Raw genomic sequence first — 57,671 nt, forward strand, 5'->3', positions numbered from 1 at the left:
AGCCAAAGAGATCACAGCAAAAATAAAATCAGAGAAGTAGATAAAAGAAGGTTCGAGGGCTGAGATCCTAGGAACTAGCCCCTAGGAACTCGGTATTCGATGCTCAAGCTTAATGTCCCATTGATGCGCCTAAACACACATTAGCCAGTTGGGTGAAGTGGGTAAAGTTATCAAACTCACTCAAGGACAGTTTACGCTTAGAGCTGGCTCTATCCGCATAGAACATACCGATAACCTTAGTATCTATGATCAGAGGTGCGATCATAAAACCAGTAGCAGAAGTTTTACTTTTTAAATCAACATCCATATAAAGTCGCCATTTAGCTGAAGCAGGATCATCGACGAACATGGACTGTTTCAATTCGATACTGTCACAGAAAAGACATTGTGGCTGATCTAAAGTAATGATGAACTCGCTCTTCATCTTTTCAGCCCCTTCACCTAATGCAATGCGTGGTTGTAAGCGCTTGCGATTGGGGGACAATAACAAGACGCCACAACGATCGACGCCTACCCCATCCAATATTCCCTCAAGCGTAATGGTGATCACCTGATTGAAGTCAGCTTTACTTATGGCGCAATTAGTCAGTTCACGCAATTTCTTAAGTTGCTTGGTCATATCTGGCATTCTTACAACCGGAACATTTATTTCGGCTGTGAGATCGCGTTTTAAGTGCTGAGGATCGGGTAAATGGTCAACCAATACTTTAGCACCATAGGCTTCAGCAAGTTTCTTAGTGGCATTACTACAGCGCACCATTCGAGCTTTAAGCTCATCAACTTCGATACCTAGCATGTCTGCCGCTTGCTTTAGCCTATGCTGTAATTCATCTGGCGCAGGATTTTTCCTTGCCAAAATTTCACTGATCTCATTGGCTAAGTAGATACTGCGGATTTCAGGCGTGCGTTCGTTAGGATTACTGAGCGATTTGAGTAATACATCACCTAAGCCCCAGCTTCTTGCTATACCTAAAGAAAGCTTATTAAATGAGGTGCCTAGCATCTCACGTATAATTGCTTTCTCCTCTTTACTGTCGCCACATTGAGCCATTGAATCGTCCAGCGCCACAGCTTCATCACAACCAGTACTCCAAAAGGCACTCTCACCCAGATGATAAAGTAATGAAGCAATAAATACCTCTTCCTGCAACTCTTCATCGTGATCTCTGAGCATCATTTTAGCCAACATGGCAGCCTGAAAAGCTCTGGCCATCAATTTAATCAACCTTTGATAGACGGATTCAGACAAGCCTTCAGACTCAAGTAAGCTACTGAGTAACTTTGCGGTAATACAAATATTGCGAATGGTATCAAAACCTAACACTACAGTTGCTCGGCTGACCGTAGTGACTTGGCTATGACCTTTACTATAGGTTGCACTATTGGCCACTCTCAATATTCGAGAGGTCAGTGCATTGTCATGCATCACGCTTTTTCCCAACAAACCTAAGGAAGAAACATCGTCTTTAGCCAACTTCTCCAACGTTTTAACGGTAGAGCATAATGCTGGCATCTCTTGATCGCTGATGCGTTTAGTCCAGTAATCGACTCCCTTCGATTTAGCCTGAGATTGACTCTGAGATTGGGGATTCAAATTATTCTCTTCTTATGCATGCTTATAATTGATTGCGATAAACTTTCGCTTACTTCTAAAGTATAGGCTCAAAAAATTTATAACATAGTTAATACAAATAATATCAATAAACATAGCTTATCTAAAATAAAATGCTGAAACAGTTTGATTTACTTGCCATTACGTCTGTTTTTTGTACACCCAATGTAGAATAAATGGAATGGTAATACCATATTTACGAGAAAGGTGAATAGGTTTGCTATATATCAGATAAAAAAAATGCGGCTCAATTGAGCCGCAAACACAAGCAAACATTGTCGTAGCAATGCTTAAGCAAACAATAAAAACTGACTTTATGCCTCTAAATTAGCCATAAGGGCAAACAGGCACAATGCGGAAGGAAAAACCCATACAGCACGTAGGAATACCGTACGGGGACAACGGCTGCAAAGCAGCAAATCAAAAATAATGTATTAGGCAGTTAGTATTAAACCCGTTATCAATAACTCCTGTGCACGGATTGGTCCATCGACATCTCGAGTGATATGCAATTGATTTTTTTGACCCTCACCTAAAAACTGATTGAAGATAGCCATCGCCGTATCGGAAAAATCTGGATGATTAACCCAAGTGCCATCATGGCCGTTACGCGCCTCAATCTGCTTATTTCTGCTGATCTGTTCCAGCACATCTTCATTAATAATGTCATCTTTAACTGGTATCAATGCAGTTGTGCCCCCGATGGCAAGCGCACCACGCTTGTGGCACACCTTAACTAACAAACGTGAATAGGCGCTTAAAAATGTCTTATCCATAGTCACTGCTTTCCTCCTGGATAAGACAGCATCATCATTGCTCAATGTTTTGATACCGCTGAAGATAGAATCCCAGCGACCACAATTTAGCGCCACAATGTTTGATCTCAATTCAAACAGTATCTCTTCCATCTCAAACACAGCGGGCAGAGTCTCAATAAGACAAGTACATTTGATGGTGCCAGGCTGAAGGCAGAAGCGCTCTTCTACAAAGGTAAATACCTGAGCCCACCAACGTGCCTCAAAATGACTTTCGAGCTTTGGAATATAAAAATAGGGAGCACTGCCTTTGTTGAGTAGCTGTAGGTAGTTATTGTGAAAATACAAGGCAAAATCGAACAAAGCGGCAGGTATGCTAACGCCGTTGAACTCGACATTCTTCTCAAGCATATCTAAACCGCGTACTCCGCAGATCAACACTGCGGCATCATCATTTAATTGATATTGCTTGCCTGTCTGCTGATCTGTGTATTCAATATCACCACGTATGGCATCACTGAGATTAATCTGACCTTCAATCACCTTAGACCAACTTGGGGCTACAGAATTTTCAAAATCAGCTATATAGACTTTTGCATTGGCATTGAGTGCATTAATCACCATCTTACGCTCGACAGAAGCTACTACCTCCACCCGTCGATCAGTTAAATCATCGGGGATCCCGCGGATCTGCCAATTAGATTTTCTGATAGATGCAGTCTCTGAGAGAAAGTCGGGTAACTGGCCTGCACCTATCTTTGCTTTTTTAATCTCACGTTGCTCAAGCAACTCTGGTATTTCTGATGCAAAGTTATCACATAACACACTCAGTAGATTCAGAGCGCCCTTAGTAAAAACAGCATCTTGACCTTCGACTTCGGCGCCCAATATTTGCAGAGATTGCGTAGTAGAATTATCACCAATGTTAGTGGTAGCAGAAGCTAAGATTAACTCCTCGGAAAACGCCGATAACGCTTGCATAGGTTCACCTACATCCAGACTTCTGAATTGGGGCTCTTGGCGAGTGATATCCATTACATCTTGTGTCATTGCCGTTTCCTTTTGTTCAACGTTACGTATTTTGTACATCATTAATTTGCTTTTGAACAAAACCTACTAACAAAAAACAACTTTTGCAATAGCTATCCAGTACACTAGATAGCCATATAAAGATGAGAAGGGAGAGTTGAACACCACAAGGAAATATCGGGGATACCATGATAAGTAGTTGATATCAATCATATAATAAGATGGTTGTTTTTTATTTATTGAATAGGAACTCAAGTTGTTATAAATATTTACCATGAAACCTAAGATGTAACTGGTAACGTTATTTAATTACATGGAGGAATAAATTATATACGGATAGCCTTATCCATCGCATAATTCAAATATATCTTCTATGTTTACTGCACAGCTATTCAAAATAATGATTTAACAGTTTAAATCAATTGCTTACTACAAAATAAAAATAGACCATTTTAAAACAACCGTTTTAATCTTACGTTTACGTAAAGATCGGCTTTTGCGAATACATCGTTCACAAGAAGTTAACATAGACCAACTTATGTTAGTCGATCAACATGCAAAAAAATAACTGGTTTATTTAAAATAAATGAAAAAAAGGGGGATAAATTTTAAAAAGATAAGCCTTGAGGAGGTTTTGCCTAACGCACTTCCCTGTCTAATTCAAGGCTAAGCGGCTTTTCTGATAACCCGCACGGCACTTCTCTATCTCAGGGCTATAACGCGTAACTCGGTTGCGCCCATGCTCTTTCGAGTGATACATAGCGATGTCAGCCCTGTGCAACATGGGATCAAGGCTTAAGTCTCCTTCAGCGCTACAGGTCACCCCAAAGCTGGCCGATAACTTGAACGTATGGCCCGAATACTTAGTGTCTATCTGACTAATAACCGCCCGACACTGCTCCGCAAAATCGAGGGCGCTTGATTCACTCGTCCCCGGTAGAAACAGTGCAAACTCTTCACCACCAAATCGCGCAAAGATAGTACTGCTTGGACAAATTTTACTTATTTCATCGGACACCTTCTTGAGTACCCAGTCACCGGTACCATGGCCAAATTCATCATTGATGCGTTTGAACAAGTCGAGATCAAACATAACAATACTAAATGAAGTGCCTAGTGAGAAACTTTTGATATAACTCACTTCAGCGATATTTTGCGCTGTGCCACGATTTAAAATCCCCGTCAGCGCATCATTCTGAGCCAATTTCTTGTACTTTCGTCTTTGTAACGTCATCACCCCAGCAAAGATGCCTAATAGGACTAATCCCCCCACAATAAGCGTATTCATCATACGCTCGTTATTTCTCTGGGATTGAATCAAAGCGGCCTTTGCTGTGTACAGCTCGCGATCTTTATTGAGCAAGTTAATTTCACGATTTTTTTCACCATTCTCAAACTTAGCCATTTGGTAGGCGTTTGCCTTCGCCTTGGTATCATCGAGTAACGTTTTACTCAATGCTTGTTGAAGTGATAAGTAATCATAAGCTTGCTTAAAATCTTTCTCTTGGTATGACAGCTTAGACAGCACTTTGGACGCTATTTGCTTAAACTCTAAATTGCTTGGGTTATATGGCAGTTTCATTACTAACTCAGCATAGTGATAGGCTTGCTGATTATCATTTAGTCCAAAATAGGTTTCAGAAAGAAGTGCGTGGATACTATTAATTTCAATTTGAAAGTGAAACCTTTCATATTGATTTAATGCGGAAAGTAAGAATGTTTTTGCATCATCAAAAGAGTTCTTTTTTAGCTCTACATCACCTAACCCTTTAGTTGACATGGCTGCAATTAAAGGTATGTCATTTGTCTCACAAAAATCTAAACTGTTATTGAAGCTATTCTTTGCTTCATCTAAAGCCCCTAACTTCAAATCAGCGACCGCAACTAATAAAAGTGCATAGCAATAAGACTTAGCGTTAGAGTTATGGCTTAATTCAATCGATAGCTTAGCGTAATAATCCATTTCATCGTAAGCTTCTACTTCCAGATATAAGTTAGCTAATCTTTGATAAGTATCTGAAAGTATTTCTTTATCATCAATTCTTTCAATTCTTGCCAGATTTTTAGATATTTCTTGCAAGCCCAACTTATACTTTTTTGATGAAATATAAGACGTTGCCTTATATAAATAAATAGAGTTCATCAATGAATGTGATGGGTTACGGTTTTCAGCCTCACTTAAAAGATCAATTGATTTAGCATAATCTCCTTCAAAGATTAGCTTTATACTTCTTAAGGTCAAGAGTCTGGCAATTTGTTCTGAGGTCATATCAGCAGTTAACTGAACTAACTTGTTGATTTTAGCTTTAGAAAGTTCCGGCTTATTCAATAATGATTGTTCTAATTCATCAAGTTGAGAATTATAGTTATTCGCTGTCACACCGAATGATATAAAGGTGACAGCGATGACTAGAAGGAGAGAAAACTTGTTCACTACTTCTTATTATTATGCGAGTTAACAAGAATATATGATCTAGTTTGAGCTTGATCGCCTGACAAAGATTTTAGTTTGTTGGTATCACCTGACATCACCGTTGCTATCTCTTCATCGGTCAAACCATTCGCCTTCATCACACCTTCTGGATCTTTCTTATACGCATCCATCAAGTCTGAATCTGAACCTAGCTTTTCAAAAAACTCATTTAATTTAGACATTAACACTTTCCTTTTTGTTTTAGTGACTCTATTAATTTTCTCTATCGGCTTATCTATATACAGCTAGCATACGAGTAAAAAATTTATCCTAAATCTGCTTCGGTGATCCCTAGTTTTGCCAAAACCTCATGGTTGATCTCCAAAGACTCTGACGGAGGGATCATTAAAGTACTGATCCCCGTTAACCGCGCCGAAGGTAGCTCTTTTAACGCTAATTTATCAATTCTAGCTTGTTGAATGGGCAAGTTTGCTGCTTCATAAATAGTGATTTCATGTTCTAACGGATACCACTCGTTGAGTTGCTCGACTAATACTTGCAGACGGTCCGATGAAGTATGGAACTCGGTTAAGGTATGCTCACCAGCAATGCCAATCTGCCAAAGTAATAGATGCGTAGTAGGATCTGGCCTATGTTTATAGAACATAAATTGGCTGGCTTCGAAGCTTTGGTGGCCTGAATTACCGGGATCAATCCCCAAATCGGCCCAAAGACAAGCCTCGGCAGAAATACCTGGCTCCATTTTAGCGCTGTAACCCTCCTCCCTAGCTTGTTCGATAGCAAAGTGGGATACACAAGCGAAGACACCTGGGTGACCATATAAGGCGCAAACCACTTTTTTGCCCTTACGCACTTGCTCTAGAATGGCTTGCACCATTTCATCATAGGTATCACGACGACTCTTAACTTCATCATCCTGGGCATAGAAAGATTGCAGACTACGCACATCATCGTTGAGGGCTTCTAGCCAACGTTGGGCAAATCCGTCGGGAACAAGAGAAAACACCACGTCAGCATTTTCAATATAGCTTTTACTCAGCACACTGATCTGACCGGCAAGATTAAGTCCGGTCCCAACACAGACTAAACTGCCTTCATGAGAAACTTGCTGCGTCGATATCAAAGAACTACCCTATTCTAAAAATCTATACGAACCACATTCTCATAACTTTTGAGCTACTTTGCAAGAGCATATTACTAAGAACACAAACTTAAATAAATTAATATGTTGTAACTCAAAATGTCAGTCGAAAATTCTGTTCAAGCCGAAGATGTTAAACACATTTAGCGTGTTATACCTAGAACTTATCTCCTGTTAATCATGGATACCGACACAAGACGCTTTTTGAGTGTGGCTTGAGAAATGACAGTTTGCTGACTCTACGATAATTATCAGCAACAAGATTAACAGGAACCAATGACTCAATAGATGGTCGAATCCTCAGCTCGATGGTTTACCCTCATGCTGAACTGCGTACAGTCAATGTGTACAAGCAATCAGCTGAGCTGATTTAGAGAGCCCAATTGAGATATCACTCTGACTCCGACTATCTCCCACTAATAATGGGATTTATTTTTTCATCATCCCTCTGAGCAATAAGCCTTGTCAGAATGGGCTGCGCTTGGGTATGATGACCGACAGATTTTATGAAGTAGCGTATTCAATGACAATTAAAAAGAAAAGTCTCACCCTTTTGGGCGCAGCTGCGCTCTCGTTATCTATGACTGGATGTAGTGTCTTTGACTGGTTGATTTATAAACCTGATATCCCACAAGGTAACTACATGGAAACTCAACAAGTAGAAAAACTACGCGTTGAGATGACTAAAGAGCAGGTTGAATACATACTCGGTCGCCCTGTACTGCGTGACAGCTTTTCTGATGACACTTGGTACTATGTGTACCACTATAAAAGTGGCCGTGATGCCAGCATCATTCATAAAGAACTGATCATTCATTTTGACAATGATTTGTTAACTAAAGTTGTTGGGGATTACGATCTCGCTGAGGACTTTAGTACACCGCTCGATCAAAGCCGCCTGCCTGATGCCCCCTCTATAGAGGCCGAGCTAGAAACAGAAATAACGGCTGAAAATACTGAAGAGCCATTAATTCCTGAGCAGCGTCCAGAAGCTAAACCTTTAATTGAAGAAGATGATCCAGAATCTCAAGCACAGAAGAAATTTGAATAGATAGTCATCAAATTAACAAAAAGGCGCTCGATGTTGAACACATCGAGCGCCTTTTTGTTATTTGAATTGATTAAATGATTAAATCTTGCCACCAGTGATCTTATTAATCCGCCCTTCCTCTTTGGCTTTTTCAGCACGTTGTCGACGTACATCTTTAGGATCAGCAATCAGTGGACGATAAATTTCTACTCTCTGTCCTGGTACTAGTACTTCATGATGCTTAACTAAACGGCTGAATATCCCGAGCTTAACCGTGTCGAGATCGATATCTGGAAAATAAGATTTCATATCGCTCAATTCGACAGCTTGAATACAAGTGGTTCCAGGCTCGACGTTTATCTGAATACGTTTTTGCTGAGTCGGTAGAGCATAAATCACCTCAACCTCAAAATTTTCCTGCTCATTATTCATCAAGTTATCTCATTCAATATGGGTCTGGCACTTAGCCCGTAACTCGCAGCTCATCGTTCTATCTCGATACTCGCAACTCATCACCATGACTATCGATAGATGACTTTAGCTCTACCAGTGAATGCTGTAACCATTGACGACATCAACTCTTTAAAGACTTTGCCAAATGCTATTTCAACTAATGAACTCGAAAATTCAAAATTGAGTTCAAAATCTATTTTACAAGCATCTTCAGTCAACTCAGTAAAACGCCATTCACCGACTAAATGATTAAATGGGCCATTATCTAACACCAGTTGAATACTCTTGCCCGGAATAACCTGATTACGGGTAGTAAAGGTTTTACTGATCCCTGCTTTTGCAACATCTACCGAAGCAAGCATGGTTTCTCCATCAAACTCGAGTACCTTGCCGCCGACGCAGCCAGGGAGAAACTCTTTATAAGACTCAACATCATTGACGATTTCATACATCTGCATCGCGCTGAAGCGCACTAACACACTGCGGGTTATTTGGGGCATTCTACCTTTACCTGAAACTAAGCTGTTTAAACTGGTTTTGAACAAATGATTAAAATGGCCTCAACCATTATTGGCGCTAAGCCACAACACTTTTATTGCCCGCACCTAATCAAAAACGACGGTTCGCTTTCACTGGATTTTAACACGAACAGTGAAAAACGCATATTTCAAGCACCAAGAAACGCCCTAGCAGTTCAGAAAATCACTTAACAAGCTTTAAATCATCTAACTTAAAGCCTTAGTCCGATTAAAAAACGTTCAAACCCACTGTATTGGGTAGAAAAGTTTGAATATTTTGTTGGTAGCAATTCCAAAAAGTTTGTCCCTGCGTATAATAGCTAGCCTATGGCTAAGAAAAATGCAAAAAAATCAAAAAATTCCTCCGCATCGATTGCACGTAATAAACGCGCAACCTTCGACTATAAATTCGAAGAAAAGATGGAAGCAGGTCTATCTCTAATGGGATGGGAAGTTAAGTCTATTCGTATGGGCAAGGTTAACTTGTCTGAAAGCTATGTATTTATGAGAGAGGGTGAAGCCTTTCTCTTCGGTTGTACCATAGCGCCACTGAATACCGCATCAACCCATGTAGTGTGTGATCCTATGCGCTCACGTAAGCTTCTGCTCAAACGCAAAGAGCTAGATAAGTTACAAGGACTCGTCGATCGTAAAGGCTACTCTATTGTGCCTATCTCTATGTACTGGCAGAAAGGTGCTTGGGTTAAAATTGAGATCGGTCTGGGTAAAGGTAAAAAAGAGCACGATAAGCGTGACGATACTAAAGATCGTGAATGGCAGATAGAAAAAGCTCGAACCATGAAAAAAGCGGTTCAGCAGTAAAAGAAGTTTTAAGCTGTTAGCTTTAAGAGCAAATAGTAAGTAGCAAATAGAGAATAAAAAACCAATCATGGCTCATAAGCCTAATGTCAGCTCAAAGCTCACACAAAATGGTTGGATAACGAACAAACGGTATAGCGAGTTGCAAAACAGGCTTGGTTATCAAGTCGCAACGCGTTACACTTGTTTTGTACTTGGGGGCGATTCTGGATTCGACAAGATTCTCGAAACCCTGGGAGCATGCCGAGGGGAGGTTGGCCTCGTAAAAAGCCTCACTGTTATAGTTGCAAACGACTCTAACTACTCTCTAGCAGCTTAGGCTAGCTAGCCATCTTGCCGAAACTTCTCAAATGGGTTTGGTTTATAGATGGTCATCTCACATTTGATAGCGAGGGAACCACGTTCAGGGGTGAACCGCGAAACAGTACTGAACTCGCCAATTGCAATCCTGTCTTTCGGAGTGTACTTGGTTAATTAAAAGAGAGACTAAGCATGTAGCGCCTTGGATGTAGGCTTTTTGGACGCGGGTTCGAGCCCCGCCGCCTCCACCAATTACTAAAAAGGGCCATCAGAAATGATGGCCCTTTTTTACATCCAAAATTTGGTTAGTTACTTTTTATAGCTTATAAAAAAACATCTGCATTAGGCAGATGTTTTATAGTTTGAAGCAACTTGGTTTACTTAAACGTCGATTAGTTTTGCTTTCTTACAAACTTAGATTTAAGCATCATATAGCCGTGACCATCAACCTTACAATCAATGTCGTGGTCTGCATCAACAAAACGTTTGATAACCGCTTTGGTGCCAACTTTTAGCACTAGTGATGACCCTTTCACTTTAAGATCTTTGATTAGCGTCACTTTATCATCTTCTGCTAATAAATTACCTACAGCATCTTTTAAAATAATAGCGTCAGGATCAACAATAACTTCATTAGGGTTCCATTCATGAGCACATTCAGGGCAAACGAGCAGTGAAGCATCTTCATATACGTAAGCTGATTCACATTTGGGGCATGGTGGGATAGCGCTCATGGTATTTTCTCTTCAATAAATAATTTTTTGAATCATACTTAGTGGATCATTTCTAAAAATGATCACCAATACAATTCGCTTTTCAAAGATACATTATAATCAAAAATTCGATTAGCTTCTAGATTGATAATCTTGTCCTGTGAACAAGCCTAGATTGTTCACCAGATTTTATCATTTAAAACCAGCTGATATCACTTAACTTTGCCCATAGGCGTTGGCTTCTCTGACATTTTGCATAAGAAAAGTGTGTAATTTGTTACCACCAATATTGATCAAGTTTGGATAAAACCGTAAGATATATTTTATTCATCATTAGATAACAATCAAGTCAATCATGATAACGATTTGCTTATAGAATTATTCAGATGGATGAAGTTAGGATTTTAGAAGCACTGGGAAGTCAGTGCACGCTTTTTACTTGGCGGCGGTGTATAACGCATGCGAGTTATACACCATTATGCTGAATGGGTAGAGCCAGAAAAAATGTATAACAATGGGGGTGCCTCCCCCCATTGCAGGTTCTCCCCTTTTCAGTTTTAATTAACGTTAACCATCTTTTATAGAGCATTTATTTTTTACATCCACCAATCATTTTCTAGTCATCAGGCCACGTAATCAAGCAAAAAACCAGTAATCATGCGGGTTTCACTTTGAAATCGGCACATACAGCCGCCATACAAAATTAAAAATACTGAAATTAACTTCGAGCCCCAAGACATCCACCAAATACTAAGGAAGCCCCGATACGAAAGTATCGGGGCTTTTTTATTGATGATAGGTGTGGGCGAATCATTCTTAAAATCCTAGCACGCTAGGGTTTTAAGAATGAGTCTGGAACCAATTTTAACGTCGCTTGCAAAGGTCCTAGAGGAGGGGAAGAGACGAGCCTAGGGGTGACTAAGTGTATCAATAGTATCTTGGTGGCTAATTTGATTCAGAATAAATTCTTCAATCGCCATTACAAAACCCTTAGGGCAATCGCAGGAGTGGTCGCGTCGGGACAATAGCGAATAACTGGGTTTCGGTAAAATAGAATGTAATTGTTCATATTGCTGTGAACACATTTTCACGGCCTTGAGCCCATGAACTATCCCAACAAAGTCAGCGGCACAACGAGTGCCTAAGAATGAGATAGCATCACTGCTCCGTAGTTTAGTGATCAAGCCTGCTAAGCTATGGGTTTTATGAATCGTACCCAGTGGCAACTTATGTTGCTCGCAATATACCTCAAATGGGTCGAGTAGATCATTGAACCCCTCGATAGCTGTCACCATAAACGGGTAATTGGAAATATCGGCTAATGTCAGAGCACTGCACCACACAGGATGGTCTTCACGGGCAACAACATAGACAAACTGACCTAAACCAATTGGTGTGCTCATCAAAGCTGATTTATGACGCCTTAAAAACTCTTGAATACGTGGATCATTATCTTGCACCACAGCTAAGCACATGCCTCCTTGCAGCATATCCTCACAGGTTTGTGGCCTAACATGCTTAATATGAATCGAGATATTATGACTACAACTCCCTAGTTCTGTATCAACAAACTCAGGTAAACCAACAGATAAAGTTGGAGGAACTGCAATAACACATTCTTTTTTGGCTGTGATACTATTTTCATTGAAACTAATTTGTGTCAACAACTCTGTAATTTCACAAATCTTTGGATATATCGCTCTAGATCTAGCAGTAGGAATAAAGCCTTCTTTTTTTCTTATAAACAGTGAATCTTTATAGTAATCTCTTAAACTAGCCAGATAGCGACTTACTTTAGAGTTAGATATATCGTATAACCTCGAGGTTTCACTACAACACCCGGTTTCATATACCGATTTAAAAACAATCAACGCTTTAACGTCAACATCAATCATCATTGATTCCTAGCTTTATCAGCATATTTTAATTATTGAAATTTCATTTTTCATATAGTGAAAATATTGCATCACACTACAAACATTAAATCTAAAAAATACAATTCTAAAAACTCGATATACAATCATCGTCATAGAATCATTACTAATAAAGAACATTTTGACATTAGTTACTTTGTTAGATTTAAGGACGGTACTAAATGAACAAGCTTAAAATTCTACTACTGTTACTTGTCAGTTCCAGCACTGCAGCGATAGAAAGCTGCAACGAATGTCATGATGAAAAATGGCAACAAACACCAGCTCATGTTTGGATTGATACTGAACATCATCTTGATGCTGTTAGCTGTATGGATTGTCACCGTTGGAAAGAGGGAGATGACCTCCCTCCTGTACTTCCTAGCAAAAAAACTTTAGAGAAAGACTGTGGTCTTTGTCATCATACACCTGAAGATTTAGCAAATAAGATGAATATGCAGCAATACCAACAAGACTCTGACAAGTAACTTTATCTAACCTTTCCCTGCAAAGGTCCGCACTCTTCATCAGGTGTGGGCCTTTTTTATCTTTTACTGTTCTCCGCAATATTAGCCTCTATCCCATCACTTTCTACTGGGATGACCAAGCCAATTTATGATCAACAGATCCACCTAGACTGATCACCTACAAAATAAATCGGCCAGCTATTTAAATATAGTGAAATAATCAAGTTATGGGTCATGCGTCACACCATTTTGTATGCAATAGAATAACGATGATTTTAATCACACCAATAAAAAAGCCTGCTAAAAGCAGGCTTATTGGGGAAAGGTGAAAAGCGCGTCGAGGGCTAGCTCTTACATACGTATATATTTTTACACTCACACTTACTTTTACACTCGCACTTACTTTTACACTCACACTTACTTTTACACTCACACTTACTTTTACACTCGCACTTACTTTTACACTTACGCTTTTACTAACACACGTTGAAACATATATACGTTCTTACGATACACAGGGTTATGCTACATCCCCCGCTGACCGCGCTGTAAGCCCAGAAATTAACGCGGTTGCTACTCTTAGAGCCATGACATCCAAAAATATATACAAACCCAGTCACAACCTAAAATACGCTTTTCAATGATCAGTATAGTCAATATTTTCTCTGTTCATCTTTAAATAACCAAACGGTCTTAAGCAATTCTAGTCAGAACATTATCAGCACTCGTTACTTATACCATTCTGAATAAGTATTGTTAGCCGCTATAGCTGACTAGCATAACTAACAGCCAGTTATTATCACCTCATAAACTGGTGCAGCATCAGGGTCATCCTGATCACAACTATTGGGATTTACAGTGCCATAGGCTTGCTGATACATGAAATAACATTGACTGGCTTTTATGTCTTGCTGACCAAAACCGAAATAGATTTTATCAACGCCCTCAAATTCAAAACCTAAACTGTCATCGCTATAATCTAATCGTTTAGCGACATCGGTATTATCTAGATAGCCACACTTTAACCGTGTTTCAAAGATCCCATCGCCATCAACATCTACGTCAGTCAAATCTCCACGACCAGACACTGGTTGAGCCCGATAGCTGGAAAGTTGGGAGAGGATATACATCTGACTATTTGCCCCTTTCACTGAGGCACTGAACTGCTGTAATACGGCATCCTTGGCATCGACACTAAAGTTAATGAATTTACTCGATGCACTAACAGCTAATATGCCTAAAATAACAATAACGACAACAAGCTCTATTAAGGTGAACCCTTTAGAGTTGAAACGCTTTTTAGAATCCATGAATTAGGCCTATAAATCAAAAATATACGGGGCTAGATATTGCCATAACTTAGAGAGAGTACAAGCCCTTCCCGACCATAACCTTATAAAACACAACAATTGCATCAATTATTTACACTAGTGTTAATGTTCATCAGTGTACTGACTCACTTACCTTCACTCGGTGTCGATTAGTTTGAAATGAGCACTACCACTCGAACTCAATGGCCCTGGACCTTACAAGTCACTCTATATCTAGCATGCCTACATCTAGCAACACTACATCTAGCACCTAAATACACCTCAACCCACTACATCTTGTATCTAAATCTTATTTTAAAATGATTTCGTTTGATCTAAGTCAAATACCCACCATGCAAGATCACTATATATTGTGTCTTAGAATATAAATACATCTACATATGGATATGAGCATGGCATTTAACAGTTTACTCCCCTCGATTGTTTTTCAAGAGGTGCCTGGAGAGATCACCCTTTGCTTTAGCATTACCGGCTGCAGGGTTGGGTGCAAAGGATGTCATAGCACTGATCTTTGGAATGAAAAGCACGGTAGCCCTCTCACAAATTCAGGCTTTAGCAAGTGGATTGAAAGATACCAGGGACTGATCAGCTGCGTACTTTTTTTCGGTGGAGAGTGGCAAGCAGACGCGCTAATTGAAAAGCTGCAGATAGCCAAAGCATACGGACTAAAAACCTGCCTATACTCTGGCGAAAAATATGTCGATATTGCGATTACCGAGCAATTAGACTTTCTCAAGACAGGAAGATGGGTCGCCGAGCTTGGCGGCTTAGACAGCCCATCAAGCAATCAAGTATTTCGGGATCTGTGCACAGGCAAAACACTTAACCACCTATTTATTAACCCCTCAAATAATACCTCACTATCAGGAGCTGAAAATGTTGCGGCTTAATCAGGATCAGATCGATAATAAGAAGGATTTTATCAAGCTGTATTTTCAGACAGAAAATGCGGCTGACAGCTCAAAAATGGATGCCAATGCGAATGTGACTCATAAAAATATTGCCACATTAGAAGCAGAGTTACTCAAAGATTGCTTTGTGCAGATCAATCGCGGACTTGTACACGATAAGATCAGTGAAACCTTTGATGAAAGCCTAGCTAAAGAGTATCTAAGACAGATAGAGGACCATGAGATCTATGTACATGATGAAACCAGTTTAAAACCCTACTGCACCTCCATCAGCATGTATCCCTTTCTACTCGATGGGTTAACTAAACTTGGTGGTGAATCTAAAGCGCCTAAACACCTCGAGTCGTTCTGTGGTTCATTTGTTAATCTGATCTTTGCCGTGTCATCTCAATTTGCCGGCGCCGTGGCTACTGTGGAATTTCTCACCTACTTTGACTATTTTGCCCGCCTTGAGTATGGTGACGACTACCTAATGACCCATCCAAAAGCGGTCGAGAACCATCTGCAGCATGTGGTCTATGCCATCAATCAGCCAGCTGCTGCCCGAGGTTATCAGAGCGTATTTTGGAATATTTCGCTGTTTGATCAACACTACTTCTCCTCTATGTTTGGTGATTTTGTCTTCCCGGATTTCAGTAAACCACAATGGCAAAGCGTTGATAGCTTGCAGCAGTTCTTTCTGGGCTGGATCAATAAAGAGCGTGAATCATCAGTACTGACCTTTCCTGTTATCACGGCTGCGATGCTCACTGAAAATGGTCAATGTAAAGACCAAGCCTTTGCATTAAAATTGGCGCAACAAAAAGCCGAAGGAAACTCATTTTTTATCTACCTTTCTGATAGCGCAGATTCACTCGCCTCATGTTGCCGTCTACGCAATGAGATCACCGATAATACCTTTTCCTATTCACTCGGTGCAGGCGGTGTTGCGACTGGCTCTATCAATGTGATCACCTTGAATATGAATCGTCTAGTGCAAGATGGGCGCTGTCTGCAAACTGAGATAGAGAAGATACAGAAGTATCAGGTAGCCTACCGCAAGATGATGGAGGAGTACCTAAATCAAGGCGCACTCACTGTCTATGATGCTGGCTTTATCTCCCTTGATAAACAGTTTCTGACTATTGGTATTAATGGCATGGCTGAGGCGGCTGAGTTTTTAGGTATCGAGGTTGGCAATAATCTTGAGTACAAATCTTTTGTCAGCGAGCAGTTAAAGGTGATTTATGATGCCAACCAAGTGGCAAAGCAGCATTATGGCTATATGTTCAATACCGAATTTGTACCTGCTGAAAATCTTGGAGTAAAAAATGCGAAATGGGATAAGAAGGATGGTTATCAAGTTAACCGTGACTGTTACAACTCGTATTTCTATCTCGTAGAAGATGAGCAAACTAACCATCTGGATAAATTTATCCTCCACGGACAAGAGATCACCCAATATTTAGACGGTGGCTCGGCGCTGCATCTGAACTTAGATGAAGCGCTATCGGCCGAAGCCTACTTAAAACTGTTTAATGTCGCGGCCAGCACAGGTTGTAACTACTTCTGTGTCAACGTAAAAATTACCATCTGTAATGAATGTGAAGCGATAGATAAGCGTACACTGCAGCACTGTTCATCTTGTGGCAGCTTAAATATCGATCACGGCACACGGGTCATTGGTTATCTAAAACGTGTCACCGCCTTCAGTCAGGCAAGACAAGAAGAGCACAAGCTAAGACACTACCATCGAGAAACAGCGTAATACTATTGACCACTACCACCTAAGAACAAAGGTAACCTCATAGGCTCTCCAAAAATAGGAGAGCTTACTGACCACTATTTACACGCTTAATCCCCATTGTTCGAAGGTCTCAAGGCAGAGTTGCTCTCTAAAATCAGGGTGCGCGATATCTATCAGCGCCCTAGCCCGCTCTCGTAATGAGCGACCTCTTAAATTAGCAGCGCCGTACTCTGTCACGATATAGTGAACATGGGCTCGGGTCGTTACCACTCCAGCGCCCGGTGATAATACCGTTGAGATCCGCGATATCTTACCGCCCGCAGCAGTACTTGGTAGTGCAATCACTGAGCGCCCTCCCTCAGATAAACCTGCGCCACGAATAAAGTCCATCTGGCCTCCCACTCCCGAGTAGATTCTGGTGCCTAAAGAATCGGCGCAGATCTGGCCAGATATATCCACTTGAAGCGCGGAGTTTATCGCCATCACATTGGGGTTTTTACGGATTATGGCCGTATCGTTCACTAACTCAATATCCATAAAGATGACTGACGGGTTATCGTCAACATAGTCATAAAGACGCTGGCTGCCTAATGCAAAACCTGTGACGATTTTACCTGGGTTGAATCGCTTCTTGCTGTTATTTATCACCCCCAGTTCGATGAGATTTAACACCCCATCAGAAAATAACTCAGTATGGATCCCCAGATCTTTATGTTCGGTTAAGCAGCTCAGTACAGCATCGGGTATCGCACCTATTCCCATCTGCAGGCAGTCACCATCTCGAACAAGCTCGGCCACATTGTTACCAATAGCGAGACTCGTTGCATCACTTGCCGCTAAAGGGTGTTGTGGCAGCGAAGCACTGCACTCGTATACTGTGGCAAATTTTTCAAAATGAATAAAGCCATCTCCATGGGTGCGGGGCATCAGTGGATTGATATGGGCAATAATTTTCCCCGCAACTTGGCAAGCGGCTAAGGTCGCTTCAACTGAGATCCCCAGTGAGCAAATCCCATGTTTATCAGGGGGGGAAACTTGAATGATTGCCGTATCAATTTTTTGTTCGCCTGAACGAAATAACTTAGGCACTTCGGAGAGGAAAATGGGCACATAATCAGCGTCTCCCTGCTGTAATAAACTCCGTGTGGGCTGACCGCTAAAGAAACAGCGATGTCTTAAGTGGCCTTTCAACTTATCGCTGCTGAGCGCCTCCGCACACTCAGTATGTAACTGTAATAGAGTGAGATTATCTCTAGTCAATGCATGCTCAGCTAAAGCATTTAAGAGCAGCCTCGGGGTTGCTCCCATCGAGTGGGTCCAGAGAGTTTCACCACTTTCTATGATAGATACAGCTTCAAGGGCAGTTTTACAGACGATAGGCGCCATGATGTTTCCAATTTATGTCTATTTTTATGACATAAATAGTAGCAAAGGTGAATATGTCCAAATATGGACAAGATCATAAACTGTTACCTGATCCCATAAACAGTTTCTTACAGAGTGTTCACAAATATTTACGCTATTACACCAATCGATATAAAGGTGTTGTCTATCAGCGATAGAAATTGGCACTTCTATCGCCTCATTTCAAAGCTCGCTTCACGATTTCCAGCCACACTAATTAACAACTACATCAATTGTTTATACAAAAATTAATTGTCATTAATGCGATTGACCTACTTGCATTGCATGAACTAGCTTGGTAGGGGATGACTTCTACCGATAAGAGATCAATGGCCTTTCGCCTAACTACTGATTTTTCGACAATCGTTTTAGCCATGGTCTCAATGGCAGAAGTAAAGGTCACCCTACGGACCGACATCGATTCTAACCTAAGCCTTCGTAGTTTAAGGAATTATAACAAATGAGAAATTTAGAGCTATTCAGTACAGTATCGATAGATCACCTACTTTGGTCGTCAGATGAGGACACTGCCAAATTAAACTCACCAGCCCTATCAATTTTCACCGACTTTGATCATTCACAACCTATGGTCATTGACGCTTGCACTACTGCGGTTAACGCACTCGAGATCATGGAGAAAACTCATAGTTTTATGCGCTTAGTCGTCGATAAGTCTAACAATTTTTTAGGTGTACTCACTAAACATCAACTAAAGCATAGAAAAATACTCAAGAAGGCAAATAAATACAGCTCGGGTCTGGATGAACTTTTAGTCACAGATATGATGCTGACACGAGAGAAATTGATGGCACTGGATTATGAGCAGATCTCAACAGCAAATGTCAGTGATGTTGTTAGAGCCTTACAGGAAAATGGTCTACACCATATTTTAGTCATCGATCATCAACAACATCATATTAGAGGGTTAATTTCAGCGAACGATGTGGCACGTAAACTCAGAGTCCCAATTAATATAGAGCAGCCTCCTTCATTTATGCATATTTTCAAAGCAGCTATTTAGTCTGAGTGGCCTGATTTAAGTCCTAGTTAAAGCCCTGAACCACAATTCAACATACTGTAGTGAAAGTTAAGGCCAACATATAGGTGGCTTTAACTTTATCCCTTATTTAGCACTTACCTTAGCGTGACCCGCTAACACTAAAAGGCCTGCAAAGATCCCTAGATTCTTAACAAAGTTTTGCACCTCATGGGCTCCTTCAATGCCAGTATAATTCCAAAAATCATGCAGATTGAGATTAATAACCAGAACTAACACTGCGAGCAATAAAGACACAATGAAGGTGTAACGATTAAAAATAAGCGCAATCGCCGCCGAAATTTCAAATACTGCCGCCATAGCGAGCAATTGTGGGATCATCACCATATTATGGTTCGCCATTAAGGCTATATGCATATCCCAGCTAACAAACTTCATCACTCCAGGTAATAAGAAGTAAAGCGCTAACAAAACCCTTCCTGAAGTGATTAACACAGTATTCATTGACGACTTCCCCTCAAAAAATATTTTACCTAGTCCTGTTTCATCGAATATTAGATAACTTGTCCATTTACTGTTAGGGCAACATCTATGTTGTTTCGGGTTGCATTGGAATAAGGACAAACATGATGTGCCATTTTTACCAGTTCCACAGCCTGCTCTTGATCTAGGTCTAAAGTGACATCTAATGCTGCACTGAGTGCAAAGCCACCTTCTTCTCTTGCACCTATGCCTATCGTCGCTGTCACTGGAGCTTGTGATAACTTAAGTTTAGTCTCTCTGGCAACATGTAAAATAGCATTCGAGAAACAGGCACTGTAACCCGCGGCAAATAGCTGTTCAGGATTCGTCGCCTCACCGGTGCCACCCATCTCTTTTGGATAGCTGAGTAATAGGCTAAGTTTGCCATCTTCAGTTTCAACATTGCCGTTACGTCCAGCGCTTGCAGTTGCTTTAGTTTGATAAATGTTTTTCATCTTTTTTCTCGCTGTGTATTAGGTAGTAAACACGAAATTAAATTGCGCGCAATTGATTTAAGGCAATCCTAACACCAAGATGAGGATTGCGCAACTATATTGCGCGCAACCAATATTTGAAATAAGCTGACGAGTATGAACAAAAATGTTGGCTTGCCAATCTATCAAAACTGCACGATTACAAAGCGTCACATTTATTTTGTTGTTCTATATGACAGGCTTTGTTTATGCTGACTCTATCGCTGATTGACGTGTATATGGCTAACGAAAAGCGTAACTTGATGGGGGATCAACCTAAAACACGGCTTGAATGACTCATCAAACTCACATTTCACAAAACTAGGAGAATAAATTGTCTAAACATTTATTACGCTACAGCATGCTAACTTCTAGTTTAGTCCTCAGTATTCCTACAGCCTTTGCCGGCCAATGGCATCTTCAACTCGATAATGACATTATTTTCGGTGACGATGGTAACTACACGAATGCCATCATTCTAGGCTGGGAAAGCGAAACTCAATCTGATCTTACATTTGCTCCTAGTCCCGCTCAATGGTTGGGCATGCTTAACTTTTCACAAAGTGATGCTGAATATGCCTGGGGTTGGAAAATCAGCCAACAGATGTGGACTCCAGGTCTAATAGAGATTGAAGCCCCACAACCACAAGATAGACCCTATGCTGGATATTTAGCATTTGAAGGCCACACGGCGGCTTATTCTGCTACTTTGGCTCAAAAAAACTGGTTATCAATAGGCGTCGTTGGACCCGCATCGGGTAACGAGCAAGTTCAGTCCTTTGTGCATAAGATCACCGACTCCTCTGCACCTCAAGGCTGGCAATATCAGGTTAAAAACCAGGTGACACTACAAGCTGCCTATGAAGTTGATGCCCTTTTAAGCAGAGGCTCGGCATTTAATAGCCACTTAATCGGTGATACACAGTGGGATGTCAGTGGCTTTAGCCACACTCAGGCGGGTAATTTTAGGAGTGAAACTGCATTAGGGTTAACACTGCGCTGGGGAAATGAACTGGCAAACTCATTTGGCCGCTTGAGCCAACATACAGGTCAATATGGCAACCTTTCAGCCACAACTAAAAGCAGTAACTTTATGGTCTTTAGCCGCGCCTACGTCGGTTACCGGTTTAATGATCTGACGTTAGATGGCTCGCTTCCCTATGACTCTCTTGTCGAAATGGAGCATAAGCAAGCAGGCTTAAATACCGGGATCATTTGGTATCATCCTAGCTGGTCTGTGGCCTGGACTTTCAACACCTATACCAAAGAATATGTCAGCGACGCTGATAAATGGCACGGCTTTGGTTCATTGACCGTGAGCTGGCATCTATAATTTTCTCAGGATAATACCAATCGGTATAACCAATTGAGTACCACTGAATATTGACCTGACGAGTAAAATCCTGCTGTCCTTATGTTTAATATCAATATGGCGGTAATTCATTATTGATTTTTGTTGATGCTGGGCTCATTGAGCGTATTAAAAAAGTCATATAGGCTCTCAAGTATGGAGCCCAGTTCACCACTGACAGCCTTTGTTTGACCTTGAGTCTCCTGCAATTGTAAAGAGGTCTGATCGGCGAGTGCCATCAACTTCTTCTCTTGGTCTTCTTCTAAACCTAAACCAAACAACATCCCCTCTAACTCTGACACCATACCATGCATGATCCCCTGAGAATTTTGGTCATGTTCAAACAGCCGTGTGGTCGTTTTCTTAATCTGCTCTTCTGCCACCGAGATCACTTGAGTAAAAATCTCCTGACGCTGCTCTAACATCACATTACGAGCCTTAATATTTGCCAGCTGTGCATCGGCAATATCCATCAACACAGCGAGATGATCTCTAAAGCGACCACAACGTTTCTCATCATCGAGTGGCATATCTTTAATGAGTAGAACAATATGTGGGTCTCTTATGATGGTGCGGATACCAACACTCAATATCCGTTCATTGTGTTCGACGAATCTAGCTAAAACTTTTGCCTCCATACTCTCTTCACTGCAATCAACATATATGACTTTTCCTGCATCGACTCGCGCCACGGAGTTGATGCCGAAGCTAGAGATGATATTGATAATGGCTTTTCCGACCTCATCGGCATCTCTGATCGATTGAGCATCTTTTATGAATTGAACAACTTGTCCCAGCTCACTACTCACGGTCATCGCCTCCATGGCAATTCCCATAGCCTCAGATGCCGAATCTTTGGCTTGGTTGATGTTATTTTTTTGCGCTAAACAGTGTGATACTTTGGCGAATAAAATCTCTGGCTCTACCGGTTTAACAATATAATCATCTGCACCCGCCTCAAACCCAGCAAGACGTTCCTCATAAGAGTCCAACCCCGAGACGAATATGATCGGCAAGCTTTCTGATTGATACTCTTTTCTCAATTTAACGCAGACTTCATAACCAGAAAGTCCAGGCATCTCAACATCCAATAAGATAAGGTCTGGAATTGATTTTGCCACCTTGATTAAACACATATCACCTGAAGCCACCTCCTCGACATCATACTCACCTTCAAGCATGGCACTCAGCATCAAACGACTATCCGCAGTATCATCTACAATCAGAATATTGGCATTTTTACTCATGAGTTTTCCCTAAAAGTAATCAGACTATCTTCTTTTCTAATTCAAGCCCAATGACATCAACTTCTGCTGCAACGACTTGATTACGCCCTTGATCTTTTGCTTTATACACGGCAGCATCAGCTCGAGAAAGTAAATCAACGAATGTGAGCTCATGTTCCATTAGTTGAGCCACCCCAAAGCTGGCGGTAATGGTGATACCTGAGGGCTTAAGCGCTTCAATTTTTGCTCTTAATAATTCTGCTTTTTCCATCGCAAAATCAAGCGGACAATGTTCTAGCAAAATAACAAATTCTTCGCCACCAAACCGGGCAACGACATCCTCTTTTCGACTGTTCTGTTTAAATACTTCAGCGATGCCCTTAAGGACTTCATCACCCGCATGGTGACCATACTCATCATTAACATGCTTGAAGTAATCAATATCTATCATCATGACTGATAGCTCATTACCATGCCTTTCAACATGAGCCAGTTTGTTATTGGCAGACTCAATGAGAAAATGGCGATTATAAAGTTGGGTCAGTTGATCATGCAGCGCCATATTTCGCAGCTCATCGCTTTGATGCTTGAGCTGAATTTGTGTTGATACTCTGGCTGTGACTATCGCCGGACGGATAGGCTTTGTGATGTAATCTACAGCCCCTAGCTGTAAGCCAAACTCTTCATCTTCATCAGAATCTCTACCGGTAACAAAAATAATCGGAATGTGCTTTGTAATGGGATTAGCTTTCAACTGTCGGCATACTTGATAACCATCCATTTCAGGCATGATCACATCCAGTAAAATAAGATCGGGTAAAGGTGGGTTTTGTGCGAGTTCAATACAGCGTTGTCCACCCATAGCTATTTTCAGCCGATACTGACTCTTTAAACACCCAGCTAATAATTGAATGTTAGTGCGTGTATCATCAACCAATAAAATTGTAGCCTGATCAGCCATTGACAATCCCCTTTGCTTGAATCGAGTCTGTATCGACTAAGTAGATAGATAATTCGCTTATGCAGCTGACGGCCTCTTCATGCTCAAAGTCGGCTAAATGTTGTAACAAGCTGTCAAACCTTGCCTGTAATTCTGGCTCATCGGTCACTTTCTTCAAATGCACATATTCATCGACATCGATATAACTGCCTTCGCCAAGTTTTTCTGAAATATCAGCCAAACTTTTTGAAATTAATTGATCACTGGCACAATCAGCTGGCACCTCAGGTTCTAGCGGTACACTGTGAGATTTGACCACTTGAATCAACTCATCATAGCTATGCTGCAGTTGGAGAATTTCCTCTTCAATGGTATCGAAATCATTGTGCTTTGCCGCTTCTTCAATGGTTGCAGAGTTGGCTTGTAACCTGCCACCACCAAGGTTAGCAGCCACTCCCTTTATGGTGTGGGATATGTGCCGTATTTTGTCTATCTCTTTATTTTCAACAGCTTCTGATAAATCCTCGATACGCTTAGGCATATCTTGTAAAAACAGACTGATGATGGCATTAAATAATGAATCTTTTCCCATTGATCGTTTCAACAATGCGTCTTTATCCCACACAGACAGATCGACTTCATTGGGCTTGGTTTCTGCAATAGAAAGACACTCAGGTTCGGCTGTATTCACTGTAGATTCATTTTCAGGCAACGCCTCCAAAACCTCCTCACCAGTTTTTGTTTCAACAAGCTCTTCGACCTTTTCTTTAGGCAGCCATTTCATCAGCTTATCTCGCAATTTATCTGGATCTATCGGCTTAGGTAAATAATCATCCATACCCGCATCGATACACTTTTCTCTGTCTCCCATCATGGCATTCGCTGTCATGGCAATAATAGTGATCTCTTTATTGATATCGCCTCCATGACCAGCACGTATCTCGCGTGTCGCCTGATAACCATCCATTTCAGGCATTAAGCAATCCATTAACACCAGATCAAAGGGTGAACGTACTGCATTTTTTATTTTACTGAGGGCTTGTATGCCATTCTCAGCGACCACTACGTCTAAATTAAAGTCCTCTAAGATCCCCACTGCGACTAACTGATTGACGTAATTGTCCTCAACTAAAAGGATCCGCGCATTAAGACTCCAGTTAGGTTCACTGAGATTACGATCTAAATTTAAAGCCTCTAAATAATGGTGTGTCACTAACGGATTAGCATTACTCAGGGCTTCACCTCCCTCGGCAACAACATTAAGCGCATCAAAAAGGTCCGAGGTCGTCGTTGGCTTAGGAAAATATGCACTGAATCCTAGCTTTGCGAAGAAGCTGGCATCCCCCATTTGAGACATAGAGGTCATCATGACTAATTTTATCGCACCGGTTCTTGGATCAGATCTTAACTTCTGACCCAGCTCAGCCCCATCCATTTCGGCCATTTGCATATCTAAAAAAGCAACATCGAATGCAGGAGTTTCAGGCTCTAAATACCTTTGAGCACAGATATCTAATGCTTGCTGACCGCTACGCGCTTCAACAACTGTCGCTCCCCATAGCTCAAGCTGCTCTCTTATCACTTCCCGATTAGTCGCATTATCATCGACCACCAATAGATTCAATTCATGAATATCAACTTTAGGTACGACCAATGTTGAGCGCTCGCTCTTGCCAAGTATGACTTTGATTTCAAAACAGCTACCGACGCCCTCAACACTACTGACCGTGACATCACCTCCCATCAATTGAGAAACTCGTTTCACTATCGCAAGTCCTAAGCCTGTTCCTCCATATTTTCTGGTCGTCGATGCATCGACCTGGCTAAACGAATGAAACAGGCCGTCAATCTTACCGCTAGGAATACCGATCCCGGTGTCGGTGACAGAACAAGTAAACAGCCATTTACCTTGTTCAGCCGGCGTCAACTTAGCTCTTACAACCACCTCACCCTGCTTAGTAAATTTAATGGCATTACCGGTTAGATTAGTGAGCGCTTGGCGTAATCGGCCAGGATCACCTTTTACCATAGACTCTTCGACCCCTTTGAGATCTAAAATCAGTTCGAGTTTATTATTCTGTGCTTGATGGGCTATACCTTCTGCAAACTCTCCAAGCATTCCCCTAAGATTGAAATCAATCTCTTCAAGCTCCAACTTACCCGCATCGATTTTTGTGTAGTCCAAAATATCATTGATAAGAGATAATAAAGATTGCGCACTCGATTGAGCGATATTGACACGACGATTTTGGTATTCGGTTAGCTTAGAGTTAGATAACAGGCCCAACATGCCTATCACTCCATTCATCGGCGTACGGATCTCGTGGCTCATACTTGCTAAGAATTCGCTTTTCACCTTAGTGGCTAATTCAGCTTCCTCTTTGGCCCGTAATAGTGCACTTTGGGTTTCAGTTTGTTCGGTTACATCCCTGAAACTCCACACTCGGCCAAAATATTCGCCATCTATTTTCATTGGAGATGATGTACGTTCAAATACTCTACCATCGAGAAACTCTAATATATCAAATGCTTCTAGTGCCTGTTCCTTATACAGAACATTCACACGCTGAATAAAAGCAATCGGCTCTTTTAATTGCCTTTGCACTTGCTTGAGTATGACTCTGTCATTGACGCCTTTATTGAGTAATTCTTTTGTCACTCCCCAAAGATTAGAAAACTGGCTATTGGTTCTTAAGATCTCACCTTCACAACTGGTGACTAATATGCCGTTATCTGTTGACTCTAAGGTTGCATTCATCAGAGTGAGCGCCTCCTTAACCTCTAATTCCTGACGTTTTCTCTCTGTGATATCGGCTCTGATCGCAATATAACTTTTTGGCAGATTTCTCGCATCTTTAAGTGCAATAATCGTTGTATCGACCCAGTAGATACCGCCTTGTTTATTGCGATTACAGATCTCACCATGCCACACATTGCCTTTAGAAATAGATCGATACATCTGAGTAAAAAAATCACTGGAATGATAACCTGAGTTGAGAATTCTATGATTTTTCCCCATTAATTCTTTAATGCTATAACCACTAATTTCTGCGAATTTATCATTGGCATAAGTGATGGTTCCTTTAAGATCGGTTAATGCAACGATTGCATGTTGATCTAAGGCAAATTTTTGCTCTTCTAATGAGCCGAGCGCCTCCATCACTTGACTATTGGCTGCTCTTAATGCTTCTTCGTCACGTGCTTTTGCATCCAGCATCTGATTGAAGGCGTTGGCAAGCAGTCCAATCTCATTATCTTCTTTGACTTCGACTCGAGTCAGTTCCTCTCCTGCTGCAACCTTGCGACTTGCATCAGCAAGCTTGATCACTGGGCGGGTAATTTTTCTGGCGATAATGACTGAAGCAAACAGCACTCCAAGGACTGTGAGTAAAACAAGAATGAACATTACTTTTTTCAGCCATTCACTGGCCGACAAGGCCTCCTCGGTGTTTATTTCACTGATCAGTAACCACTCAACATTGGCAAGCTTAACCACATGATTTAAGCCAATAACCTCCTCATTAGCGGGGCCGATATACTCGTGTGCAATACTGTTTTCTGTCGTTTTTCCGACATTGAAGTTCTTTTCCTGCCAATCCACAAAAGCTTTCGTCTGTATTTGTCTTTTTAGTACCTCCTCCCAATTCTCTTTTATAGGGGCCCTAAGAAAGCCATCCTTGCCGATAATGTAATGAGTCAAAGAACTCGGTTCAGAGATTGTTGAATGCAACATGTTGAATATTTTTTCGAATCTTAACTCAATGACATAGGTTCCAATTGGGCTACCAAATTCATCTAACACCAATGCAGATATGAACCCAGTGATTTTACCTTGGCTCAAAGGGCTATGCTCCAGACCCGAAAAACGTGCAAGGCCTGTATCCATGGTGACTTTCAAGCTTTGTGAAAATTTAGAGTCTACCAATTCACTGGAGAACACATTTTTCCCCTTGGCATCAGAACTGATCACTGAATAAAGAATATCCCCCTCACTATCAATCAAGAAAATATCATTAATGTAATCATACTGTCGGCTCAACACGATAAGATCGTTTTGTAGTCCATCGACTCGTTTGGCCCAATCGTAGCTGCTGACATAATCCTGCAGCGTTTTTCTACTTTGCACTTTTCCTTTAGCCAGAGAGTCCAGCATCAACCTGGCATTGATAGACTCTGCTTTAACATTAAGATCCACCATTCGATAGTTAAACCAGTTTTCGATTGACTGGACACTCAGCAATGAAGATTGTGTCAGTTCCTCCTCTGCCGCATCCACAAGGCTTTGCTCAGCTTGCTGATAGCTAAACCATGCAACAATAATCAGGGGCAGCAAGGACAAGAGTAAAAACCATAGTGTGAGGTTAAAACTCAAGGATTTAAATTTGTTAGCTTCTTTTCTTGATCTTGACTTGAGTTCATCTTCCATTATGACTCTCGCTCTATCGATTCAATTGAACTGGGTTCACTACAGCTTCTGCTAAGCCATTACGACTAAAGCTCTCATCGGCAAAGTTATCAATATCGATGGCATTTTTGATAATCCCCCCCTCAACCGCGAGATCCATGATTAATTTCAACCCTGGTTTATCTACATTCAAATTTTGATAGTTAATCACTCGCAAGTCAGGATCTAAGCTGGCAATAATCGCTTCTCGCGTATGAGCCGGGATATGTTTACGAACCAGTTTCACTATCTCCTCCATAGCTTCTCCTCCCTGAGTACGAGCAAGCTCTATGTCTTCTCCAGCCTTATGGATATAATCCATCACTTCATGTACCGCTTTGCGTTTGTTTTTTATTGCTTCATCTGTCGCTAAGGCAATACATTCAACATGGCCATGCTCCCAGGGCATCACATCTTTGGAATACCAAGCCACATGCCCAAACCCGCCAGTTTCAACCACATCAGCCCAGGGTAGAGACTGTTCAAATGCGGCCGCTTGGGCACGACTGCTCTTACTCTTAATGAAACTGGGGGATTTTGGCGGAGCAACAGCAATTGCTTGCACATCGGCACCAGAATTAGGCATCAGGCTCATGGTAAGGCCATGCTCTTTTAGATAACGGTATAAAACCACGGTATGAGTCGCTAGCAGATGCGGCATACCGACCTCGGTAGCACGTCCCGTTAACTCAAACTCTTTCTTCAATGCGTTAGCGACTTTATCATCAGGTTTCCTTTCCTGTCTGACCAATGGCAGCTTAACTCGCTCATTCAGCAGATCATTTATCGCCAGTGCATTACCATCCCTATGCATCAAGCCTATCCACCGAAAAATAGGCTTCTCAGCAAACATATCCATGGCCAGAGGGCTCATAACATAGGCCATGTCGACTTCACCAGACAGATAATAAGCACGTAGAAGGTCCCAGTTTTTCATCTGCTCTATCTGGAAATCGGCATGCTTCATATCGTGTCGATATCGTTCATAGGCCACAATCGATGCATAGTGATCGGCGAGAGGAATATAGAGAGCTTTGATCAACTTTTTATCTTCAGCATGGGCACTTGCCGATACAGCGAGAACAAAAAACAGTGTGATTACAAAGGCTAAATAGGTAATTGGTCGATGTGACGAACGAACACGAGCAGACATGTGTCTCTCCCTGACCTGTAATGATGAGCAACTGAATAACAATATCTAATTGAGCTTAGTAGAGCATCAACAGCTTTTCACTAAGGAAAAGGAAAAAAACGAAATGATGACAGAAAGATAAGTACCTACATTAGGTAAGGTTATTGCCTCTTTGGCTACTGCTGCGTTGGCCATTGTGATAAGTCCGTTGTGGTCGAAACTATATGAAACAGGTTTTATTTGTCTTGATGGTCTCGACGGTAGAGGGCCCACTCCTCGATGACTTCACCGGAGGGAAGCGTGCAAATACCTTGTTGTCCATCGGGACCGGTGACAATCTCCAGCTTTCCATCCAATGCAAGGCAGTAGTCGGAAGCCGGGTTACTCATGTTTGCCATAACGACATCTTCATGAATAGAACATGCTGCAAGGGCTAAAAAAATAATAAGCAGACCGACACCGATAAAGACGCCGTTAATCAACTTCGCAAATGAGATATTGCTAAACAAACTAGGGTTCATATTTTTCATGAAATAACTCCAGAAAATCTTCGATATCAGGCCGATAAGTTCTCACTTATCGGCCTGTAAATATAACAAAGCGCCCGAGTGGACGCTTAGCGATAACGTTTATTATTTATCATTTAAGTAATGACTTAGAAACGGTAACCGACAGTAAACATCACAGTGCTGAAGTCTTTATCTTCGACAGAGTAAGATACGGCTCCAGCATCTAAACCACCGGTGTGAAGAACCGAGCCGGTTCCTTTCATATCACGACCGCCGCTGTGGAAAGTGTAATGCAGGTTGAAGTTCAGGCCATTATCCATGTAGTAACCGACACCTATCATAGGCTTAACCACAGTGTTGCTATCGGCGTTAAGGTTTAGCTCAGCTTGCTCGAAGCCTTCCTGACCTGGAGTGGCATTATTAAGTTCATATTGACCCACTGATTTTAGCTTTGAAAACTCGGCACCGGCCTTAACTGCCAGATGACCCGCTCCCATATCAAACTGGTAGCCAAGATATAGAGTGTGAGCCTTATAATCATTTCTTTCACTGCCACTGACTTGAATCATCTCGACATCAGGGGCACCAGGCATGACGTCTGTTTCAAAGCTGGTATTAATATTCTGACCTTTCTCGGCACCGCTGTAGGTATAACCAAAAACGAAGTCGCTATAACCCGCTTCCAAACCGATGGCAGCCTTGGTTCCCATGGCCTTACTGTTTGATGCACCAACCATAGGGTTGATGGTGAACTCACTGGCGTTAGCCGAAGCTGAAAGGACAAACATAGATGTTAAAGCGCACGCTATAACTAATTTTTTCATGATTAAATCTCTCTTATTTCTCTCTGACTGAGTTTTAGGTTGTTATAAACCAATACCGCTTCCATTCTATGGACCCACTCAGACGTAACCTCTGTTACACATTCAGTGAGTTAATCCGTATTGATTAAGATGCTGAAATAATATCGATAACCAGACGACCACACTTCACTAAGAGAATTAGTGAGCAATAGAAAAATCGATAAGCCAGTCGACACCTAGGGGACAAGAAGCGCAGTAAGGGGAGCTGGGCATATGATGGCTTAATAGGCGGGCGGCTTTAGCGGATAATAAAGTCTAAAAGATGAGCAATAACGTTAGCTGCTGGGGAGGAAGGTGAAAGAATATTAGTAAACACTGTAAGTGGTGATCCATAAGTGCTGTGGATACATCATAGTATTCGATGGTAAAAGCCTTCTGATATGGAGCCATCCTTGGCGTCAGAGAGTCCATAAACTTGCTTCTATATTCTGTACAGCTCAATAGCGGGTGCTATTAACTTCACCGAGTTAAAGTAGACACATCTCGATACTGCTGCATTCAATAACCCTAAGTCTGTACTGACCTTCATTACTAAGAAACTTAATAACAGCTAATGATGACTAGTAAACACATTTACAGGTAAGATGTAACCCATTAATACATATCAAGAGTTCACTATGACAACAGCACTTTCAGCAAAAGCTAAAGCAGAGTTAGGCAGCTTGATGGTTAACACGAGTGAATTAGTCGATCTCTTGTCCCTATTACCAAGAGAACATCTGAGCGACTACCCCCTGCTGCAAAAAGAGATATTCAGTAAGCACCCAAAAGTGAAGGGTTATAACAAGGCATTAAAGGACAAGCTATTTACCAAGGAAGAATTTCGAGATCGTATTTTTGCCAGGCTCGATATCTTCGCCTATGAGATGGCGGTATCGATGAATACTGATTACCTCATTGAGCGGGTAATGCTATTGGTCGGTTCTGAAATTAATAAGATTGATGAACTTGAGATAAACGAAATAGGCGCTGATGTTTTACAAAGAATATTGTTAGAGCTGAGTACTCAAGTTAGAAAACAAGTACAACCTAAAGCCGATCACCCTTTCTTAGCGGAGCGTGGCAGAATCGATCATAGCTTTTGGCGCCATGCCGACAAAGCGTACGATGCGTTTAAAGAGGGCTACACCACTCAAGCCGCGCTGGATGCCTGGTGTCAACTTAACCTACATACCCGCTGCCCTCAGAGTTTTATTCGTTGGTTGAAAACTCATGAAGACCCTAGAGAAATCAATGAATGGATTGATTATGTCTCTCAGGGCAATGACTGATTTTTAAAATAAACATACCTCCCAAGATGCTCTGTATTGCGCAGAGCTATTGCTTTATCCCACCAAAGTATTCTCTCCCGTTTTAACACTGTATTTGTCATGTATTTATCACGGTTTCGATTCTCCACATGACCTTGCAGTATGAGTCGCATAATGCACTTACTTATTAACCAAACTTCAATTAATAATTAAAAAACCATAAATAACAACATATTAAAACGTGGCACGTTTCATGCTCTACTTCATTCAGCGCTCATAAAAGGGAACTGCTATGAAACCACCATTACGTATACTGCTCGCTTGTACTGGCATTTTATCTTCATTCAATACTATTGCCGGCGAATTTGAATCTTGCCCAACTCAAGCATTTATCATTCAAACCCCCTCTTCTGTGCCTATCTCCTATGGCGTTGAATTAGCAACAGGGAGCTACGTCATACTGTCGAGTGATATGAATCGCATTAAAGCCTATAACGGTGTCGGATTTAGCTATCACGATAACTATATATATGGCTGGGACTATGAAGGCGGCACGTTAGGGAAAACCGGTGATGACTATGTGATAGTCCCTTTGACTGTGACGAAAGATGCCGATTCTATCGCTGCTGGCAACTTCTATGTTGGTGATGTAGCCATCAATGAAAATGCTTGGTACGGTTATAGAAAAAATAAAGGTCTGTTTAAAATTCCTCTCGATGATCCAGATAACTATTCAATGTCATTGGTGTCAGGAAGTACCAGTAATGCCACATATAAGATAACCGACTTTGCCTTCCACCCCAGTGATGGATACATCTATGCTGTGACTAATGGCGCTACAGGCAGCCTATTGCAGATAGATCCAGTAAATGGCGCGGCAATTAACCTTGGTGTCGTCGTGACATCATCGGGTTCAAATTTTACCTTCGGCGCGCAGTTTTTTGATCCTGATGGCATGCTTTATCTCAGTAATAATAGCGACGGAAAAATTTACCGTCTCAATGTCAATGATGCTAACCCCAGCGCAGATATATTTGCTTATGGACCCTCATCGACGAGTAATGATGGTGCACGGTGTGCCTTGGCCGAAGTTCCCGTTGGTGATAATGTCGATTTTGGCGACGCACCAGATACCTATGGTACCTATATGGCATCTAATGGCGCCAGACACTCCATCATAGATGACTTTTATTTGGGCTCAAGTGTCGATAACGAGGCCAATGGTTATCCGACCCCACTTTCAGACGATACCAGTGATGGTAATGATGATGAAGATGGTATTAGTCTTCCAACCGGCTTCGAGTTAGGTGAATCTGCAATTATTTTAGTCACTGCCACTGGCTCTGGCGGATATCTTAATGCATGGTTTGACTGGGATAATAACGGCGTTTTCGACAGTGACGAACAAGCGATTAGCGGCAAAGCACTGGCAGCAGGCAGCAATACTGTCAGTTTAGATGTGCCGACTTGGGGCAAAGCGGGACAAACATGGGCGCGTTTTCGCTTCAGTAGTTTAGCCGACATAGGTCCAACCGGCGGCGTTGGCGATGGTGAGGTTGAAGACCATCAAGTTACTGTGACCGAAACAGGCGTTACCATTAATTACTACCCATCATCGTCAAGCTATACCTCCGTGGCCTATGAAGACCTTTATCCAGATCAAGAAGATTACGACATGAACGATGTCATCTTTCATCTCAGACTGATTGAATATGTGAAAAATGATCAAGTCATCAGGGTGGAGTTTGAAGCCAAGCTTGCCGCTATGGGAGCTGCCTATCACAACGGGTTCGCCATACAATTACCCGATGTCGCCATGGATAACGTCAAAGAAAGTTCAATCGAATGGAGCATAGATGGTATCGCACAAAGTAGCTCGCCTTTAGAGTCCGGACAAACCAATGCGGTGCTGATTTTCACTGAGGATTTATGGGATCACATTAGTTTAGCCACAGGATGTAATTTCGTCAGAACTGAACCTGGCTGTGGTACCAGCTATCGAACGACTTGGAAGATGAGGATCCCTTTTGAAACCACCATTTCTCAATCCGATATGCCTGATTTCCCCTATGATCCATTTATCTTTGCCACACCGGGAACCGATCATGGCTTAGCCGCTAAAAATGTCGTCGGTGAACTACCAGGACGTAAACTTGAAATTCACCTGAAAAACAAGGCACCTACGGATAAGTTTTCCACCGCCTACTTTGGCTCAAGGGAGGATAGATCTGAACCTAGCAATGGTCTGTATTTCGTTAATGAAAATGGCATGAGCTGGGCCCTTGAGATCCCTACTAGCTGGCAACATCCGTTAGAGCGAGAAAGATTAGATATTACCTACTCAGAATTTGTTAATTTTGCAGCGGATAAGTCCGGTAATACCAACCCAAGTTGGTATCTCCACTCTAATGCAGCTCTCATTTTCCAGGACTAAATAAGCCATGCTAAGCAGGTAAAGGAGTTAGCAATGAAACAACTCATCAATCAAAAGCTAAATAGATTATTCAAGTTAAGTACACTGCTCAGTCTTGGCATCTTAACGACTATATCTGGCTGTGGTGGAGGTGGAGGCGATGATGCCTCTACGGCCGCGGTAACCCCCCCGGTGACTCCACCACCCGTTACCCCTCCACCAACAACGACGCCGGATCCAGAACCTGATCCAGAGCCCACAGCAGAGCCAACCTCTTTGGACGACCTCATCGTCGCCCCTGATAATCCCATGGCGAGTGTTTTTCAACTCGATGTCGATATCAGTTTAACTACATCAAAACGGGCCTATTTTTCATTATGCGATGACTACTCGGATAATAATAATCTCGGCCAAAGCAGCTACACGGTGAACTTTGAGTCTTGCCTGTATCGGGGACCACTTGACAGTGGCAAACTCAATACCGATATCACTATCGCTAACCATAACGGGGAGTTAATCGCCGTTGTATGGTTCTATGATGGTAGTCAGCCTAGCTATAAGCTGTGGCAATATGATCCTGAGCTTGAACAACAGAAACTAACAGTGAACTAGCGACACAAACAGTCCACAGCAAAACGCAGCCACTTAGGCTGCGTTTTTCATTCTGAGTACTTAATCAGTATCAGCTTTGACTCACCACTGCCGATGTGGCTTGAGTATGTAAATCATCAGCTTCATTGACTTGAGTGGTTGATGAATGACGAGATTTTCCAAACAGAGAAAAAGCCACAACAATGAGCAGTACTAAGGTAATAGAGAGCCCAACTTGAACACCCACAACCTGTAAGAACCCGTGATTTAGCAGCTCAACGATACTCTGATGAAACAGTATCCAGTCAAATATCATCGTCATTGCGACGACAGCGGCCGTTGCAATCAAAGAGATAAACAGCAGCTTTCTCTTATCTGTGATAACAAAAGCCATTAATAGATAAAGGCCCAAAGTGACCACGAAACTAAGGATCAACATCTGATCACGAGCAATCCATTCGATTGGCATCACTCGCTCAAACAAGAAAGCCATCGCGGTTGCTAGCATGACGCCCATTGTCGATCCTAAGGTCATACTATTTACCAGGGCAATACTCTTAAGCGACGATTGCCTCTGTTGCTGACGCTTCTCGGCCCAGAGTAGATTGCCGCTGACGATAAGGGTACACACACCTAAGCCCAAAATAAGATAAATGACTCTAAGATCCATTCCGCCATAGTCACCAAAATGCAATGTAGAGAGTACTATTCGTCCTGTGGTCATGGTATTGGGTGTTTCAGGCGCCCTCGAAAACAAGGTTTCTCCATCTTTTAGGGAAAATACTTGTTCGACAGGGCTGACAAATTTCCCCGATTCACTACCAAAAATGTGTAGTAGTGCACTGCTGTCACCATAGTTATAGGCGCGGATAACTCTAGGACTCTGGCCAAACTCTTGAATATGCTGAGCCACTAAGGTATCAACTTCTGCACGGGTATCTAGCGGCTTATCCAGCCACTCTGGCATTTGTTGGGTATAACCGGCATCACTGAGCAGCGCTTGTTGATCGCCTTTATACAAGACTAAGGCAAATGCGATCTGATAGATGATCACTAAATTAAATATCAATCCGGTAATGGCATACATCAAGGTAAACGGCAGGCTCATCACGCCGATGACATTATGCATGGTGAGCAGTTGGTCTCGCTTGCCCTCGTTGGTGCGGTAAAGAAAAAACTGTCTGAACAACTTGCGGGCATGGATAAAGATCCCAGATATCAGCGCGAAAAAGAAAAATAGGGTCACAAAACCTATGATATAACCGCCATTGGGAATATTAAGATCATAGTGCAACTGATAAATAAAATCAGCCAGATAAAAATCATCAACATTGGCCACTATCTCACCAGACACAGGGTCCATCAAGAGTGACACATAATCGATATCTGTCGTCGCATCTTCGGGTAGAACGATATCGACATAGACCTTATAAAATGGCATTTCGTCAGTCGGAGAGACTAAGGTTAAATGCTCCTTGGCGTTAAAGGAACGATCCTTAATTGCCAATGTCATTATCTCGCTAGGAGACAAAACCTCCCCCTGGGCAGGTGTATGGTGCGGCAACACAGACCAGAGGTATATCTCACTGCGAAATAAGCTTATCGAGCCCATAAAGAAAACGATAAACAACAAGCCTGAGATGATTAATCCCAGCCAACTGTGAGCCTCGGTTAAACGCTTTAAAAATTGTTTATTCATAATGGCTTATATTAAATTAATTACTGTTATTCACATATTTATGCTTAGGATAAGTCGCAATTTATCCGAAGAAAAACAAAGTATTGAAACCCGCTGATATCAGCAGTAAGCCGCCACAGCGGCGCCAGGCATGCCAACCTGAATCACTGGCATAACACCAGATCATGGCGCTAACCCAAAGTGGAAAGGCCATCAATAAACCGAGAAATAACCGGGTATCAACGTCTAGCGGAAGCAGGTGATTGAGATTCAACATCACTGAAATTGAGATCAAACAGCCGCCGAATATGGCGGCGAAGGTTTTAGGCCACATGTTGACCTCCCAGTTGAACCACAGCGACCCAGAAAATTAAGTTGAAGCAACTCAAGGGAACAAGCTTGGCCTTAACATGCCCAAGCTGTAGCACAAGGCTAAGCCAGATCAACATGGTAAACGCCAATACCATTAACGCCGAAGTGATCGGGTTATAGATATCGGTTAACAGCCAAATGCTGCAGATAAGACTGCTAATAAAAACTGATATTGAAACCTGCTTCCTCAAAGGTTTAACTAATAAACTTTGATGTTTACTGCAAAGCAATCCTGCCAAACATCCACACCATAGAACGATTATTGCCACGCTAATTGCCATACTCATCTTTATATACAAATAATTATCATTTAGACAACTGGCAATCCTAACAGCTTTAACAGTGGATCTGACTTAATTTACATTATGACTAGAGAATTCAACTACACTCACGATATTTACCAGCATATGCTCTAGTGTAAATACTCTTGCTTTCACCCCACCTCTTCCTGTTAACATCCGCCGCACAAATGTAACGATAACAATTATCATTCGCACCTTCTTTATCAAGAAATGAATGTTAATAGGACCGATGATGAAACATAACCCAATAACACTGGCTATTCGCACCAGTTTACTCTGCAGCCTGATACTGCCCAACATGGCTAATGCCGATGAGCAAGCCATAGAAAGGATCATGGTCACAGGCCAGAAGATAGACAGGACACTACAAGAAACTACGGCCAGTGTCGCTGTGATCACCAGCAAGCAGATCGAAGATCAAAACATCAACGATTTTTATGATGCACTCGAGCGTACCCCAAACGTAAACGGTGACCTTCGCAATGGCTTCAGCATACGTGGCATCGATGCCTATAACGTTTCAGGTGGCGGCTCCAGTAACTTAGCCTCCCTGTATATCGATGGCGCAGTTATGCCCTATGATGTGATTCGTCAAGGCGGTTTCTCTACCTGGGATGTCAGCCAGATAGAAATTCTTCGTGGTCCTCAATCAACCCTTCAGGGACGTAACTCACTGGCCGGTGCCATCATAATGCGCACGGTCGACCCAAGTTTCGAATGGCAAGGAAAAGCCAGACTCGGTGTGGGTGAATACGGCCAAAGAGAATATGCCGCTGCCATCGGCGGTGAGGTTATTGAAGATGAAGTCGCCTTTAGAGCCAGCGCCGATAAAAATGATTTCGATGGTTATATCGACAATACTTTTACTGGAGTGCCTGCGGATCACAATAATAATGAAACCTACCGCATTAAGCTCAAATATCAGCCATCGAATTTGCAAGAGTTTTATGCTCAAGTCGGCTACACCAAGAGCAAAACAAACTTAGGCATACGCGGTACCAGTACCCTAGCAGCAGACGGTAGCCAGTTAACGGATCCTTTCTCTCACAGAGAAGTGTCTCTGGATTTAGCCAGTTTCACCTTCACCGATGTCGATATCTACACTTTAGAACTCAACTACGATATCAATGACAATTTGACAGCATCCGCTGTCAGCACTTACTCCACTGTCGATGCAGGATTTAGCTGGGATGATGATGGAACCTCGGAGCCTACAGCGGCTCGATTTTGGGATAACCAAGATGATACTTTCAGTCAAGAAGTTAAATTTGTCATCGACACAGACAAATTATCGGGTGTTGTTGGCGCCTTTTACTCCAATCAGGAGACTGAAACTAAATCCCATGGCCAGAGATATCTGAGTTTCCAGCGTTTGGGGGTGCCAACACTACTCGTCACTCCCCCAGAACATGGTGGTTTAGGCCTACCACAACCTTTAGCTGATAGGGTATTAGATCTATACGCTGATGTTGATCCGGTACGGATTTATAATGAGGCCATAACAAAACAAAGCGTCACTAACTTAGCCATGTTTGCCGATGCCGTTTACGAAATCAATGACAATTGGGACATCTTTGCTGGTTTCCGTTTCGATCGCGAAAAACAGGACAATGAAGCCGATGGGGATGTCGCTATCACCAACGCTCATCTGATGCCAGATCCCAGCAATCCTGCATTTGACCCTATGACAAGTGCCCTGATCACAGGAATAAATGCCAAACTGCTTGGTATGGCAGACAGCGCTTCAGGGGTCGAGCCCTTGGTTGATGCCTCTTTCAATGCCTTCTTGCCAAAACTCGGCGCCAGCTATCACTGGAGCAGTGATATCACCACCAGCTTTACCGTGCAACAGGGTTATCGCTCCGGCGGTGTAGGCACTAACACAGCACAGAACACCACACATACCTTCGATCCCGAATACACCTGGAACTATGAGCTGGCGTTTCGCTCCGTCTGGTTAGCGGGTAGCTTAAGTGCCAATGCCAACATCTTCTATGTCGACTGGCAAGATCAACAGGTAGATGTGCAATTCTCGGGTAACAGATATGACAGTGAAACCCGTAATGCCGGTAGCTCTACCGTCCAAGGTTTCGAAGCTGAACTCTTCTACCAGATAGACAGTGACTGGAGTATTTACGGCGGTGTGGGCTATGCCAAAACTGAGTTTGAAGAGTTTAAAATTGTATTGCCTACCGTGACTTATGACTTATCTGGTCGTAGCTTCGAAGATGCCCCCGAGTGGACGGCTAACTTAGGGTCTACCTATCGCAGTGATTCCGGCATTTTCGCTAACCTAAATGTCAGCTATGCAGGCGAATCATCTGGCATCAATAATCCTGAAGCCGCCGGACTTGATTACGATCCAATGAACGATGAAAGGATATTAGTCAACGCACGTGTTGGCTATGAATGGGATCACTTCTCAATCTATGCCTTAGGCACAAACATCTTCGACAATGAATATGTATCATTAGTAGATGTTGGCTATGATTTCCAAACATTAAGTTCGCCAAGACAACTGACCTTGCGAGTAGAAGCGCAGTTCTAAACCGGTCGCTTTATACTCAATATCATTGCACTTTATTATAGAGAAACAAAAATGCAGCCTAATGGCTGCATTTTTCGTTATACCACTATAAATTTTAGTGACCGACCATGAATGATGCTAAGCATTGCTTAGATAACATTCGCTGTACCGAGTGCATTAAACTCTGTTTGATAACGCTGCTCAAACTCATCCCGAGTCTGCGCAGATACAGGCATTAATTGCAATTGTGACACGCTTAAGGCTTTGTCCGTATCTACAGCGCCGAAACCTGACTCAAAGGAGTGACTCGCCTCCCCCGCTGCCAGAGACTGCAATGCAGCAACCGAGTTTTGGTCGCTAATCGTTAATACTTGGCTAGTGATACCACCGCCCATCCAATGGAACAAAATATCTTCAGGCAAAGGCGCAATAAATAATTTTCCAGCCTCTGTGGTGGCAAACACATTGCGGTAGATATAACGGCAGTAGGTAGGGTCTTCAGAACAGAATGGACCACCACCGGTATAGAGTCTGTCTGAGTAATGCCCAGCAGTATCACCTAAGTCATCATTTCCTAACACCTCAAACTCAACTTGGGTCGCTAAGTTATCGCCGTTATCGACATGTGTTGGGAAGATTGCAGTTAACTTCATCTCACTGATGTCATTGAAAACCAGCTCATCGCTAAACACTTCTCTTTGCTGCACCCAAAGGTCATTATCAAGGATGGTGTCGTTAATCGCCGTAATACTACCTTCATGAGTAGCATAATCAGGCACAGCCACTTGGGCTGAGTCCAATGAAGAATTAAATTCAGCAGCTAACGGATAATTAACATAAGTCAGGCTAAACTGCTCACTGGTCATCGGCAACTGCACTGAAACGAGTTTACCTTGTGTCTCAGCAGTAATAGTGACTTCACTCGCATCATCAAAATCTCGGCTATCGAGTAATTCGCTGAAGACTAAATGGCTATCGCTATCATAACTGGTGACTAAAACCGGAGATTCTTCAGCTATGTTAAGGGCATTTTCTTCATGACTCAAGATCCCATTTGCCATAACTTCGATGGACTCACCGCCACTTTGATTGACGAAGGTCAATGCCTTAGCACTGTCCTGAATCGCTGCACATTGAGCGACATCGCCATCATCGACATGGGTTAATAATACCTTGCTTGCCTGAGATAGCAGGCTCACTTCAAAAGTCGTGCTACTCCAGTATTTAAAGGCTGGGTTCTGACTGCGATAAAAGTAACTAAGATAATGAGCGTCCTCTGGCAACGCCTCTATCATGATGGCGCCATTTTCATTCGATTTGCCGCGAACGAGCTCTGCGCCTGCTTGGTCATAAACGCTGTAATCTACCTCTGCGATGCCACAATTTGGATGCTGGGCACTACTGATGTAGAGAGCATGAGCTAACTCATCCGCTGGTGGCCAACCATCTATGGGTGGCTTAGGTGTCCCCTCATTGGGGTTATTCGAGTTACATGCTGCCATTATCAGGGTCATGGCTATTACTAAAGAAGTTTTTTTCATCTCAAATCCTATCTGTAGGCAGGTGAGCTAAGCTCATCTGCCTTATGTCAATTAGCGCTATGCGATTGGTAATTCAAATTAGTGATTAAAATTGATAATTAACTTTGACGCTGAGGTAGCGGCCAGGCTGGGTATAACTCTCTTCAGTTACCCCTAGGTTAGACATGAGATATTTAGACTGCCCGGCCACATCGGCATATTCGACATATTCGGTATCAAACAGATTGTATACCCCTGAACGAACCGTCCAGTTATCACTGATAATGACACTCGCGGTAAGATCAAACACGGCATAGCCTGAGGTGTTATAGACTTCATTAAAGGAATCACCTATCGGGAAAATAGTCAGATCTGTGGTTCTATCCATGTTATCTGAAAAGCGCACCGTCATGCCAAAATCAACCTCTTTGTTGGCGATTTCAGCAAAGTAGTTCATGCCAACATTGCCCTTTAGCGGGCTCACACTATTAAGGTAATCACCATTTTGATCTTCACCATGGGTGTAGGCAATATTCCCCCATATCTCTATTTCATCATTTAGCCACTGACTGAAAGAAGCCTCTGCACCGTAAAGCGTTACCTTGTCATAGTTGATATAGCGATATTCGAGTACTTCTGGCATACCAAAACAGGAACTAGCCCCACAGCCGACAAACTCCCAGTCGATATAGTCATTAGCTTGGGTGTAGAAGGTCGTAAACTCATATTGAGTATCACCATGATGACCGCGAATACCTAGCTCTATGGTGTGGCTAGACTCAGACTCGAGGTCATAGTTAGCGTTGATCTTAACTGGGAATGGCATCTTGCCATCTTTAATCTCCATCTCACCCCACTTCTGATCTGGGGTTGGCATCTTATATCCATAAGCATATTGAGTATAAACGTTAAGATTATCCGTGATGTGATAAACCAAACCTAATTTGGGTGACCAGAAATCTCCGCTCATGGCCTCAAAGTCTTCAGGGTCCCTGCCTGAGTCTGCAGCTTGTTGCTGATCCGGTGAGTTTTTAAAGTAGTCGTAACGCAGGCCTAAAATAGCGTTAAGTTTGCCATCGTATAGGGTGATATCATCTTGAATAAATGCACCAGCACGCAAACTTTCCGTATCCGCAAAAGAAAAAGTATCCGTTTCTGATGGTACCCAGCTGCCATCTTTATCCTTCACTAGATAGTCTCTTGGACGGCTCATCTCAGACTGCTCGATATCCAAACCATAGATAAGATTATGACTATGGCCTTTTAGCTCCATGGATTTACTGAAGGTACTGGCAAAACCGATGCGATACTCATCGAACTGATAATCACGTTTCTGAGTGATATCACGCTCATAGCCTTGAGAACCATCAAAATATTCACGGTATTCAGTCTGGTCGGTCATACCGTAATAGAGCACAAAATCGACACTGTCATGTATGACTCTGTCCTTGTCAGAACGCAGTCTCAAAGAGGTGTTCAATGCCTGAGTTTGTCGGTCATAATCTATCGATTGCTTATCATCAAGGGAGTCTTCCCAACGATAAAGCTGCTGATTCATATAATCTACAGTCAGCTGCATGTTAGTATATTCATTGAAATGATATTTACTCTTTATCAGCATGCTATCGGTAATGAGATCGCTTAAGGGTAAAGTCTCTGCATAGTTTTGCTGCTCTTCACCATAGCGGCGCTGATAGCTGACCAGGTTATCGAAATTCCCAGCTGCAAAAGCGGCGGTAAAACCAGCTGAGTATTCATCATTCATGCCGGTGTAACCCGTGTTGGCAGAGAAATAGACATCCTCTCCTCTGAGGTAGTCATCGGCATCTTTACTGGTCATCACCAATACGCCGCCAAGCGCATCAGAGCCATACATGGTAGAAGCTGCAGCTTTGAGCACTTCGACCTGCTTAAGCCCTTCAACTTCAGTCAGACCACGACCCGTACCTTCAGCCCCAGGGCCTAATGGAGAAGCGTATTGACTGTTTACTCGCACGCCATCTTTAACCATCATCACCCGGTTGCCACCGATGCCACGAATGGTCACCGAACTTGGCTTACCCGCCCCACCTTTGACATCGACTGCAGCTTCAGTTCTGAACAGGGTTGTGAAGTCTGTACTCATATTGCGCGCTATCGCCTCTTCGTCGATAACCACAACAGAGCCTGCAACTTGATCTAACGTCTGCTCCATTCGTGAGCCAGAGATAACAATAATCTCATGAAAGTTAGACTCAGTTCGTGGTGCCTCATCGGCTATAGCCTGTGGTGCGAGTGCGGCTGCGATCATCGCACTGAGTAATTTGACTGAAAACTGCTTCATCATCGATGCCCTTAAAGCTTAATAGGAATGAATCTCATTTTTATAGGGCGGCAGTCTAACATTAACGGTAATTAACAAGGCGATCGTGATCGCAATATTGAGACACGAACAATGAGAAACTAATTATTGATAAGTAATTGTTTTTCATTAGTAATTAACGAAAGAAAAACAACACACCAAGCAAACATAAGACCCGTTATCAGTAACACCTGTATCAGTAGTTTTCAAAGCTAAGGTAATTCAATACACCCACCTTTTGAGGTCTACACTTTGATAATACCGATTGGTATAAATAGACTTTTCGACAATCTGCTGAGTGCCTATGAATCTAATATTAAAATTGATAGCCATTTTATCTGTGCTTTTGGGTTTGCTGTCAAATGTTGGCATTGCTGCAGATTTTGATTTTGTTTCCATTGAAAAACTGATTGAGCAAGAGGTCGGTAGGGTCATCATTCCCAAGGTTTATAGCAAGTTGGGAATAGAGATCACAATCACACCCATGCCGGGAAAGCGTGCACAACAGATGGCGAACTCAGGAAGCAAAGATGGTGAGATAATGAGGATATACAGTTATGGCGATGAAACGCCCAATACCATCCGAGTACCGACCCCTTATTATTACTTAGAGACCATGGCGTTTATCAAGCAAGGCAGTAACCTTGTCATTAATAACAGTGAAGATTTAAAAAAGTATCGGCTAGCTAAAGTCAGAGGCGTTAAGCATACCAATAATATCACCCGAAACATGGATAATGTTCATGACGTTGATAGCACTGAGCAGATGATGCTAGTGCTGAATTCAGGCCATGTTGACGTGGCGCTGACAAACACGATAGACGGCGTATATATGATTGAAAAGCTAGGACTAGACAAGATCCAACCTTTAGATACACCTCTGGCGGTCCTTGAGCTTTACCACTACATACATAAAAGTCACATCGACTTAGTCCCTAAAGTTGATGCTGTGATAAAACAGATGACATTATCAGGGGAGATGCAACATTTAATAGAGAAATCGGAACGTGAGGTGATTGAGCACAATTAAGCTGATTTAAAGCTAGCACTTCGCCTCTAATGAACGCCTTGAATCTGAGCACAAACCATTCAGTCAGTCTCACCGATTAAAACTCAAACTAAGCAAAATATTTCATTTTGAGCATACAGGTGTAAGCCGATGAAAGTATTCACTATAGTTACCACTTACCGGAAACAAATCAAACAACCGTTTAAATTACTTGTTTAGAGTTATTGATCTAAATCTGATTTTATGCAGTAATGTGATCTGAATTTCTGGTCGGATGAGCAAAGATAATGAGCATAAGAACCCAATTAAAAAAAATAATGCCAAGTATTTCTACTACAGAACAAGAAGCACTCGATGCTGGTGATGTATGGTTAGAAGGCTCGATTTTCCAAGGAAAACCAGATTTTGCAGCCTTAAGAGACATACCCGTCGCCAAGTTAAACGATGAGGAACAAGCTTTCCTCGATGGTCCTGTGACAAAATTAATCGGAATGGTGGATGACTTCGCCATCCAAAATGATAAACATCTGCCCGATCATATTCTTAGCTTCCTAAAAGAGAATAAATTTTTCTCGCTCATTATCCCGAAATCTTATGGTGGACTCGAATTCAGTCCCTATGCAAACTCAACCATAGTGGCGACCATTGCCGCTAAAAGCTCAGCCGTCGCCGTCACGGTTATGGTGCCAAACTCATTAGGCCCTGGCGAATTGCTAATGCATTACGGCACCAGTGAACAGCAAGACCACTGGCTTCCTCGCTTAGCGAATGGTCAAGAGATCCCCTGTTTTGCCCTAACTAGCCCAGAAGCTGGCTCAGATGCCGGTGGGATCCCCGATGTGGGCACTGTCACTATGGGTGAGTTTGAAGGCAAGCAAGTACTCGGCCTTTCAGTGACGTGGGATAAGCGTTACATCACCTTAGCCCCCATCGCCACAGTACTTGGTTTGGCTTTCAAGGTTCAAGATCCAAAGGGTCTACTTGGCGGCAAGGAACACCTTGGGATCACCTGTGCGCTAATACCAAAATCTCATCCAGGTGTAGAGCTTGGCAACCGTCACGACCCTATGGGCATCAACTTCTATAATGGTACGACGCGTGGTGAAAACGTGTTTATTCCTATGGACTTCATCATAGGTGGGCAGAAAAATATCGGTCGTGGTTGGTCTATGTTAGTCGCCTGTCTTGGCGCAGGTCGTGGCATTTCATTACCAGCCTTAGGGGCATCAGTTAGCCAGTGTTCATTTAAGTCATCGGCCGAATATGCCGCAGTACGTGAACAGTTCGGACTATCTATTGGCAAGTTTGAGGGTATTCAAGAAAAATTGGCCGATATCGCAGGTAAAACTTATCTGCAAGAATCTATGCGCGTGTTGACCACAGAAGGACTAGGCATAGGCCTTAAACCTTCGGTCGTGACAGCGATTGCCAAATATCATATGACAGAACTTGGCCGGGACATACTCAACTCAGCCATGGATATCCAAGCCGGTAAAGCCATTCAACGTGGTCCACAAAATACCTTAGCTTCGGGTTATGTCGCCCAACCTATCGCGATCACCGTTGAAGGCGCGAACATTCTTACCCGTAACCTGATGATCTTCGGCCAAGGTGTGATGCGTTGTCATCCACATATGCAAAACATGGTTGAAGCGATTCATAGCGATCATAAAAATGCCGACAAAGTATTTAACAGTATTTTCCGTAAAACGATTGCTTATAGCGTCAACAACGGTTTGCGTGCCTTCCGTTTAGGCCTGCTGCCTTTTACTGCTCAAGCCAGTTCTAAGCTACCTGAAGTTGCGATATACGAAAAGTCAGTCAATAAGTTAGCTTCTAAGCTCGCCGTATACGCTGACTTCTCTCTGCTGGTCCTTGGCGGAAAGCTCAAACAAGCCGAGATGCTATCGGCCCGTCTGGGTGATGTAATGAGCTACCTCTATGCAGCCATGGCATCGATTCGTTACTACGAACAAAAGTTACCGAGTGAGCAGCGTGAGCAAGCAGCGCCTTACTTTCACTATGCAACGCGTTGGTCTCTGTGTAAGGCTGAAGAAGCACTGCTTGCCTTCCTAGAAAACTTCCCAGCATCGGGTGCACGTAAGTTAATGCGTGCGCTAACAGTAACTTACTCTGCTAAAATGCCGAAGGTAAATGATAATCTAGTCAGAGAGCTTGCCGAGCAAGCCCAACTCAATACTGAGTTTAAAAAGAACCTAACTCATCTGGTTAAGCCTGTTATCGGCGACGGTAACTACATTAATGAGCAAGCCTATCTGGCCAAGATGGACTGCTTACCTTTACTGGCGAAGGTCAAAAAAGGACTTAAGACTCGAGTATTCAAATCTGGGATCCGCTTTCCTATCACCCTAGATAATGCCCTTGCCGCTAAAGTGATTAATGCCACAGAGCATAAGCAGCTGCTCGACTACAACCTTAAGCGTGAACGTGCTATTCGCGTCGATGAGTTCGATTTTAATATGAACTTAATTGGTGATAAAGCTGAGCTTAAAATCGCCAACTAACGGATTGCGTTAGTCATAAACCGAAAAATGCAGCCAGATGGCTGCATTTTTATTTGCCTTAATTTGAAAGATACTGTTTTAATCATGTTGCTTATCATTAGGACATTGTTACATTTGCTTAAATTTAGAACGACAGTCCTTCATTGATGAAGCTTTAATTGTGATTTATCACGCGCTTCCACTATGATGCTCCAAATCAATACATCGCCCTTTCATACGGTAATATCTCGATCATGCAGACTTATATCACACGACTCGCGCTCACTTCTGTCATCGCAGCGACCCTGGTTGGTTGTACTTCAATGAAAACCATGGAAGCCACAGGCGGTAGCTTATCTGATGGGATCATCGAGCTATCTTACACTCGCAGCCCGAGTGAAACATCCAAATTTGATGAGCAAGATGCACTGAGAACGGCAATAAAAAGGTGTAAAGCGTGGGGATTTAAAACAGCGGACGCTTTTAGTGGCGTACAGACGAGCTGCCGAGATAGTGTTGACTCAAGATGTGATGTTTATATGGTTACCAAGAAGTATCAATGTATAGGGAAAAACTAAGCTAACTTAGCAAATCATTAATAGGTAAGCTTGCTCACTTCATTGTTTGATATCAGTGCTAAGGGATCTTTAATTTTCCAGAAAGCATAATTATGTTTGCCCTGTTGCTTCACCTGATACATGGCTCTATCAGCGTATTCACACGCTGCGATAAATGGATCTGAGCCGTCGAAAAGGCTAATACCGATACTTAAACCGAGTTGAACTTCGCAGCCATCGATTTGAATTCTGGTGTGATAATGGCTCAAGATACTTTCCGCCACTTCTGTCAGTACTGCTTTATCGCGCGTTGGGTACAAGATGACAAACTCATCACCACCAAATCGAGCCAGTTTGGCTCGCTCGCCAGCTTTATTCTGTAAGATCTGCGCGACATCCATTAACACCAGATCGCCAAGTCGATGACCATGTTTGTCGTTAAGTTGCTTAAAGCCGTCCAGATCGATAAAGAACAGTGCGCCCCCCGCTTGAGAACTGACTGATTGATGCTCATAAAAAGCCTGCTCTAATGCCTTACGATTAAGTAAATGTGTCAGCGGATCACAATGGGCAAGTCTAGCTAAATCAATCTCATAGCGCTTTTCTTTGGTAATATCGATATGGGTTCCCATCATACGTATGGGCTTATCCTCATCGTCATATTCGACAATCCGGCCCCTATCAGATACCCAGCTCACGCTGCCATCTTTATGCAACATGCGGTGAATGGCTTGATAAGATTCAGTCTTACCCGAAACATGTTCTTCAAAAGCGGCGATCACCCAGTCTCTATCTTCAGGATGAAGAGTTTCCTTCCAACTATCCACATGAGCGGCAAGCTCTTGCTCTGTATAACCGAGTAAATGCCCCCATTCTCGATTAAAAATAGTCAGGTTACCGCTAGGGATATGCTGCTGCCATAGACACAATCCAGTGCCATCTAAGGCTGCAGTCAGCTTCTCCTCGACACTACGTTTCTGTCGAGTCAGCTCGATGTTCTCATCTTGTAGTGCTTTGATCTCGGCTTGTAGTTGCCCGATGGTTTTATCTGCGCACATCTCCCCTCTTCCCTAACATACTTTTCAAATGGTCCTTTTATGAGCTTAACGGAATAGCGTTCCCTATGAAAGTATCAACTGACTCAGGCTCACTAAAACTCTTAGTGAATGCTTGTAATGTTTTTAAGCTGATAATGGCCTCATTGAATAATTGGTTGATACAGGAAAACAAGATGAACTTTGACTGGCAAGAGCTACATACTCAAGATTTCGATACTTCTGTCGCTTTCTATGGTGCACATTTTAATTGCACCATTAGAGAGGTGCCCGGCAGAAATGGAAAGCGATATGGACTCATCATTCCTCATGGCTCAGCCAAACCTATGGCCGGTATTTTCGAGACTGGCACTGATCACAGCGATCAACCTCATATGCCTCTATCTGCTTGGGTGGGATATGTCACTGTTGACAATGTTGCTCAGTCCGTAGAACGTGCACTGGCTGATGGCGCCAAGGAGCTGGTCGCATTCGATATCCCCTACATCGGCTCAGTCTCAGTGCTCAAAGACCCGGCAGGCCAAATGATAAACTTGATCGAATATAAGGCTACTAGCGGAGCGCGGTAGACAGTAACGCGACATAAAAATGGCTATCGTATTGATAGCCATTTTTCTGCGTTCAAGCATTTGAGTTCAAGCAGCAGCCGCAATAATCTAAGCTTACTCTATGCCAAAAAACGTAAGTGAGTTCTCGCCTAGAATTCGTCGTTTGCTGATCTCAGATAATGTATCGTGCTCACGTACCAGCTTACCCACCGATTGCTCACCGAGTGGAAACGGTGAGTCCGAGCCCATCATGACTCTGTCATCGCCCATCACCTTAGTCAGCAGGTCGAGCGATTCATTACTGAATACCGCCGAGTCGACATAAAATCTATCTGTGTATGAAGAGGGAATATTCGGGCAATCTTGGCGTACGATATCTCTGTGTTTCCACGCGTTATCGACGCGGCCTAATTGAAACGCAAAACTGCCGCCGCCGTGTGCGAAACACAGTTTTAAGTCTTTCGAAATACGCTCGAAGGCACCAGAAAGTATCAAAGATAGCACCCCAAGCTGAGTTTCAGCAGGCATGGCCACCAGCCACTGCAGCATATACTTGTTCATTCTGTCACGGCCAAGCATATCCCAAGGGTGCACTAAAACTGGAATATCTTCACTTGCGCAGTGTTGCAGGAAGGTCACTAAGCCTTCATCATCCATATCTTTATTGCCGACATGATTACCAATTTGAACCCCTAAATGGCCACTTTTTTTGGCACGACTAACTTCGATACATGCGGCATCAATATCTTGCAGCGGCACTTGCGCCAGCGCCTTTAAGCGGTTTGGATTATGGCTACAGATCTCAAGTGCCAAATCATTAAATATCTCGGCACACTCCGCCGCTTGGTGCGCTGGGCGCTCATAATTGAACAGCACAGGTGTCGCGCACATAATTTGAATATCGACGCCGTCTCGGTCCATCTCTTCTAGGCGAACTGAAGGGTCCCATAACGCTTCATAAACGGGGCGAAACTCCTTGTCACCCACCATAATCATCGCCTTACCAGGCTCGGTGTGTCTCATCCAAGGCCAATCTTGGCTGCCAAATTTTTTCGCTAAGTCCGGCCACTGTTTTGGCAGGAAGTGTGTATGCATATCGACGATGGTCATAAACGATCCTTATCTTTATCTGCCAATGGCTAGACTAATTCAATTTCAGCGTGTTTATTGCGACTTGCAGGCTTTGCGGCTACTGGGTGAATAGCACTACAACTAGGGCAAGTTCTAAGAGATTCATCTGCAGCGAAGGCTTTAAATACCGGGGCTAAGTCTTTGGATATATTGACCAACTGAACTTCAGCTCTATGCACTAAGTGGTTGCACGCCTGGCAATACCACTCGAAGGCATCTTTGTCACCATCTGGGCGCTTTGGCTCAATCACCAGACAGATACTGCCAGCTTCTGGACGTTGTGGAGAGTGACGCACGTGAGGCGGAAGTAGAAAGATATCTCCCTCTTTCATGTGCAACTCTTCAGGGCCTGTTTCAGTCATGATGCGCAAAAAGGCGTTGCCCTTCATCTGATAGAAGAACTCCTCAACCGGATCATCATGGTAGTCATAACGCTGATTGGGGCCGCCAACCACAGTGACCATCAAGTCCGCGTCTTCCCAAATAAGCTTGTTATTTACCGGTGGTTTAAGCAGGTGTTCATGTTCCTCAATCCACTGATGAAAGTTGAAGCTTGCGAGCTTGCTGACACTCTTTATTAGGGGAGTAGGCATAATTATTCTCCACTCTTATTATTAACTGGGCAGTAAGCCACCGCTTTTATCTCGATTAACAGGTGAGGATGCGGCAGCTGATGCACGGCAACGGTGGTACGACTTGGGCCTGTTTCATCGAAAAATTCACTATAAACCCGGTTATAACCGCCGAAATCGTTCATGTTCACCAGATAGGTGCTGATCTCAACCACATCACTCAAGCTACCACCCGCGGCTTTGAGAATATCGCCGATATTGTCAATCACAGTGCGGGTCTGAGCGCTGATATCGAGGTTTGTTGTCCCCATCTCGTCAACATCGACGCCAGCAAAACTATTGTCAGATCGGCGTGAGCTAGTACCAGAGATAAACACAAAGTCTCCAGCGCGTTTATAGTGTGGGAAGGTCCCTCTGGGCTTAGCTTTACCACTAATTACTTGGCTATCTTTTGCCATATCCATGTCCACCTTTTTATTATTCTTTTCTCTTAAGTCAGCGACTCAGCGTTCATTCATTAAAGAAAAAATCATCGGTTAAGCGACGGTAAACTCAGCGCAACCGAGCTTTTCACTGTGCAATTTGACGTGAACGCCAGGCTTAAGCGCTTCAGCTGCTGTTGCTGCACCTGCGAGTACGATTGAGCCAGCGGGTAAGGTTTTACCCGCTTCACCTGCAACACGTGCAGCAGCAACGAGAGAGCGGTAAGGGTTGCCTAAGATGGCGGCACTTGAGCCAATTTGAACTGCGGTGCCATCTATCTCCATCACCATGCCAAGGTTAGAGAGATCTAGCCCTGCCTCTTGCCAAGCCCCAATACAAAACCCTGTCGATGAGCAGTTATCCGCCACCACATCTTCAAGAGAGAACTTAAAATTGCTGTAGCGAGAGTCGATAATTTCAAGTGCCGGGGCGACCGCCTCAACCGCAGCCATCGCTTCACTCATCGATACTTGCCCTGATAGGGGGTTCTTGAGTAAAAAAGCAATTTCAGGCTCAACACGTGGGTGAATGTAACGGCTAAAGTCGGTCTCGCCGCCATCTTCAATGGCCATCGCATCAGTTAATGGCCCCCAGATAAGATCATCAACGCCCATCTGCAGCATCTTGGCGCGACTGGTAAAGCCCATCTTTATCCCCACTTGTCGCTCGCCACGTTCGATGCGGCGGGCAACAGAGAGTGCTTGCACCTCATAGGCTTGTGTAAGCGTCAATGGATGACCTTGTTCTTTTAACTTCAGTGATAACTGTTCAATCGCCTCGGCATTCATTGCTGCACCATCGACTACCTCGGCAATGCTTGCTAATTTTTGTTCTGCTTGCTGGCTCATCTTAAACTCCCGCCTTGCTGTCTATTGATTTGGTTTTTAGGATATCCAACGCGACATCGACGATCATATCCTCTTGTCCACCGACCATATTGCGATGACCTAGCTCGACTAATATTTCACGGGTATCGAGTCCGTAGGTTTCAGCCGCTTTCTCTGCATGGCGTAAGAAACTTGAATACACACCGGCATAGCCCAGAGACAAGGTTTCGCGATCAACCTGTACAATACGGTCTTGCAGTGGACGAACTAAGTCATCGGCGGCGTCCATCAAGGTGTAAAGGTCTGTACCATGATCCCAACCAAGACGGCTCGCTGCCGCAATAAACACTTCAAGGGGAGCATTACCCGCCCCTGCGCCCATTCCCGCTAACGATGCATCGATACGGTTAACGCCGTTTTGCGCCGCAACAATTGAGTTAGCCACCCCGAGAGACAGGTTATGATGGGCATGAATACCTATCTCAGTTTCAGGTTTGAGCACTTTTTTATAGGCTTGAACCCGCGCGGCCACATCGTCCATGTTCATCGCGCCGCCTGAGTCGACAACATAAACAGCCTGAGCACCATAGGACTCCATTAATTTGGCCTGCTCGGCCAGTTTTTCAGGGCTGTTCATGTGCGACATCATCAAGAAACCCACGGTATCCATACCAAGCTCGCGGGCATACTCTATGTGCTGGCGAGAGATATCTCCTTCTGTGCAGTGGGTTGCCACACGCACTGAGCGAACACCGGCATCCCACGCCCATTTAAGATCTTCCTTTACCGCAATACCCGGTAAAATCAATGTGGTCAGTTTGGCTTTGGTCACGACATCGGCTACGGCTTCGATCCACTGTTTGTCTGTGTTGGCACCGAAACCATAGTTAAAGCTAGACCCGCCTAAACCATCACCGTGTGCCACCTCGATGGCATCGACACCAGCCACTTCCAGCGCTTTTGCTATGGTCTGAACATGCTCGATGCTGTACTGATGACGAATAGCATGCATGCCATCACGTAAGGTCACATCTTGGATATACAACTTCTTAGCGCTTGTTGAATCGGTTCTTGTTGAACTAGGACTTGTTAAACCAGTGCTCGTAGAAACAGTGCTGTTAAAATCGGTCATAATCAATTCCCCTTATGCCAGCTGCGTTGCAAATTTACAGCGCACGATCTGCTCGGCAGTGCCCAGGGCGGCCGAAGTCATGATGTCTAAGTTACCTGCATAGGCAGGTAGGTAATGGGCAGCGCCTTCAACCTCTAAGAAAACTGAAGATTTAAGCCCGGCAAAATCGCCATATCCAGGGATATGCAGTGGAGAGTCTTTCTCAAAACGCTCGAACTGAACCTTTTGTTTAAGACGATACCCAGGTACATATGATTGAACCGCTGCAACCATCTTCTCGATAGATGCCTCCACGTCTGCTTGGGTTTTGCCGTGATCTTCTGGCAAGTCGCTGAGTACAAATACCGTATCGCGCATGATCATTGGCGGCTCAGCCGGGTTCAAAATGATGATCGCCTTGCCTTTTTTTGCGCCGCCCACCTGCTCAATAGCCCTCGCTGTGGTCTGAGTAAACTCATCAATATTGGCGCGGGTGCCAGGGCCCGCAGATTTTGATGATACTGAGGCAATAATTTCCGCATAAGGCACAGGTAATAGTTGGCTTACCGCGGCCACCATAGGGATGGTAGCTTGCCCGCCGCAGGTCACCATGTTGACGTTACCCGCATCTAGGTGCTCATCGATATTCACCACTGGTACTGTGTATGGACCGATAGCAGCAGGCGTTAAGTCGATAACTTGCTTGCCATAGCTTTGTAGTATTTTGTCATGGTGCTTATGGGCACCTGCTGATGTCGCATCAAAAACCACTTTTATCTCATTGAAATCTGGCAGTGCAACGAGTCCATCAATGCCTTCATGAGTGGTCACAACGCCAAGACGCTTTGCACGAGCAAGCCCATCTGAGGCTGCATCGATACCCACCATAGCGGCCATCTCCAGTACCGAAGAGGTACGCATGATCTTAATCATCAAGTCAGTACCGATATTGCCTGAGCCGATAATGGCCACTTTGATTTTTTTGCTACTTTCTGTTTGAGACATCTCTTGAATATTAGCCATGGTATTAATCCTCTTTGGCAAAACCGACTCTGACTGAGCCAAGACCTGAAATACGCGCTTCAAACTGATCACCAGGTTCTGCGCTGACCATAGGCCCTAAGGCTCCGGTTAAGATAATGTCACCGGCTTTTAAGTACTGACCACGCTCAGCAAAGGTTCGAGCCACCCAAACAGCCGCGTTAAGAGGGTGGCCCAGACACGCCTGTCCAGCCCCAACAGAAACCTGCTCGCCGCGTCGCTCCATCACCATGCCGCATAATCGTAAATCCAGATCGGCCAACTTTTTCGGTGAGCCGCCTAGGGCAAACATGCCTGATGAGGCGTTATCTGCGATGGTATCGACAATATTGATATCCCAATTAGCAATTCGGCTGCCAACAATCTCAATCGCAGGCAGCGCATAAGCGGTGGCACTGATAATGTCAGCCACCGTTGGCATACTAATGTTGAGATCGTGTCCAAGCACTAAGGCGATTTCAGCTTCAACTTTTGGCTGAAGCACCTGATTAATCGCTATCTGATCGCCATCGGCGACAAACATATCGGCATAAAGTAGGCCAAAATCTGGCTGGTCGACGCCAAGCTGCTTCTGTACTGATTTTGACGTCAAGCCAATCTTGCAGCCCACTGGGCGACGGTCTTGTTGTTGCCAGAACTGATGATTGACTTGCTGCACTTGATAGGCAGACTCTATGCTCATCTCATCGAGTTGATGCCTAACTGCATCACATGGAACACCTGTCTCAGCCGCTTTTCTCAGTTCGGCAGCGACACTGATGATCTTGTTGCTAATCGTTGTTGAATTGCTATTGCTCATCACTTGTTCCTTTGTTTATAACTTGATGCAGATGTTCATCGGCTCGGCATAAAACGCCAAAGAGTGCACACCGCCTTCACGGCCGACACCCGATAGCTTAACGCCGCCAAACGGTGTTCTTAAGTCACGCAGATACCATGAGTTAACCCAAGCGATGCCCACTTCCATCTGCTGTGCTACGCGATGTGCTCGCTGCAAATTGGTGGTCCAAACGGTGGCGGCTAAACCGTAGTCACTGCCGTTAGCCATCGCTACCGCTTGCGCTTCTGTGTCGAACGGGGTGATATGACAAAGAGGGCCAAACACCTCTTCGCGTTGAATTTTTGCCTGCTCACTGAGCCCGGTAAAAATGGTGGGTTGAATAAATGCACCGTTATCACGATCATCTGCAAACTCTGGAATACCCCCGCCTGTTACGACTGTGGCTCCTTCATCTCGCGCAGAGGCATAATAGGAGAGCACCTTGTCTCTGTGCTTATGGGAGATAACCGGGCCCATGTCGGTATCTTCATCGAGTGGCCAGCCAATCTTGAGTGCTTCCGCCTTGACCTTCATGGCCGCAACGAACTTATCAAAGATGCTACGTTCGACATAAACACGTTCGGTACAGAGGCACACTTGGCCACCATTGGTAAATACCGACCGAGCAGTCCCTGCGACTGCCTCATCAAAATCACTGTCGGCAAAAATAATGGCTGCATTTTTGCCGCCAAGCTCGAATGATAGGGACTTCACGCCGTCGGCGGCGGCTTTCATAATGGCGGAACCTGTACGAGACTCACCGGTAAAGGTAATGGCATCGACCCCTTCATGAGCCGTTAAAAACTCACCGGCACTGCCGGGACCAAAGCCATGCACTAAGTTGAAAACACCCTTGGGGATCCCAACACTGTGCATTACCTCTGCGAGCAAAGTCGCTGTGGCTGGGGTTTCTTCTGATGGCTTAGCGATAACCACATTGCCTGCTGCCATAGCGGGCGCCAGTTTCCAGGTCATCAGCAGCAGGGGAAGGTTCCAGGGGGCTATCACAGCCACCACGCCCAAGGGTTTATTGACGGAATAGTTGAGTGCGCCGCGGCCATCGGGTGTATCGGTGTGAAAGCACTCGCTCGGTTGAGATTTGACCATATCGGCGAAGGCGCGAAAGTTAGCGGCGCCCCGTGGAATATCTATGGTGCGAGCTTGAAAAAAAGATTTACCGGTATCGGCCATCTCGGCGGCAACAAATTCATCGAAACGGGCTTCTATTCCGTCGGCAACGTTATGTAATAACTCACAACGCTTTGCGAGTGTCATCTTGCCCCACTCACCTTCAAGTGCAGCACGGCCAGATGCGACAGCTCGGTCAACCAAGGCTCTATCGGCCTCAGAAACCTGATTAATGACAGTGCCATCCACTGGGCTGATATTTTCAAAACAATTGCCAGTATCAACAAATTCACCATCGACATAATTCATTAATATGCCGCCGGCGTGGGGAATAGCAGTATTGTTTTTATTGTCAGACTTTTTTGAAGAGTTCTGTTGCATGAGTTCACCCTAGCGCTAAGTTTCAAGCTGATAACATTTGTTAGTGACTTGTTTTGGTATGAACTCACTTTACGTAATGGCGACATAATAGAAAAATAACTAATTGTCGGTTTGGTATAATCTTTTTTGAATAGCTAAAAGTCACAAAAAATAGCTTTTAAACTAATACAAAATAAATATATCTCCCCCTTCCAACTATATTCATATTGATATAACTTAATGGCATCACAATGATTACTACGAGGCAGTGCCATGGATCCCAATACATTAGAGAGACATTTAGTCTCTAGACTCAAGTTCAAATACTTACGATTGCTAGTCACTGTCGGTGAGCAACAGAATATCTTCAGAGCCGCACAACTGCTCAATATGGCACAGCCCGCCGCCACTAAAATCATTCGTGATATTGAAAATGCGTTAGACCTTAGGTTGTTCGACCGTTCCTCCCGTGGTGTGGTGCCGACTATGTATGGCGATGTGTTAATCAAACATGCAAA

The 57,671-nt window shown here is 43.4% G+C and carries 49 protein-coding genes, 1 other RNA gene and 1 pseudogene (2 of these 51 cut by a window edge); 18 read left to right on the forward strand and 33 right to left on the reverse strand.

The window, feature by feature from the left end; translation table 11 throughout:
• Positions 1–40 carry the final stretch of a nuclear transport factor 2 family protein gene (locus FM038_RS16400; protein ID WP_142874417.1) on the forward strand. Its footprint begins 515 nt before the window's first position, so only the last 40 of its 555 coding nucleotides appear in the window; the start codon falls outside the window, past its left edge; it ends in the stop codon at positions 38–40.
• Between the two features lie 69 nt (positions 41–109).
• On the opposite strand, the gene FM038_RS16405 is transcribed toward FM038_RS16400, so the two are convergent.
• The 5 genes and pseudogenes from FM038_RS16405 to FM038_RS16425 form a co-directional block, all read right to left on the reverse strand.
• Complete coding sequence (locus FM038_RS16405) at positions 110–1,513, reverse strand: HDOD domain-containing protein (RefSeq protein WP_419555649.1); 1,404 nt, start codon at positions 1,511–1,513, stop codon at positions 110–112.
• 554 nt (positions 1,514–2,067) lie between these two features.
• A pseudogene (locus tag FM038_RS16410) lies at positions 2,068–3,348 on the reverse strand (malate synthase); the annotation flags it as partial.
• 703 nt (positions 3,349–4,051) lie between these two features.
• Entirely contained in the window at positions 4,052–5,830 is a 1,779-nt protein-coding gene (locus tag FM038_RS16415; protein WP_142874420.1) for a tetratricopeptide repeat-containing diguanylate cyclase, read from the reverse strand.
• Entirely contained in the window at positions 5,830–6,051 is a 222-nt protein-coding gene (locus tag FM038_RS16420) for a hypothetical protein (RefSeq protein WP_142874421.1), read from the reverse strand. The genes FM038_RS16415 and FM038_RS16420 overlap by 1 nt, the downstream gene beginning before the upstream one ends.
• Positions 6,052–6,134: 83 nt before the next feature.
• Entirely contained in the window at positions 6,135–6,953 is an 819-nt protein-coding gene (locus FM038_RS16425) for an SAM-dependent methyltransferase (RefSeq protein ID WP_223292878.1), read from the reverse strand.
• Positions 6,954–7,494: 541 nt separating this feature from the next.
• Between FM038_RS16425 and FM038_RS16430 the strand changes: the two genes are divergently transcribed.
• Positions 7,495–8,022, forward strand: coding sequence for an outer membrane protein assembly factor BamE (locus FM038_RS16430; RefSeq protein WP_142874422.1), 528 nt, complete (start codon positions 7,495–7,497; stop codon positions 8,020–8,022).
• Between the two features lie 78 nt (positions 8,023–8,100).
• Here FM038_RS16430 and FM038_RS16435 read toward each other — a convergent pair whose 3' ends face one another.
• Both FM038_RS16435 and FM038_RS16440 read right to left on the reverse strand, forming a co-directional pair.
• Positions 8,101–8,433 (reverse strand): RnfH family protein, encoded by a 333-nt coding sequence (locus FM038_RS16435; RefSeq protein ID WP_142874423.1) that lies wholly within the window; start codon positions 8,431–8,433, stop codon positions 8,101–8,103.
• An 89-nt stretch (positions 8,434–8,522) separates the two neighbouring features.
• On the reverse strand, positions 8,523–8,954 hold the full coding sequence (locus FM038_RS16440) for an SRPBCC family protein (protein ID WP_142874424.1): 432 nt from the start codon (positions 8,952–8,954) through the stop codon (positions 8,523–8,525).
• A 345-nt stretch (positions 8,955–9,299) separates the two neighbouring features.
• Here FM038_RS16440 and smpB point away from each other — a divergent pair, with 345 nt between their 5' ends.
• Both smpB and ssrA read left to right on the forward strand, forming a co-directional pair.
• Positions 9,300–9,794 (forward strand): SsrA-binding protein SmpB, encoded by a 495-nt coding sequence (smpB, locus tag FM038_RS16445; RefSeq protein WP_012324154.1) that lies wholly within the window; start codon positions 9,300–9,302, stop codon positions 9,792–9,794.
• A 193-nt stretch (positions 9,795–9,987) separates the two neighbouring features.
• Positions 9,988–10,342: a transfer-messenger RNA gene (ssrA, locus tag FM038_RS16450) on the forward strand.
• Between the two features lie 141 nt (positions 10,343–10,483).
• Here ssrA and FM038_RS16455 read toward each other — a convergent pair.
• Both FM038_RS16455 and FM038_RS16460 read right to left on the reverse strand, forming a co-directional pair.
• Entirely contained in the window at positions 10,484–10,825 is a 342-nt protein-coding gene (locus FM038_RS16455; protein WP_142874425.1) for a zinc ribbon domain-containing protein YjdM, read from the reverse strand.
• Between the two features lie 887 nt (positions 10,826–11,712).
• Positions 11,713–12,699 carry a LysR family transcriptional regulator gene (locus FM038_RS16460; protein WP_223292879.1) on the reverse strand — a complete coding sequence of 329 codons (987 nt, stop codon included), beginning with the start codon at positions 12,697–12,699 and terminating at the stop codon, positions 11,713–11,715.
• Positions 12,700–12,899: 200 nt separating this feature from the next.
• On the opposite strand from FM038_RS16460, the gene FM038_RS16465 reads away from it, so the two are divergent.
• Complete coding sequence (locus FM038_RS16465; protein ID WP_142874427.1) at positions 12,900–13,205, forward strand: cytochrome c3 family protein; 306 nt, start codon at positions 12,900–12,902, stop codon at positions 13,203–13,205.
• A 761-nt stretch (positions 13,206–13,966) separates the two neighbouring features.
• Here the strand turns inward: FM038_RS16465 and FM038_RS25320 are convergent.
• Positions 13,967–14,494 (reverse strand): type II secretion system protein, encoded by a 528-nt coding sequence (locus FM038_RS25320; RefSeq protein ID WP_142874428.1) that lies wholly within the window; start codon positions 14,492–14,494, stop codon positions 13,967–13,969.
• 413 nt (positions 14,495–14,907) lie between these two features.
• On the opposite strand from FM038_RS25320, the gene nrdG reads away from it, so the two are divergent.
• Positions 14,908–15,405 carry an anaerobic ribonucleoside-triphosphate reductase activating protein gene (gene nrdG / locus FM038_RS16475; RefSeq protein WP_185965852.1) on the forward strand — a complete coding sequence of 166 codons (498 nt, stop codon included), beginning with the start codon at positions 14,908–14,910 and terminating at the stop codon, positions 15,403–15,405.
• Complete coding sequence (gene nrdD, locus FM038_RS16480) at positions 15,392–17,173, forward strand: anaerobic ribonucleoside-triphosphate reductase (protein WP_142874430.1); 1,782 nt, start codon at positions 15,392–15,394, stop codon at positions 17,171–17,173. Before nrdG ends, nrdD begins: the two co-directional genes overlap by 14 nt.
• Positions 17,174–17,251: 78 nt before the next feature.
• Here the strand turns inward: nrdD and FM038_RS16485 are convergent, their stop codons facing one another.
• Complete coding sequence (locus FM038_RS16485; protein WP_195873095.1) at positions 17,252–18,538, reverse strand: acetyl-CoA hydrolase/transferase family protein; 1,287 nt, start codon at positions 18,536–18,538, stop codon at positions 17,252–17,254.
• 478 nt (positions 18,539–19,016) lie between these two features.
• Between FM038_RS16485 and FM038_RS16490 the strand changes: the two genes are divergently transcribed.
• Positions 19,017–19,577 carry a CBS domain-containing protein gene (locus tag FM038_RS16490; RefSeq protein WP_142874431.1) on the forward strand — a complete coding sequence of 187 codons (561 nt, stop codon included), beginning with the start codon at positions 19,017–19,019 and terminating at the stop codon, positions 19,575–19,577.
• A gap of 102 nt (positions 19,578–19,679) precedes the next feature.
• Here FM038_RS16490 and FM038_RS16495 read toward each other — a convergent pair whose 3' ends face one another.
• Both FM038_RS16495 and ohr read right to left on the reverse strand, forming a co-directional pair.
• The gene (locus tag FM038_RS16495; RefSeq protein ID WP_142874432.1) at positions 19,680–20,057 is read right to left on the reverse strand and encodes a DoxX family membrane protein; all 378 of its coding nucleotides are present in this window, start codon (positions 20,055–20,057) and stop codon (positions 19,680–19,682) included.
• 50 nt (positions 20,058–20,107) lie between these two features.
• Entirely contained in the window at positions 20,108–20,530 is a 423-nt protein-coding gene (gene ohr / locus FM038_RS16500; RefSeq protein WP_142874433.1) for an organic hydroperoxide reductase Ohr, read from the reverse strand.
• Between the two features lie 352 nt (positions 20,531–20,882).
• On the opposite strand from ohr, the gene FM038_RS16505 reads away from it, so the two are divergent.
• The gene (locus FM038_RS16505; RefSeq protein WP_223292880.1) at positions 20,883–21,881 is read left to right on the forward strand and encodes a lipid A deacylase LpxR family protein; all 999 of its coding nucleotides are present in this window, start codon (positions 20,883–20,885) and stop codon (positions 21,879–21,881) included.
• A 110-nt stretch (positions 21,882–21,991) separates the two neighbouring features.
• Here the strand turns inward: FM038_RS16505 and FM038_RS16510 are convergent, their stop codons facing one another.
• From FM038_RS16510 to FM038_RS16535, 6 genes are all read right to left on the reverse strand, one after another.
• Positions 21,992–23,146 carry a response regulator gene (locus tag FM038_RS16510; protein ID WP_142874434.1) on the reverse strand — a complete coding sequence of 385 codons (1,155 nt, stop codon included), beginning with the start codon at positions 23,144–23,146 and terminating at the stop codon, positions 21,992–21,994.
• A gap of 19 nt (positions 23,147–23,165) precedes the next feature.
• The gene (locus tag FM038_RS16515) at positions 23,166–24,086 is read right to left on the reverse strand and encodes a diguanylate cyclase (RefSeq protein WP_142874435.1); all 921 of its coding nucleotides are present in this window, start codon (positions 24,084–24,086) and stop codon (positions 23,166–23,168) included.
• Entirely contained in the window at positions 24,079–28,491 is a 4,413-nt protein-coding gene (locus FM038_RS16520; RefSeq protein ID WP_195873096.1) for a response regulator, read from the reverse strand. The genes FM038_RS16515 and FM038_RS16520 overlap by 8 nt, the downstream gene beginning before the upstream one ends.
• 13 nt (positions 28,492–28,504) lie before the next feature.
• Positions 28,505–29,662, reverse strand: a complete 1,158-nt coding sequence (locus FM038_RS16525) for an ABC transporter substrate-binding protein (protein ID WP_142874436.1) — start codon at positions 29,660–29,662, stop codon at positions 28,505–28,507.
• Positions 29,663–29,877: 215 nt separating this feature from the next.
• Entirely contained in the window at positions 29,878–30,171 is a 294-nt protein-coding gene (locus FM038_RS16530) for a putative hemolysin (protein WP_142874437.1), read from the reverse strand.
• A gap of 125 nt (positions 30,172–30,296) precedes the next feature.
• Complete coding sequence (locus tag FM038_RS16535) at positions 30,297–30,974, reverse strand: hypothetical protein (protein ID WP_142874438.1); 678 nt, start codon at positions 30,972–30,974, stop codon at positions 30,297–30,299.
• A 656-nt stretch (positions 30,975–31,630) separates the two neighbouring features.
• On the opposite strand from FM038_RS16535, the gene FM038_RS16540 reads away from it, so the two are divergent.
• From FM038_RS16540 to FM038_RS16550, 3 genes are all read left to right on the forward strand, one after another.
• Positions 31,631–32,284 carry a hypothetical protein gene (locus FM038_RS16540; RefSeq protein WP_142874439.1) on the forward strand — a complete coding sequence of 218 codons (654 nt, stop codon included), beginning with the start codon at positions 31,631–31,633 and terminating at the stop codon, positions 32,282–32,284.
• A gap of 271 nt (positions 32,285–32,555) precedes the next feature.
• Positions 32,556–34,697: an LruC domain-containing protein gene (locus FM038_RS16545; RefSeq protein ID WP_142874440.1), complete on the forward strand. Its 2,142-nt coding sequence runs from the start codon at positions 32,556–32,558 to the stop codon at positions 34,695–34,697.
• 33 nt (positions 34,698–34,730) lie between these two features.
• Positions 34,731–35,288: a hypothetical protein gene (locus tag FM038_RS16550; RefSeq protein ID WP_142874441.1), complete on the forward strand. Its 558-nt coding sequence runs from the start codon at positions 34,731–34,733 to the stop codon at positions 35,286–35,288.
• Between the two features lie 70 nt (positions 35,289–35,358).
• Here FM038_RS16550 and FM038_RS16555 read toward each other — a convergent pair whose 3' ends face one another.
• From FM038_RS16555 to FM038_RS16565, 3 genes are all read right to left on the reverse strand, one after another.
• Positions 35,359–36,966, reverse strand: a complete 1,608-nt coding sequence (locus FM038_RS16555; RefSeq protein WP_142874442.1) for a PepSY-associated TM helix domain-containing protein — start codon at positions 36,964–36,966, stop codon at positions 35,359–35,361.
• A gap of 61 nt (positions 36,967–37,027) precedes the next feature.
• Positions 37,028–37,279 (reverse strand): hypothetical protein, encoded by a 252-nt coding sequence (locus FM038_RS16560; RefSeq protein WP_142874443.1) that lies wholly within the window; start codon positions 37,277–37,279, stop codon positions 37,028–37,030.
• A complete protein-coding gene (locus tag FM038_RS16565) occupies positions 37,269–37,556 on the reverse strand; it encodes a hypothetical protein (protein WP_223292881.1) in 288 nt (95 codons plus the stop codon). Before FM038_RS16565 ends, FM038_RS16560 begins: the two co-directional genes overlap by 11 nt.
• Positions 37,557–37,851: 295 nt before the next feature.
• On the opposite strand from FM038_RS16565, the gene FM038_RS16570 reads away from it, so the two are divergent.
• Positions 37,852–40,167, forward strand: coding sequence for a TonB-dependent receptor (locus FM038_RS16570; protein WP_223292882.1), 2,316 nt, complete (start codon positions 37,852–37,854; stop codon positions 40,165–40,167).
• A 128-nt stretch (positions 40,168–40,295) separates the two neighbouring features.
• On the opposite strand, the gene FM038_RS16575 is transcribed toward FM038_RS16570, so the two are convergent.
• Together FM038_RS16575 and FM038_RS16580 are read right to left on the reverse strand one after the other, a co-directional pair.
• Positions 40,296–41,687 (reverse strand): hypothetical protein, encoded by a 1,392-nt coding sequence (locus tag FM038_RS16575; protein WP_142874444.1) that lies wholly within the window; start codon positions 41,685–41,687, stop codon positions 40,296–40,298.
• Positions 41,688–41,772: 85 nt separating this feature from the next.
• Complete coding sequence (locus FM038_RS16580) at positions 41,773–43,992, reverse strand: TonB-dependent hemoglobin/transferrin/lactoferrin family receptor (protein WP_223292883.1); 2,220 nt, start codon at positions 43,990–43,992, stop codon at positions 41,773–41,775.
• Positions 43,993–44,311: 319 nt separating this feature from the next.
• Here FM038_RS16580 and FM038_RS16585 point away from each other — a divergent pair, with 319 nt between their 5' ends.
• From FM038_RS16585 to yecR, 3 genes are all read left to right on the forward strand, one after another.
• Positions 44,312–45,037, forward strand: a complete 726-nt coding sequence (locus FM038_RS16585; RefSeq protein ID WP_142874445.1) for a substrate-binding periplasmic protein — start codon at positions 44,312–44,314, stop codon at positions 45,035–45,037.
• Between the two features lie 266 nt (positions 45,038–45,303).
• On the forward strand, positions 45,304–47,541 hold the full coding sequence (locus FM038_RS16590; protein WP_142874446.1) for an acyl-CoA dehydrogenase: 2,238 nt from the start codon (positions 45,304–45,306) through the stop codon (positions 47,539–47,541).
• Between the two features lie 233 nt (positions 47,542–47,774).
• Positions 47,775–48,098, forward strand: coding sequence for a YecR family lipoprotein (yecR, locus tag FM038_RS16595; RefSeq protein WP_142874447.1), 324 nt, complete (start codon positions 47,775–47,777; stop codon positions 48,096–48,098).
• A 17-nt stretch (positions 48,099–48,115) separates the two neighbouring features.
• On the opposite strand, the gene FM038_RS16600 is transcribed toward yecR, so the two are convergent.
• On the reverse strand, positions 48,116–49,135 hold the full coding sequence (locus FM038_RS16600; RefSeq protein ID WP_142874448.1) for a diguanylate cyclase domain-containing protein: 1,020 nt from the start codon (positions 49,133–49,135) through the stop codon (positions 48,116–48,118).
• A 65-nt stretch (positions 49,136–49,200) separates the two neighbouring features.
• Between FM038_RS16600 and FM038_RS16605 the strand changes: the two genes are divergently transcribed.
• Positions 49,201–49,701: a VOC family protein gene (locus FM038_RS16605; protein WP_142874449.1), complete on the forward strand. Its 501-nt coding sequence runs from the start codon at positions 49,201–49,203 to the stop codon at positions 49,699–49,701.
• A gap of 93 nt (positions 49,702–49,794) precedes the next feature.
• Here FM038_RS16605 and FM038_RS16610 read toward each other — a convergent pair whose 3' ends face one another.
• The 8 genes from FM038_RS16610 to FM038_RS16645 all read right to left on the reverse strand — a co-directional run bounded on the left by FM038_RS16610 (position 49,795) and on the right by FM038_RS16645 (position 57,174).
• Positions 49,795–50,790, reverse strand: coding sequence for an amidohydrolase family protein (locus tag FM038_RS16610; RefSeq protein WP_142874450.1), 996 nt, complete (start codon positions 50,788–50,790; stop codon positions 49,795–49,797).
• Positions 50,791–50,819: 29 nt separating this feature from the next.
• On the reverse strand, positions 50,820–51,404 hold the full coding sequence (locus tag FM038_RS16615; protein ID WP_142874451.1) for a 3-hydroxyanthranilate 3,4-dioxygenase: 585 nt from the start codon (positions 51,402–51,404) through the stop codon (positions 50,820–50,822).
• A 2-nt stretch (positions 51,405–51,406) separates the two neighbouring features.
• Positions 51,407–51,841 (reverse strand): RidA family protein, encoded by a 435-nt coding sequence (locus FM038_RS16620; RefSeq protein WP_223292884.1) that lies wholly within the window; start codon positions 51,839–51,841, stop codon positions 51,407–51,409.
• Positions 51,842–51,919: 78 nt separating this feature from the next.
• A complete protein-coding gene (locus FM038_RS16625) occupies positions 51,920–52,714 on the reverse strand; it encodes a 2-keto-4-pentenoate hydratase (RefSeq protein ID WP_142874453.1) in 795 nt (264 codons plus the stop codon).
• A 1-nt stretch (position 52,715) separates the two neighbouring features.
• A complete protein-coding gene (gene dmpG / locus FM038_RS16630; RefSeq protein WP_142874454.1) occupies positions 52,716–53,825 on the reverse strand; it encodes a 4-hydroxy-2-oxovalerate aldolase in 1,110 nt (369 codons plus the stop codon).
• A gap of 12 nt (positions 53,826–53,837) precedes the next feature.
• Positions 53,838–54,827 (reverse strand): acetaldehyde dehydrogenase (acetylating), encoded by a 990-nt coding sequence (locus FM038_RS16635; RefSeq protein WP_443216832.1) that lies wholly within the window; start codon positions 54,825–54,827, stop codon positions 53,838–53,840.
• Positions 54,828–54,831: 4 nt separating this feature from the next.
• Positions 54,832–55,644 carry a 2-keto-4-pentenoate hydratase gene (locus FM038_RS16640; RefSeq protein ID WP_142874455.1) on the reverse strand — a complete coding sequence of 271 codons (813 nt, stop codon included), beginning with the start codon at positions 55,642–55,644 and terminating at the stop codon, positions 54,832–54,834.
• Positions 55,645–55,659: 15 nt separating this feature from the next.
• Complete coding sequence (locus tag FM038_RS16645; protein ID WP_142874456.1) at positions 55,660–57,174, reverse strand: 2-hydroxymuconic semialdehyde dehydrogenase; 1,515 nt, start codon at positions 57,172–57,174, stop codon at positions 55,660–55,662.
• A 252-nt stretch (positions 57,175–57,426) separates the two neighbouring features.
• Between FM038_RS16645 and FM038_RS16650 the strand changes: the two genes are divergently transcribed.
• Positions 57,427–57,671: the beginning of a LysR substrate-binding domain-containing protein gene (locus FM038_RS16650; protein ID WP_142874457.1), read on the forward strand. 703 nt of this gene lie beyond the right edge of the window; the window shows 245 of its 948 coding nt (coding positions 1–245); it begins with the start codon at positions 57,427–57,429; the stop codon falls past the right edge of the window.

The sequence above is a fragment of the Shewanella eurypsychrophilus genome (assembly GCF_007004545.3).
GTDB classification, from domain to species: Bacteria; Pseudomonadota; Gammaproteobacteria; order Enterobacterales; family Shewanellaceae; genus Shewanella; species Shewanella eurypsychrophilus.

Coding starts and splice junctions, on each gene's coding strand:
- FM038_RS16405 (WP_419555649.1), bottom strand. CDS start 1,513: ATGCCAGCATTATGCTCTACCGTTAAAACGTTGGAGAAGTTGGCTAAA.
- FM038_RS16420 (WP_142874421.1), bottom strand. CDS start 6,051: ATGTCTAAATTAAATGAGTTTTTTGAAAAGCTAGGTTCAGATTCAGAC.
- FM038_RS16430 (WP_142874422.1), top strand. CDS start 7,495: ATGACAATTAAAAAGAAAAGTCTCACCCTTTTGGGCGCAGCTGCGCTC.
- FM038_RS16435 (WP_142874423.1), bottom strand. CDS start 8,433: ATGAATAATGAGCAGGAAAATTTTGAGGTTGAGGTGATTTATGCTCTA.
- FM038_RS16440 (WP_142874424.1), bottom strand. CDS start 8,954: ATGCCCCAAATAACCCGCAGTGTGTTAGTGCGCTTCAGCGCGATGCAG.
- smpB (WP_012324154.1), top strand. CDS start 9,300: ATGGCTAAGAAAAATGCAAAAAAATCAAAAAATTCCTCCGCATCGATT.
- FM038_RS16455 (WP_142874425.1), bottom strand. CDS start 10,825: ATGAGCGCTATCCCACCATGCCCCAAATGTGAATCAGCTTACGTATAT.
- FM038_RS16460 (WP_223292879.1), bottom strand. CDS start 12,699: ATGATTGATGTTGACGTTAAAGCGTTGATTGTTTTTAAATCGGTATAT.
- FM038_RS16465 (WP_142874427.1), top strand. CDS start 12,900: ATGAACAAGCTTAAAATTCTACTACTGTTACTTGTCAGTTCCAGCACT.
- FM038_RS25320 (WP_142874428.1), bottom strand. CDS start 14,494: ATGGATTCTAAAAAGCGTTTCAACTCTAAAGGGTTCACCTTAATAGAG.
- nrdG (WP_185965852.1), top strand. CDS start 14,908: ATGGCATTTAACAGTTTACTCCCCTCGATTGTTTTTCAAGAGGTGCCT.
- nrdD (WP_142874430.1), top strand. CDS start 15,392: ATGTTGCGGCTTAATCAGGATCAGATCGATAATAAGAAGGATTTTATC.
- FM038_RS16485 (WP_195873095.1), bottom strand. CDS start 18,538: ATGGCGCCTATCGTCTGTAAAACTGCCCTTGAAGCTGTATCTATCATA.
- FM038_RS16490 (WP_142874431.1), top strand. CDS start 19,017: ATGAGAAATTTAGAGCTATTCAGTACAGTATCGATAGATCACCTACTT.
- FM038_RS16495 (WP_142874432.1), bottom strand. CDS start 20,057: ATGAATACTGTGTTAATCACTTCAGGAAGGGTTTTGTTAGCGCTTTAC.
- ohr (WP_142874433.1), bottom strand. CDS start 20,530: ATGAAAAACATTTATCAAACTAAAGCAACTGCAAGCGCTGGACGTAAC.
- FM038_RS16510 (WP_142874434.1), bottom strand. CDS start 23,146: ATGAGTAAAAATGCCAATATTCTGATTGTAGATGATACTGCGGATAGT.
- FM038_RS16515 (WP_142874435.1), bottom strand. CDS start 24,086: ATGGCTGATCAGGCTACAATTTTATTGGTTGATGATACACGCACTAAC.
- FM038_RS16520 (WP_195873096.1), bottom strand. CDS start 28,491: ATGGAAGATGAACTCAAGTCAAGATCAAGAAAAGAAGCTAACAAATTT.
- FM038_RS16525 (WP_142874436.1), bottom strand. CDS start 29,662: ATGTCTGCTCGTGTTCGTTCGTCACATCGACCAATTACCTATTTAGCC.
- FM038_RS16530 (WP_142874437.1), bottom strand. CDS start 30,171: ATGAAAAATATGAACCCTAGTTTGTTTAGCAATATCTCATTTGCGAAG.
- FM038_RS16535 (WP_142874438.1), bottom strand. CDS start 30,974: ATGAAAAAATTAGTTATAGCGTGCGCTTTAACATCTATGTTTGTCCTT.
- FM038_RS16540 (WP_142874439.1), top strand. CDS start 31,631: ATGACAACAGCACTTTCAGCAAAAGCTAAAGCAGAGTTAGGCAGCTTG.
- FM038_RS16545 (WP_142874440.1), top strand. CDS start 32,556: ATGAAACCACCATTACGTATACTGCTCGCTTGTACTGGCATTTTATCT.
- FM038_RS16550 (WP_142874441.1), top strand. CDS start 34,731: ATGAAACAACTCATCAATCAAAAGCTAAATAGATTATTCAAGTTAAGT.
- FM038_RS16555 (WP_142874442.1), bottom strand. CDS start 36,966: ATGAATAAACAATTTTTAAAGCGTTTAACCGAGGCTCACAGTTGGCTG.
- FM038_RS16560 (WP_142874443.1), bottom strand. CDS start 37,279: ATGTGGCCTAAAACCTTCGCCGCCATATTCGGCGGCTGTTTGATCTCA.
- FM038_RS16570 (WP_223292882.1), top strand. CDS start 37,852: ATGAAACATAACCCAATAACACTGGCTATTCGCACCAGTTTACTCTGC.
- FM038_RS16575 (WP_142874444.1), bottom strand. CDS start 41,687: ATGAAAAAAACTTCTTTAGTAATAGCCATGACCCTGATAATGGCAGCA.
- FM038_RS16580 (WP_223292883.1), bottom strand. CDS start 43,992: ATGATGAAGCAGTTTTCAGTCAAATTACTCAGTGCGATGATCGCAGCC.
- FM038_RS16585 (WP_142874445.1), top strand. CDS start 44,312: ATGAATCTAATATTAAAATTGATAGCCATTTTATCTGTGCTTTTGGGT.
- FM038_RS16590 (WP_142874446.1), top strand. CDS start 45,304: ATGAGCATAAGAACCCAATTAAAAAAAATAATGCCAAGTATTTCTACT.
- yecR (WP_142874447.1), top strand. CDS start 47,775: ATGCAGACTTATATCACACGACTCGCGCTCACTTCTGTCATCGCAGCG.
- FM038_RS16600 (WP_142874448.1), bottom strand. CDS start 49,135: ATGTGCGCAGATAAAACCATCGGGCAACTACAAGCCGAGATCAAAGCA.
- FM038_RS16605 (WP_142874449.1), top strand. CDS start 49,201: ATGAAAGTATCAACTGACTCAGGCTCACTAAAACTCTTAGTGAATGCT.
- FM038_RS16610 (WP_142874450.1), bottom strand. CDS start 50,790: ATGACCATCGTCGATATGCATACACACTTCCTGCCAAAACAGTGGCCG.
- FM038_RS16615 (WP_142874451.1), bottom strand. CDS start 51,404: ATGCCTACTCCCCTAATAAAGAGTGTCAGCAAGCTCGCAAGCTTCAAC.
- FM038_RS16620 (WP_223292884.1), bottom strand. CDS start 51,841: ATGGCAAAAGATAGCCAAGTAATTAGTGGTAAAGCTAAGCCCAGAGGG.
- FM038_RS16625 (WP_142874453.1), bottom strand. CDS start 52,714: ATGAGCCAGCAAGCAGAACAAAAATTAGCAAGCATTGCCGAGGTAGTC.
- dmpG (WP_142874454.1), bottom strand. CDS start 53,825: ATGACCGATTTTAACAGCACTGTTTCTACGAGCACTGGTTTAACAAGT.
- FM038_RS16635 (WP_443216832.1), bottom strand. CDS start 54,827: ATGGCTAATATTCAAGAGATGTCTCAAACAGAAAGTAGCAAAAAAATC.
- FM038_RS16640 (WP_142874455.1), bottom strand. CDS start 55,644: ATGAGCAATAGCAATTCAACAACGATTAGCAACAAGATCATCAGTGTC.
- FM038_RS16645 (WP_142874456.1), bottom strand. CDS start 57,174: ATGCAACAGAACTCTTCAAAAAAGTCTGACAATAAAAACAATACTGCT.